Consider the following 56,745-nt stretch of genomic DNA (forward strand, 5'->3'; position numbering starts at 1 on the left):
CCAATCTTTGCCGCAATTTGCGAAGATGAGCGTTTCAAGCAGTTGGTTCCATAGACTTTTACCTAGATCTCAATCGGCAATGCTTGCTGAAGCTGTGACAACACTGGCTTTAATTTATCACTCGGAAAAGTTAAGCTAGCGAACATTCCCGGAGTAAGATTACACTTTGCGGCACTTAGTTTAGGTACGACTTGATGACAGGTCAGTTGAAACATCAAGAGGAGGACATAACCATCGATATGTTATCGAAATCCCAGGATAAGCCCCAATTCTCCTGGCAGGCGCTTTTTTCCCTGCTGATGTTCTTCTATATGTACCTACCGATTCTGGTACTGACGTTTTATAGCTTTAATGAATCTGCCTACAGTGCGGGTTGGGAAGGATTTTCCCTGAAATGGTATGTCCGGCTCTTTCAGGATGTGCGGATTCTTCGGGCGTTACAAGATAGCCTCACCGTCGCAGTGGTAGCAGTAGCAATTTCCGCTGTACTGGGAACTTTAATGGCGGTGGGATTAGCGCGTTATCGCTTTCCAGGGAAAAATCTGTATCGCGGAGTTTCCTACCTACCGTTGATTATTCCTGATATTGCGATCGCTGTTGCCACATTAGTATTCCTGGCGGTGATCAGCTTACCCTTAAGCGTATGGACAATTGTTGCCGCTCATACCGTGTTCTGTTTATCCTATGTGGCGATTGTCGTTGCCTCTCGGCTTTCTGGACTTGACCCTCACTTAGAAGAAGCCGCCCTCGACTTGGGAGCCACCCCCACACAAGCTTTTATTAAGGTCTTACTGCCAGAATTGATGCCAGCAGTTATCGCGGGTTGCCTATTAGCCTTTGTCCTCAGCATGGACGACTTTTTGATCGCCAGCTTCACAGCCGGGGCGGGAGCCAATACTTTACCAATGGAAATCTTCAGCCGGATTCGCACAGGTGTCAAACCCGACATCAATGCCCTCAGCGTGATGTTAATTTTGGCTTCCGGAGCCGTTGCCTTCATTGCAGAAACCATCCGCTACAAAGGCGAACAGCAACGGTTTAAGTAGTCCTGAGTCCTGAGTGGGAAGAAAGTATGAAGGGTGAAGTATGAAGGATGAAGGGTGAAGGATGAAGTATGAAATTATTAGGCGATTGGAGTGATGGCTAATCGTTGTCAATTTTCATCTCCCCTGCTCCCCTGCACCCCTGCACCCCTGCACCCCTGCTCCCCGGCTCCCCGGCTTCCGGTTGCTTTGCAACATGGCTTCGTACAATGGAGAAATAACCGTGCGATTCGTTCTGCCGAAATAGGTGAAAACGCCTAAGGATGGCAGGCTTGGAAACTGAGGCACAAGCCAACAGAACCAAGACAACTGAATGACCATGTAGGTGAAAAACCTACCCTCCAGGTGCAGGAGTGACAGCATCACCCCCAGGTTCGAGACTAGCCATCAACGCCTGAAGCGGGGTGAAAAGGTGGCAACACTGGAAGCCTAATTCGGTGCCCATCGAGCAAAGTACCCATGAGTAAAGCTTTGGCTTGAAGATACGCTTGAATCGTCGTTACTCCAAACCAGCCAAATAAGGCTGAGAGGCTGGAACCAAAAGGTTAAGGATATGGAGTTGGCGTTTGATTATGCGACCAACAAGCACTTCCCAGAAACCCGGCGAAGAGTATCACTCTAAAGGTACACAACATGGTCTTTCGGAACGAAGTAACCTCCCGTTTGTTCTCTCATAGGTCGAAGAATGAGAGCAGGTGCTAACCGTATACAACAGGTAGGAGAGATTGTGAAAGAAGCAAATGTCAGGGGTAATTCCCTGGATAAGCTGACGTTCACACGATGATTTGGATGATAGAGTCAGGAGTCAGAGCAGAAATGTCCAAAACGAGGATAACCAAGACTACGGCGGAATGGCGCTTGATTAACTGGCGAAAGCTAGAGCGTCGAGTGTACAAGCTCCAAAAGCGAATCTATCGAGCCTCTCAACGTAGCGATATCAAAGCACTTCACAAACTCCAAAAGATGTTGATGAAGTCTTGGTCAGCAAGGGCTTTAGCGGTTCGTAGAGTAACCCAGGACAACAAAGGGAAAAAGACGGCGGGAGTGGATGGGCTGAAAAGCCTGACCCCAAAGCAACGTCTTGACCTTGTATCTAAATTACACCTGGGGACTAAGGCTAGCCCCACCCGGAGAGTATGGATTGAGAAACCGGGAAGGGATGAAAAGCGACCCTTAGGAATACCTACAATGAAAGACCGCACCTTGCAAGCGTTAGTCAAACTGGCTCTAGAGCCAGAATGGGAAGCGCGATTTGAACCTAATAGCTATGGGTTCAGACCAGGTAGATCATGTCATGATGCGGTTTCCGCAATATTTGACTCAATTCGGTACAAAGCCAAATATGTGCTTGACGCCGATATCGCCAAGTGTTTCGACCGCATCAACCAGGAGAAACTGCTCCTAAAACTAAATACATTCCCGACCATGAGACGACAAATAAAGTCCTGGTTAAAATCGGGAGTGATGGATGGCAAAGAGCTGTTTCCCACATTCGAGGGTACACCGCAGGGTGGCGTCATTTCTCCACTCCTCGCTAACATTGCCCTCCACGGGATGGAACAACGGATAAAAGAATACGTTGGTTCTCTGAAATATCTTGATAAAAACAAGAAAAATAGACAGAACAGCGTAAGTCTAATCCGATATGCCGATGACTTTGTGATTCTCCACAAAGACATAACCGTAGTCCAAGAATGTCAGGCTATCACAGATGACTGGTTAAAAGACATGGGTCTGGAATTGAAACCAAGTAAGACCAGATTGGCTCACACCCTTAACCAGGTGGAAAATGAGAATCCGGGATTTGATTTCCTAGGCTTCAACATACGCCAATTCCCTGTAGGAAAATACCACTCTGGTAAAAACACACAAAGACAACTACTTGGCTTCAAGACCATCATCACCCCAAGTAAGGAAAAGGTAAAGGTACATTACGACAAAATTGCAAAAACAATTAGCAACCACAAGTCCGCGCCACAATACGCGCTAATCAAACACTTGAACCCAATAATCAGGGGTTGGTCTAATTACTATGCAACTGTAGTAAGCAAGGTAACTTACGCAGAACTTGATAAACTTATGTACTACAAGCTCCGAGCTTGGGCAAAACGCCGCCACCATAATAAAACAATGGGGTATTTGGTCAAAAAGTATTGGCAGACCATAGGCGACGCTAACTGGGTATTCGCAACCATGAAGGAGGGAACAAACCCACTTCGGTTACTAAAACATGCCGATACTCCCATAGTTCGTCATGTGAAAGTTAAAGGCGAATCGTCACCATACGACGGTAACCTGGTCTACTGGAGTAAAAGAAAAGGCGAAAGTCCCGAACTACCTACAAAAGTAGCAATACTTCTGAAAAGGCAAAAGGGGAAATGCGCCATCTGTGGATTGCACTTCCGCGAGGAAGACGTGATGGAAGTAGACCATCGAATCCCCAAATCGAAAGGTGGGAAGGATTCTTATGATAACTTGGAACTTCTACACAGACATTGCCACGATACGAAGACAGCCAGCGATGGCAGTCTGGGTATAAAATACGGCTGGAACAGTGCCGAACCTAAGCCCCCCAGAAAACTTGAGAAGGTAGAAGGGAAATGGGCAATGAGGTGTGTATGACAAGCACCAAATCATTGAGGAGCCGTGTGCAGAGAAATCCGCAAGCACGGTTTTGAAGACCAGCGGGACTGGCGACAGTCTCGCTGAGTTTAATCTATCTAGGTAGTTTTTGAGAGTGGAGCAGGCTTTCATCCCTTCAATTTCTGTTTTTCAACCGCATCAGATTGTTTGTTTAGAACATGAGATGAGCTGTTTATATGCCGAAGTCGTACAGGTGGCAACAAAGCGGCAAATTTGTTGGGTACGTCCGTTGCTGTTGAGTGAGACTTTAGTGGCTCCCTCAGAAAGCGATCGCCCAATTGTGTATGATTTACGCCAGGGTGCGGATTTACTTTGGCCTGTAAGTTTGTTTCGACCTGCCCTCGATACGGAAGTGATTCCACTTTTGGTGCAGCTAGAAACCGCTGACAGAGAACCAGAAAGTTTCCAGATTGCCCGTCAGCAATTTAACTGTTTTATCCAGCAGGTTTGGCAAGCCTACAAAAGTGAGTTTCAGGCTTCATAACGAATTCCGGCGTCTTTCATGCGTTGAATTGCGGCGTGCATCTGTTCCTCTGGTACAGTGAGGGCAATGCGAAAGAAGCCTTCTCCGGCTGCACCGTAGCCGTTACCAGGTGGCACGATAATGCCGCATTTTTCCATCAACAGTGTTACAAACTCAGTGGAGGTGTAACCTTTAGGCACAGGTGCCCAGACGTACAGGGTTGCTCTTGGGGGTGCAATCGACCAACCGAGAGATTTCAGCCCTTCCACAATGATGTCTCTACGGCGTTGGTAAACTGAGATTACGTCTTGCAGTTCTTCTGTGGTAGTTTCCAAAGCCGCGATCGCCGCTCGTTGAATTGCCTTAAATATCCCAGTATCGACATTGGTTTTCACTTGTCTTAGTCCCTGAATCCCTAGGGCATTACCAACGACAAAACCGACGCGCCACCCGGTCATATTGTAGGATTTGGACAAGCTATGAAACTCAATTGCCACGTCCTTCGCCCCAGGAACCTGTAGAACGCTCGGCGGCTTATACCCGTCATACGCCATTTCTGAGTAGGCGTGGTCATGGCACAACAAAATATCGTAGCGGCGGCAGTAATCCACCAATTCTTCAAAAAACTCTAACGTTGCCACAGTCCCTGTAGGGTTGTTGGGGTAGTTAATCCACAGTAGCTTTGCCTTCTGAGCCACTGCTTCGGGAATCACTTTGAGATTGGGCAAAAAATCATTTTCCGCTTTCAGGGGCATGACGTAGGGTTCGCCCCCGGCAAAGAACGTTGAAGTGCGATATACAGGATAACCAGGCTCAGGAATTAAGGTATAGTCCCCTGGTTCTACGAAGGCTAAAAAGGTGTTATGAATGGCTTCTTTTGAGCCAATGGAAGAAACGACTTCCTTGTCTGGATCTAAGCCCGTGACGCCGAAGCGATGCGCCATCCACTCAGCCGCCGATGACCGATAATCTCTAGTTCCTTGGTAGGGAGGATAATTGTGGGTCGAGGGGTCATCTATTGCCTCGTGCATCGCCTTCAGGATGCGATCGGGTGTGGGGCAATCGGGATCTCCCACTCCCATATTGATAATGTCAACCCCTTTGGCAACTAGCTCACTACGCTTGCGGTTAATCTCGGCAAACAGATAAGGAGGTATTTTCTCTAAACGTCTGGCAAACTGCATGGCGACTTAACAACAACTCGGTGAGCAAGTGGGGCGAACCATAGGACAGTCTACCGCTCTTTGCGGTGAATTCTATGTAGCACCGATACCGATAGCCGTTGTGCGATGTCGAATTTATGACTAAGTAAAATTACTAGAGCTAAAAATAAATATATAAACTGGGGATAAACCTACATCATCAAGAGTCGCCGTAAAAATTGATGACTACCCCGGTCAGTTACTATTTTTAGTTTTATAGATAGACTGCTGATTAATATTCATCATAGGTTGGGTGTTCCAAGGTCGATAAAAAGTAACATCTCCATCGAACTCTTAGATCAAGTCGCGATCGCACAGGATGATTACTTGTTTTTCCCGGAGCTAACTTTTTTCAGCGGTACCACCCAAACAAAAGAACATGATATCCAGACGAGGAGCAGAATTCCGGCGCGAACCTGGGGAGAAATTTAATTCTGCAACTAAATTGAATTAAGGGCTAGCAACTAACTGAATCCGACCAGCATCCATTTCTGACATCAGTAGTTCAAGGGCTTCGTAATCTACGTCAGAAATATGACCCAATCGAGTTAGTTCGTAGTTGATTTCGTTCTCTATATCGGGGGTAAGTTTTCTGATATAAAGGGCTTTTTCTACCAGTTGCCGAATGACATATGTTGTAGTTTTCACAAGATTACTCGGTAGAACTCTATATTCAGAATTTTCTGCTGAATTCTGACTAGTTCGTGCGATCTACATCTCATAATCAAGTGATCCAAGTCACTGCTTAGTGCAGAAGTTTTCAGATCTGCTCAACTACCGCCTAAACTTTGCTTAATTACAACTCTAACTTCGGGTAGATTGACACTTTTAAAATATTAATGCCATAGCTGAAACGGCTTAACCTGCTTGCTATGGCGGGCTTCCACTTCTTTAGTATAGACAAACCTCTACCCAAAGGAAGAAGTAAACAATATTTAAAGGTGAAGGATTGGATAGTATCTTCAGGTTGTTGATTATCAACCAGGGAGAGACAATACTTCTGTATCTCCATTGAAAAACAAAGTAGTGCACAATACAATCGCCTACTGAACCCCAAAAATTCCTGAAAACTTTAAAAAAAGTAGAGGATTTTATAAAGATTTGGCAAAACCTGACCTAGAGACTGTGTCTCCGAGAAAATACGGACTATGTTTTATACATTATTCTCAGATTTTGATTACCAGTCGAGGAAGTAGAACCATGTTGAGTACACTTGTTGATTTCCAAATGACGGTTATTGAGCCTTCAGGCCATGTCAATGCCGCCAATGCCTCTGAATTTCAAGACCAACTGGCAAAAGCTGTCGCCTCAGGTGAGCATTCTGTTTTGTTGGTTGATATGCAGCAAGTTGAGTCTCTAGACAGTGCAGGACTGATGGCATTGGTTTCGGCGTTACACATCGCTCAACGCCTCAATCGACGTTTTACCCTTTGCTCGATCACTCCCTCAATTCGGATTATTTTTGAGCTGACGCAGCTAGACGAGGTATTTGAAATTTTTGAAAATCGTGCAGCGTTTGAAGCCTCTTTGTCTTAAAGGGAAGCGAAGCCTCTGATTAAATACGGGTGAGGTGAAAACGATGGAGATGATCGAGGTAATAGCCGACAACAAGGCTATTACCTGCTCTCAAAAGGGGTTTGGTGACAACCTGGCGATGGGCAAAGTCTGTCCTTGCTTGTCCGGAGTTCCTACCGGATACTAAGGACTAAAAGACAAGTCAAGCGTCCGTAGTGGTAAGCGATCGCTCTGGGGAATTAGTGCCGCGTAGGAAAGTCCGTTAAGATTAGGAGTGCGAAAGCTATAGTCCTAAGTAACCTTATCGGTGAGGTGAAGCCCCGTGGCAGTTTCAGCTACACGCTTACTGACAGCAGATGTATCACGACCCGCTCGTTATCTAGGTAATGAGCTAAATGCCGTACACAAACCCTGGGATACCGCAAAAGTCCGCTGGGTTTTAACTTATCCTGAAGTGTACGAGGTTGGCGCATCTAACCTGGGGCATATTATTCTCTACAACATCTTGAATGCACAGCCTCGGCAACTGTGCGATCGCGCTTACTTACCTGCCCTAGACTTAGCCAAGAAGCTGCGAGAAACCCAGACGCCTTTATTTGCGGTTGAAAATAAGCGATCGCTCACCGACTTTGACATTCTAGGCTTTAGCCTCAGCTACGAACTGGGAGCAACCAACATCTTAGAAATGTTGGATTTAGCAGGCATTCCCCTAACCTGGCAAGAACGCGCCGAAAGCGACTACCCGCTGATCTTTGCGGGGGGACAGACTGCCACCTCTAACCCCGAACCCTACGCGGATTTTTTTGATTTCGTTGCCTTGGGAGATGGGGAAGAACTGCTCCCAGAAATTGGCTTAGTTCTAGAAGAAGGAAAAGATAGCGGGATCAGCCGAGAAGCCTTGCTGCTAGATTTGGCACAAATACCCGGCGTCTACGTACCGCAATTTTATCAAATGGCAGACGATGGCTCTGTCCATCCCCTGCGCCCCGATGTCCCCAAGCGGATTTTACGGCGAGTTGCCACGCCGATGCCTGCTTACTCCATTGGTTTAGTCCCCTACGTCGAAACCGTCCACGACCGACTAACCATTGAGGTGCGGCGCGGTTGTACGCGCGGTTGCCGCTTCTGTCAGCCCGGAATGCTGACTCGTCCGGCACGGGATGTGGAACCGGAGCAAGTGATAGAGGCGATTGAGGACGGGATGCGAGCAACGGGATACAACGAGTTTTCTCTTCTATCCCTAAGCTGTTCCGACTACCTGGCTCTACCCACCGTCGGAATGGAAATCAAAAATCGCCTCAAAGATGAAAATATTACCCTATCTCTTCCCAGTCAGCGGGTAGACCGTTTTGATGAAAATATTGCCAATATCCTTGGGGGAACGCGCCAAGGCGGTTTGACCTTTGCCCCAGAAGCGGGAACGCAACGAATGCGGGACATCGTCAACAAGGGGCTGACGAACGCAGAACTACTCAGAGGCGTCAAGACGGCGTTTGAGCAGGGCTGGGATAAAGTCAAGCTGTATTTCATGATTGGCTTGCCCGGAGAAACGGATGTGGATGTTCTGGGCATTGCAGAAACGGTGGCGTGGTTGCAGCAGGAGTGTCGAGCATCAGGGAGAAGACGTCTCAACATTAACCTGACGATTTCCAACTTTACGCCGAAGCCCCATACTCCCTTCCAGTGGCATTCCGTTTCTACAACAGAATTTAAGCGCAAGCAAGAGTTGCTGCGGCAAGCATTCCGGCGGATGAAGGGCGTGAAGGTGAACTACACCGATGTCCGCATTTCAGCAATGGAAGACTTTGTGGGACGGGGAGACAGACGCTTGGGTGCGGTTGTGCGTCGCGCCTGGGAGATGGGGGCGGGAATGGATTCCTGGTGGGAAAATTTGGAGCAGGCATTTGCAGCTTGGGGAGAGGCAATAGCCGCATCAGATTTAACGTGGAAGTACCGGAAGGTGGAAAACGGTGAATGGAATGTGATGGAAGGACTCACCGACTCGGACTCACTGACTCGGACTCAGGACTCACTTCATGAACCGTTGCCTTGGGATCATATTGATACCGGAATCGACAAACAATGGTTGATTGAGGATTTGCAACGGGCTTTAGAAGCCGCAACGGTACCGGATTGCTCCTTTGAAGGCTGTTCCCACTGCGGGATTTGCGGCACAGACTTTGGTCACAATGTGGTGATTCAGCCGCTGCCGATTCCCTCGTTTCAGGGGCACTTCACGCCAAACACAACAAAAGTGCAGCGGCTGCGAGCCTGCTTTGGCAAGCAGGGTGATATGGCGCTAGTTGGTCATTTAGACTTGGCGCGGCTATTTGATCGGGCGGTGCGACGTGCAGCTTTACCCGTTACTTTTAGTGGTGGTTTTCACCCTAGTCCTAGAATTATGATTGCCAACGCGCTGCCGTTGGGGGCAACTAGTAGCGGTGAGATTGTGGACTTTGAACTGACAGAGTCGATGGATGCGGGAAGTTTTCAGGAACGCCTAGCCGCTCAGTTACCCGGTGATATTCCGGTTTACCGAGTAGAGGAGGTGGACTTAAAGGCGGCGGCGGCAACTCAGCTTTTGGAACGGGCGGAGTATTTGGTTACAGTTGCTGTCAATGAGGCGGAATTTTCAACTCAAAACTGGCGATCGCTATGGGAAGGTTGGGTAGAGGAAATTAAAGCCAGTCAGGAAATTTGGCAGGAGCAAACGACGAAGTCGGGTAAGAAGCGACAGGTGAATTTGCGGGAGCGACTCTTTGAGTTGGAGCTTAGCGAACTCCAGCAGCGCAGAGAACACCCAGAGGAGGGATTTTCTGTGGTTTTGCGGTATGTGGGGAGTTGTCGCAACGATGGGACGCTGCTGCGTCCGGAGCATCTGGTCTATCTGTTGGAGTCGGTGAGCCAGCAGGAGATGGAGTTGTTGCACAGCCACCGCTGTCAAATGATTTTGGCGGAGTAATAAGGCGATCGCGATTCATTAATATCAACAGACTCCAGTGGAGGGAACGCACCGATGGTACGACAACTGCCCCCTGAAACCACATCAGATATTATTTACCCCGACAGCGATGGTCAGCCAATGGCAGACAACACTAAGCAATTTCGTTGGATTGTCATCATTAAGGAAAATTTAGAAATCTTATTTGCCTCTGACCCGAATGTTTTTGTCGCCGGGGATCTACTCTGGTATCCCGTCGCAGGAAATAACAAGATTCGCCAAGCACCTGATGCGATGGCTGTCTTTGGTAGACCAAAAGGAGATAGGGGTTCTTATAAGCAGTGGGAAGAAGACAACATTGCTCCCCAAGTCGTGTTTGAAATTTTATCTCCTGGAAACCGCCTCAAAGAAATGGCAAAGAAACTTCAGTTTTATGACCGCTACGGGGTTGAAGAATATTACATCTATGACCCCGACAGAGTGGATTTATTAGGCTGGCTGCGCTGTGAAGAACGCTTAATCGTGATTGAGGAGATGAATGGTTGGGTCAGTCCCCGACTCGGAATCAGGTTTGAGCTGCAAGCAGACACCCTGGAAATTTATCGTCCTGATGGGCGACGGTTCCTCACCCCTGTTGAATTAGATCAGCGTGCAGAGGAGGCGATTTCCCATTTGGAACAGGCACAACAGCGCTATCAAGCCTTGCTAGAGCAACTGCGAGCAAAAGGAATTGATCCGGAACAGTTGTAAAGACCTAGAACCAAGCGACTTGCGATCGCTCATATAAAACTCGACCATAAACACCCTCAGTCTGCTTAGCAATCTTTACCCAACTAAAGCGGCGTTCTAAGTCTTCGTAGGCATTATCAATCAACCATTGGGCATAGCCTGTATTCTTCAAAACCTCCAGGATTCCCCAAGCCAGAGAATCTGGGTTATTGGCATCAGTCACAATTCCCGTCTTGGTGTGACGCACGACTTCTGGTAAGCCACCTGCATTAGAAACGACGACGGGTACGCGAGCCGCAAAACTTTCTAAGGCAACGATACCAAACGGTTCGTAAAGACTGGGAAAAACAGCACAGTCAGCAACCGTTTGAAACCGATCCAGATCCACGTCAGACATAAAGCCCGTAAAGTAGCATTTGTGCCCAATTCCTAAATCCCAGGCTTGACGCCTTAGATGATCGGTATTCCCGCCACCGATAATCACAAACTTGGCGTAGTCGTGCATTTCCCTAAGTATTTTGGGCGCAGCATTGAGCAACACAGAGACGCCCTTTTCATAGGTCATGCGCCCCACATAGTAGACAATCTTTTCGCCATCATCGGCAAAGCGACGGCGGAAAGTTTGATGATCGAACTCAGGAACGCGTCGTTTCTTTTCCGGGCGAATACCGTTGTAGATGACATCCATTTTGTCCCACGGCGTCTCTAAAGCGCGTTCTACCTCCCGCCGCATGTAGTCGCTACAGACAATAACTCGCCAAGCATCAAAGGCAATAAGTTTTTCTTTCCCGCAAATGTAGTGATGAGTATCCGTATGAATTCCGTTGTAGCGACCAAATTCTGTAGCGTGGATCGTTGTAATTAGGGGTAATTTGAAGTTGTGCTTCAGGGCAATAGCGGCATCTCCTACCAGCCAATCATGGGCATGAATCAGATCAAACTGCCCCTCCTCTAAAATTAACTTGCCGCCATGACACCCCATACTTTCGTTCAGGTTCACAATCCAGTGGAAAAAGTCCTGACTGGGTGCCACTTGTACCCGATGAATATGAACGCCTTCTACCCTCTCATAGAGCGGCGCTTCCCCAAACTCCACTGTAATTAAGTGGACTTCGTGCCCTAGTTTGACAATCTCTGGATATAATTCAGCGACATGGCGAGCAATTCCTCCCACAATCCGGGGGGGAAACTCCCAGGCAAGTACGAGAATTTTCACGCTTCACCCATCCCCTTAGCTTCACACAAATCTATAAAGTGACATCCTCCCCCGTCAAATCAAAGATTGTGACGAGGGCATCCAACCTCACGGGGCTAGCTTTTCCTGGTTCTTCTCTGGCGAGATTTCGACACTTGCCTAGATTCCGAACCCCGCCTCAAGCCTGTGATCCCCAAACATTCCCTTAGCCATTGTGGAATAGTCCAGATCTTCTCTGAAGATCATGTCGCCAACATCACAAGAATATTTACTAATTAGCTCATATACACTCTTATGTTAAAAGCAAGGGCGGCGAACTCCTACCTTTAATCGCCTTTCATCTCCCGTCTATCGTGACGGGATTCATCAGGAGCGAGACTGAATCAAGTATTTCTCAAATTCTCATCGGGGTAATTCCCCTGAGCAGACAGTTTTTTCAGCGTAGAACCAATAATTGAGTGTTAGGCACGTCAAGAACCGGGCGACGGGCGAACTGCTCAGTAGTGAGTAATGACTAAAGCTTGTCTAAACATTGCCAACAACGCTTTTTAAAAAGTGCTGAACTGTGTCGATGAGTTCATGGGGCTTAAAGGGTTTGCAAATATAGGCATCAGCACCTTGCTTGATGCCCCAGTAACGGTCAAATTCTTCTTTTTTGCCGGAACACATCACGACGACCACATGCTGAGTTTTAGGGTCTGACTTAATCCGACGGCAGAGTTCGTAGCCGTTCATCCGGGGCAGAATAATATCCAAAACAATGAGATCAGGGCAATTTCTCTGAATTTTGTCCAGTGCTTCAACGCCATCACAAGCCGCACTTACATTCAGTCCACTGCTTTTCAGAAGCTCTGACATGATCTCTCGCTGAGTGAGACTATCTTCCACTACTAAAACTGTACGCATAAATTTCACCTGAATACTGAGGGAAAAAGTGGGCGAGGAAATGCAGTGTACCTCGATTGTAATGACTCTATAGGATGCAGCTTACCCAGTTCTCCCCATTTTCTCTCATTGGGAGGAGGTTTTCCGTAAAAGTTCTATTGACATTTCTAAATTTCATTGAAGCTTTAAATAAGGCTCTCCCTCACCGTCTGAATGACTATCGCGGGCGACCTAGAGTAGTGATGTACAAAACGGCTTCATCAGCGGGAATGCCGAGAACTTCATTGACTTGATTATCAAAAAAGCCACCAATTCCACTAACACCCATACCAAGATGGATTGCGGCTAAGTTCAATCGTTGTCCCAAATGACCTGCATCCATATGGAGATAGCGGTAGACGCGATCGCCATATTGAGCCACGGCTGACTGCAAGTCAGCGGTATGGAACAGTACCGCCCCTGCATCACGTCCTAGCTCTTGTCCTAAACACAAAAAATGTAATTCTTTCCGGAAATTCTTAAAGCGAATCTGTCGCAGTTCTTGTGCTTTTGGGGCGTAGTAATAGCACCCTTCGTCTAAATCAGTGACTCCCGAAACCGCAATAAACGTCTCGATTAAGTTCAAACTGAAGTAATCGGGCGAACCATCCAATGCCTGCTCAACATAATTTTGGGGCTGGTAGGTAAAATCCAATAAAGCTTTGAGTTCAGCTAACGTCAAGTCGGCACCACTATAAGCACGAGTAGAACGTCGCTTGATCAGGGTCTGTTCCAGGTCTTCCAGATGGTTTCCCCACTCAATTGGTGCGGTTTGAGTCGAGATTTTCTCACAAAACGGAAAGTTGTACTTGTCCGATTGTGTCTTGGGGGCGGTAAGTTCTACTTTCCATTCCTGAGGTTCTGTAATCTGGGTGGCGCGGTGTAAGTAACCCAGCAGCTCTCCATCGGGAATCTGGGGATACTCAGCTTGCGTCGCAGACGGTAAGACCGTGGAAGCAGGTGGCAAATATTGCTCCTCATCTAGCAAGTCTGCTAAAGGAATGACCGCGATCGCGCCTTCCTGTTCTGGCTCCAAATAAAGTAACTGATTGACCGCTTGATCGGCAAACCCCCCAATCAAATGGGGGCGATAGTCATGGATCGCACAGGCAAGCTCAATATTACCCAGCAGATGACCTGTATCCAGAAAAATTCGCCGATAAGCTCGGTCTTCATAACGCCAAGCTGAGCGATAGAATACCGCCGTGATCACAATCGCCAGTTCAGTATTTTCTAGCATCGGATGCTGGAAACATGCCCCTTGCAGCCCTGACCAAACCTCATCTTGCCAAAAATTCACTAAAGAATGAGTCAGAGCCTGGTAGTTATAAAGTCCGGCGGGTAACTGAGGCGTTCCACGGGAAACTACATAAACTTCTGCTGGATACAAACCCCCTGCCGACGGTGCCGACCGAAGATAGAGAAACGAGCCTGTCACCGTGGACATTCTCGCCGTCAAGCCATAGCTGCAAAACAGCAACCGTGACAACCTCTGCCAAGTCCGATAAGAAGCATCAGTTTCTGTTCCGGCTTGCTCTTGCAGATAGGGTTTGAGGTCATAGCTCCTCCCCAGCTTATACTCCTTGAAAGATACGGGTTGCTGCTTCCAATCCAGCACCTTATTTTTGGAGGTAATTGTCTGAGGCTCGTACTTGGTGCGCTCGTGGTAGTGCTGTGCAATTGATTCTTTCAGTTCTGCCATGACAATTTAAATCGGCTGCGGACTAGCCTTTTTATCTTGACATTCCTAGCTCCCTACTTGTCACGAATGATAGATAAGTCCTGACCGCTCAGCCAAGACGAGTTGAGCAATTCACGGGTTGCGCCCTCACTATAAATTGCTGCCAGTATGTCTTAGTCTCAATCTATACTTTCTAATGGTTGCGGAAACGGCAACCGCAGGGGCAAGCCTTGCTACAAGCTATATCGGCTGAAAGGCTCTCCTGACAAAGACTTTAGTAGGGCAAACAAGACCATTGCCCCGATCACTAGTAGAATTTCAAAACAGGTTTTAGGTATAGATAATGGCAAAGAAGTAAATTTTTTGCACCTATTTATGAAAGACTATGCTATAAGTGTTAAGGCTTCGTTACATATAGTGCTATTGATGATCGCAGTGTAATTGCTACTTGTAGCTAGCTGGATTCTGCACAAGTACATAGTCAAATTTCTCACTTGGTCTGTCCTGCTATCACTGGTAGCTAGCAGGTTTTTTATGTGCCTTCACGTCAGTTATCGGCACGACTAGAAATTGGAGAATAGTTACTTATTCATGACAGTATCAACGTCAAAGCCCCAACCGCTGGCCGCTCTCTCAGTCGATTCTGATTTGCGTTTGAGAGACATTTTGAAAACATTGCCACAAGAGGTTTTTAAGAAAAATCCGCGTAAAGCTTGGCTAAAAGTTGCGATCAATGTCTTACTAGTGGGCTTAGGCTACTGGGGACTGGCAGTTTCTCCCTGGTTTTTGTTACCCCTAATCTGGGTTTTTATAGGTACGGCACTGACTGGGTTTTTTGTACTTGGTCACGATTGCGGTCATCGGTCGTTTGCTAATCGCAAGTGGGTCAACGATCTAGTAGGACATGTAATGTTTCTGCCGTTGATGTATCCGTTTCATAGCTGGCGCATTCTGCACAATTACCACCACAAGCACACCAATAAATTGGAGGTGGATAATGCTTGGGACCCTTTAACACCAGAGGAATTTGCCAGTTTGCCCGGTGTGGTGCAGTGGAGCTATAAACAGGCACGGGGGCGGTTTTGGTGGGTAGGTTCGATCGGTCACTGGGCACTGAGGCACTTTAACTGGTCACAATTTCAGGGCAAAGAGCGCCAGCAGGTGAAATTGTCTGTGATTGTAGTGCTGATTGGTGCGGCGATCGCGTTTCCGACTCTTATTGCCACCACGGGTATTTGGGGCTTCGTCAAATTCTGGTTGCTACCTTGGTTGGTGTATCACTTCTGGATGAGTACCTTTACCATCGTCCACCACACCGCGCCTGATATTCCCTTTATCCCCGCCGATAGCTGGCATCAGGCAAAAGCCCAGCTCAATGGAACTGTTCACTGCGACTATCCTCGATGGGTGGAATTCCTCTGTCACGACATCAATGTTCACGTTCCCCATCACCTTTCCACCGCAATTCCCTGGTACAACCTGCGGAAAGCGCATCAAAGTCTGAAAGAAAATTGGGGAGAAGACATTATTGAGCGCCAGTTTTCCTGGTCTTTAATGAAGGAAATTACCGATCAGTGTCACTTATACGACGCTGACAATTACTACCGAACCTTTAAGGATTAGTCCTGAGCGTTGGTAGGTAACTGTGCCTACCATTGCTGAGAAAACGATTAGCGATCGCTTCTATGAAAGAGGCGATCGCTTTTTTCTATGACGTTTTACAAACTCTTACTCAATCTTGCCCGTGAAAACCTTCTCAGCGCTGCCAGTCATATAAACTCGCCCATCGGTTTGGGAGTAGTCAATCTCTAAACAGCCACCGGGAAGCTCGACGGTGCAGTGGCGATCGCTTTTACCCGTCAGCACCCCCGCAACCACCGTCGCACAAGCCCCAGTGCCGCACGCTAAGGTAATTCCTGCCCCCCGTTCCCAAACTCGCATCTTCAGGTAATCTGGGCGCACGACTTGAATAAACTCAGTATTGATGCGTTGAGGAAAAGCGGGGTGATGCTCAAACTGCGAACCAATCGTTTCTAAGGGAATGGCGGCGACATCTTCAACAAAGGTGATGCAGTGAGGGTTGCCCATACTGACGCAGGTAACATCCCAAACTTCTCCAGCGGCTTCCAAGGGCTGGCTAATGACTTTCTCATCCCCAGAGCACAGGGTGGTGGGAATTTCTGCGGCTAAAAGTCGCGGTAAGCCCATGTCAACCGTCACTTGACCATCCCGGCGAAGTTTGGGAGTCATTACCCCTCCCAGAGTATGCAGGTGATATTCTGCTAAAGTTCCAGAATCACCTTCTAAATCGGCGATAAATCTAGCTAAACAGCGAATGCCATTGCCGCACATCTCTGGTTCTGAGCCATCGGAGTTGAAAATCCGCATGGTGTAGTCGGTGCCATCTTGTCCCGGTAGGGCAAAAATCACCCCATTTGCTCCAATGCCAAAATGGCGATCGCAAAGTTTAATCGCTTGCTCTGGTGTGATGAGGGGTTCAGATGAGGAGCGATTATCAATCAAAATGAAGTCGTTCCCCAGTCCGTGGTACTTTGTAAATTCAATAGCCATAATATTGCTCCGATATAGCGATTCATTCTGAGTTTCGTCTCACGGCGTCAGTTCTAAACAACTGACTGCTGACAATCGTTAAATAATTGTAAGATTCTCTCTTGTACTCTTATGCTCGTATGAGCTTCAGGTTTTGATCGTGGCTGAATTCGAGACTGGACAACCGGGCGTTCGTCAAATTCAATCCTTTATAAAAGACCAACAACGCGTTGAGGTAAAACTGCTCACCGGGGATGTCATGGTGGGTAAGGTGCGTTGGCAAGATGCTAACTGCCTATATCTCTACGATGTTGAGCCAGAAGCCGAGTCAATGATTGTTTGGCGACACGCGATCGCCTATGTGAAAGCTTAAGCGTCATGACGATTAACGGTATCAGAACCTTAAAAGATATTGCCAGCAATATCTCTTAAGACGATTAATAACTAACCCCCATAGTTCAATCTCGCTGGCTATCGAGAGGGATAAACTCTTGCATTGCTTCGCTGACGGGTGCCTTGAGCATAGGCACCGATATGGGGGTCTGCAAATCAGGCACCAGCCACTTCTGCAATTGATTCAGGGGGTAACTACCACCACACAAAAGTACGCGATCGCCAGTACGTACATCTGTACTGCCATCGGGAAAGCGGATAAATTTGCCTTCGCGGCGGATGGCTTGCACCTGAATGCCGTACTGACGCCGCCAATGGAGCTGCGAGAGGGTTTTACCATGAGCGGGACTGCCTTCAGGTACCAGCAACCATTGGCAAGGGGTAGAAGCCGCAGGAATCGCCATTTCTCCCTTTGCCAATTCATTAAAAGCAGCAATTTCATTGGATTCTCCGACGGCTAAAAGGCGATCGCCCTTTTGCAGTTTCACCTGAGGATCGGGATAGTCGAGTTCTTCCCCAGACGCGCGGCGAATAGCAACTAAGCTCACCCCCGATAGGCGGCGAACATTAGCTTGTTCTAAGGTCATCCCGATCAAGGGTGAATAATCAGGGATGTCGTACCACTTGCTATTCATCGTCTCGGCTGCGGTTCGCAAATCTTTCGCAACTTGAGAGGGTAGTTGCTCTGAGCGTAAACCCAAATAGTGAGAACTGCGAATCTGCTCCATCTCCCGCTGAATCATCCACATGGGCAATCCCACCCCAGACAAGAGATGAGCCGTGAGTTCCAAGCTTGCCTCAAACTCTGGCTGCACAACTTCTTTAGCACCGAGTTGGTAAAGCAGTTCGATGTCCCGGTCTTTAGTTGCCCGCACGACAATATCTAAGTCGGGAGCTAACTCCAGCGCTCGCTTGAGACACAACCTTGTACTCATCGGATCGGGCAGAGTAATGACCATCGATCTCGCCCGGTCTACCCCAGCTTTTTCCAGCACATGCAAACTGGCAGCATTGCCATAAACATAGGGGATTTCTGCCTCTCGCAGTTGTTGAATGGTTCGCTCAGACTGGTCTACCACCAAAACCGTGGCGTTGTGGTCTTGCATGAGCCGCATTAAATTTTTGCCCCCCTGTCCGTAGCCACAAATCACAATATGATTTTGCAGTTGTTGGCTATCAGTAGACACTTCCTGCGGCGCATCCATGGGGTCAAGGTACGGCTTCAAGAACGGGATTGTCTCGATCCAATTAAAGACAATTGGCACCAAACGCAGCATCAGGGGTGTAATCACCAGCGTCACCGCCGTTGTTCCCAAAATCAACAGATAAACTCGTCGGGAAACCAATCCCAGCACCTGTCCTTCACTGGCAAGAACAAAGGAAAATTCCCCAATTTGTGCTAGCCCCAACCCGGCAAGAACTGCTGTTCTCCACGGATAGCGAAACGCTCTTACTATGGGAGTGACAATCAAAAACTTACCCACTACAACCAACAGCACCAGTCCGAGAATCAACTCCAGGTTGTTCCACAAAAACATCGGGTCAATCAGCATCCCGACCGCTGCGAAGAATACAGCCGCGAAGATATCCCGGATTGGTTCTACATAGGTTAAAGTCTGATCTGCGTACTCCACCTCCGAAATCATCAATCCGGCGACAAACGCCCCCATCTCAATGGAAAGCCCCAGCTGATCCGTCAGCAGGGCAATGCCTAAACACAAGACGACAACCCCTAGCAAAAATAGCTCTCGGCTTTCCGTGCGGGCTAAAAGCCGCAACAAAGAGGGGATGAGCCAAATCCCTACCGCCAAAGCTCCGGCTGCAAACAATCCAATTTTTAATACCGCCAGTCCTACGGCTATCCCAATGGCGTTTAGCGGTTGATCGAGGGCGGGAAGTACCGCCAGCATTAAGCCCAGTGCCAAGTCTTGCACCACCAAAACTCCCAGCATGACTTGTCCTTGGGGCGTCTCTGTTTCGTTGCGTTCCATCAAGCACTTGAGAACGACAGCGGTAGACGACAAAGATAAGATTCCCCCCAGAAAGACTCCCTGCGCCGGGGAAGTCACCCAGCCCATTGCCACAGAGATTGAAGCCGTCACTAGGATAGTCAGGGCAATCTGCAACGCTCCTCCACCTAATGCGATCGCCCGAACTTTTTTGAGTTCCGCCAGAGAAAACTCTACTCCCAGCGCAAATAGTAAGAATGCAACTCCAAACTGTGCCAGCGTCTCGATTTGGACTAATTCTTTAATCAAACCCAGACCCGCTGGCCCAACAATTATTCCCCCCAAGATATAACCTAGCAGTGCAGGTTGACGGCATAGAGAGGCAAATAGCCCTCCAGCTGCGGCTGCTGCGAGAATGGAGACAAAATCTATAATGAGTCGAAAATCTTCTTGCACAATTTTTGTTATCTGAGAAAAATATTAAGCTGTATAAACCTAAGAATACAAATTTTTTCAGCTTAGGTGGTGCCTCAGCTAGGAGAATCGATAGCAATTTCAGGGCAAGCGTTGGAAACAGTTTCCGTGGAGTGATAGTCTATCCCCTATTAGTTACTACACATTGTTGATCGCTTGCTTGGGGAAAATTGCTTGTGCTGTCAAAGCCTACTCCGTCTCAACCGCGCCCTCGCCAAAGCTGGCTTGCTGCTACTGTTGCCTGGGTTCGACGCCGACGTATCAAATGGGGACGCGCCAGTCTCATCCTCGGTATAGTTGTAGCGATCGCGGCGATCGCTATACCCGCCCGCGCCTTGCAATCGCGGATCTCACCCAACCCGGCTCAGTTGGGCGACACCCTATCCGTCGCTGTGCAGCCAAATTCTGCGGGTAGTCCTCCCACCGTCAAAATGGGTGGTAAGACTTACCCCGCCTTTGCCATCGGTTCTGGAGAATTTCGGACTTTAATCCCGACAAGCCCCTTGGACAAGCCGGGAACGATAACGGTACAAGTGACAAGCGAAGGTGAAGTCAAAAACCTCTCGGTTCCCCTAAAAAATCGCTCTTTCCCCACACAACGAATTCGGCTTTCCGGTGCCGCCTCGCAGTCAGCGACACAGCAGGAACTGGATCGGGTAGCCGCCTTCAAACAACTGGAGACGCCAGAAAAATATTGGAACGGTATCTTTGTCAAGCCTAATGCGGGTCGCATCTCGTCAGGTTATGGCATTCGCCGCTACTACAACGGTGTTTTTGCTGAAGACTATTACCATCGTGGTGTTGATTATGCAGGTGGCATGGGTTCTCCCGTCGTTGCCCCCGCAGCTGGTCGAATCGCCTTAGTGGGTAAAGTATCAGAAGGATTCCGAGTGCATGGCAACACCGTCGGCATTGACCACGGTCAGGGTGTAACTAGTATCATGCTGCATCTGAGCCGCATTGACGTTAAAGAAGGTGACGTTGTCCAAGCGGGGCAACGGATTGGTGCCATCGGCTCAACGGGAGCCTCTACGGGGCCTCATCTGCACTGGGGATTATATGTTCACGGCATTTCTGTAGACCCTGTACCCTGGAGATTCCAAGGATTTAATTAGAACTTTTGGTAATAATTTCCTAAAAGTTCTTAAGTTTTACGAAATTTTGGGTTGACTTAAGGAAAAATTGTGGCAAACTGCCCTGTCTGTCGTACCACTGCGAAGCATACTTCCAAGTCATGAGCATAGAAAAGATTGTTGAACAAGCCCTACAAGATGGTTATTTGACGCCAGTGATGGAGACGGAAGTGGGGCGGATTTGTGATACTGCCTCAGAACTTTCTATCGAAGAGTATATGGCGTTGGATCGGTTGATGGGGGCACTCTTGACTGGAGAAGTCGTTGCAGTGCCACGCAAACAATTCATCAACGTGATGGAAGAGTTGGTACTTAGCGAGGCGATCGCTCACGTTGCCGAAATTGAAGCCACCAGCGATCGCGTTTTAGATGTTGGCGACATCGCTGCCTACGCCCTCAACCGCCTGCCTCCGCTTTATGCCACCACCGAAGAAGGTGCCCGGTATCAGCGCCAACGGGCAAAAGAGGAACTAGCGGAGTTGATTACTCAGCAAGTGAGTAGCGCCATTTCCCGTAACCTCGATCGCCCCGACTTCGGCTCTGAACGTCAAGCGATTTCTAAAAGCAAAGACGTACTCAGGAATATCAGCGACCTACTTCAAGGCTACGCGACTAACTTTGAGCAAAAACCCAACTCGTAGTAGTCTCTCGACCTATCTACAAACATATCTAGAACCCCTCTATTCCTCCCTGTTCGCGAGGGATAGAGGGGTTCTGATGACTGACGATGTAATGTGTGCAGGACGTTTAGGTGAGTTTATTGCCCAAATAGCGTCGGGAAAGAATTGCCTACCCGGTGCTATTTGCCTTTTCTAAGGCAGAAAACTCTGTTCATCCCTTAGCCGGAGAAGCTTTGATAAAAGAAGTAGGTCGCCATCGGAATCACTGTCGCTGCAATTAACAGGGCAATCACCCAGATTGTGGCTTTACCTGTTTCCGTGTCCTCTGCGGAGGTAAAGGTGCCTTCTACCTGAACAATCTGTTCAACAATTGGCGGGCCAGGATCGGGTTCGCCAGAGAGGACAGCAACAAGGCGATCGCTAGCATCCAATAACGCCTGATTATATTTGTTACCCGATCTCAGGGGTACCTGTACAGTTTCAGCAGAGACACTTTCAGCCGTGTCGTTAGGCAGAAGCGACTGAACAGATTCCCCTGTGCGAATCGCTGAATTATTCGTCAGGGTATCAATGACCAGTAACGTTTGATTGGCTTGCGCTTCTGGTGTAGGATACCATTTTTCAAATAACTGATTGGTAAAGCTTTCGATCGTCTCACCATAGTCGAGACGATGGACAGTCACCATTCTGACTTCCTTGCCTGTTTTCTTAGCTAAAGTTTCCAAATTGCCACCCAATTGACCTTCCGTAAGGCGACTGAGAACTTCACCTTTATCAACAATCCAAGTCGGTTCTCCGGCTGATACGTTGGGCATCTGATAGACACCCGTGGCGTTAGCTGGTGCCGCTACGATTCCCGCGAGCAAAAGGCTTAAAAGGAAGGCGAAAACTAATCGTTGTCGGTTTCCCCCCCTCTGGAAGATGGAATTGAGGAGCTGTTTCATGGCATCGATCTCAAACTTGACTTTTCCAAAAAATACTATAAAAGCTGAAGCGAAACTCACTTCTTAAAGTTGTGACATGCTACGGTTGATGATAATCTTCAGCCTACTCCCCAAGAGTGCCAGCTATGAGTAAAGCAGAAATTTATCGGGGTTGGATTGTCGAAGCCAGACCAGTGTTCTGTGTTCAAGTTTGGAGCGCTGGTGGTCAATGTATGATTCCGGTTCACAATGCCAAGACGGAGGAAGAAGCTCTCGAGATGGCAAAGCAGTGGATAGACCTGCAAATGTCTCCTGAAGGTTTTCCATCATCAACGAGTGATTCGTCTGCTTCTGACTTTGACGATGATGATATTCCCTTCTAGAAGATCGGTACACAATTAGCTGTGTAATCAAAAGTCTTCCCAAAAATATTTCTCTTGGCTATCAAGAATGTCTTGCTGCATTTCGTTTTTATTAGAACAGGGTGGGTTTTGAGGGTTCCGATATCGGTGAAACTTATAACTTCTCGTCTAAACCCGTCCCTACATCCCTACACATAAAACCTTTTTAAAAACGTCACTGAAGCCAGCGAAAGGCACGATGTAACTCAGCCATGCCATTATCCCGATACCAACGACCATGAGCGAGAATGATTTTCTCTGGGTTCCATTGGAGCATTCGCTGCAAACAGCTACGGGCTTGCTCCTTTTGTCCCCAAAACGTCATTCGCAAATCCAGCGGGGTTTTTCCATCAGGATCGGCATTACCTGCTAACTTAATCAACCAACGATACTTCTGAGTAACTTTGTTTAGCTCAAAGTTTTCGATGAGGTCGGCGAGGATTAGGGTAGCACTCTGGCGATGGAAAAATACTACTTCATCCATAAATCGACTGCCACGAAAGAGCAACTGGTCAAGATCTTCCGCCCACTGCGACGGCGGTTCATCTTCCAAATCGGCATGAAAAGTCACTTCGATCTGCTGCTGTGCTGCGCGATCGCGAACACCTGGCGATGCCCAAGTTGTGGCTTCTGGATAGGCTTTCGCCCAGGTAGCGATATGAGCATAATGGATTTTGTTCGGTGAAATGAGATGGCGCACTGAGCCAAGGGTGTCTATTTGGTCTTTGAGTGATTGAGTCAGTTCTATTGGCGAATGACACCATAACTCACCGTTGCTCAATCGCACAATCGTCATGCGCGTTGGGAAAGGAGTAAAGGTTCCGTACATTGCCATCCGCACAATTGGCCCATCAACAATCCAAATATCCTCATCAACAGATTTAAGGGTGTCGATCGGTTCATATAGCTCGATTCCATCGGGGTTCATAACGGCTTATATTTCAAGGGGTATGGGACTGGAGCGAGCAACATCAAGAGGCGATCGCCCCCAACTTTACAGAAGTACACTAACTCAAATAATAGTCATGGAACGAGAGATTACAGATAGCGACGGCATTACCTGGACATGTATTCAAGCCTATTCTGGGCTTGACAACAACGCAGCAAAAAAAGACGCGGCGCAGGTTAAAGGACAAGAGGATACCTACTGGGTCGTCTGTACGCCCAGTGGTGGCGCAAAGTCGGTGCGACTCAAGCTTGAGGGCGAATGGGAGAAATCCTACTCTGATGAGATGTTGCTCAATGAAATTCAAGCACAGCAGGAGGTATGACCAAAGCTAAATCAAGTGGTTTTGATTCGACAAAATGTTAGGCGGTGGTGTGCACGAAACGATAACCTACATCATGCTGCGTCTGCTGGCGTAGGTATCCATACTTTTGATCCCATTCTCCTGTCTGTAAATCCTCACGTAAGCTCGATAACCCTTGCTCTAATTCCTCGTCAGTTAGTTTGGCAAAGGATGAAATCCCACTACGAACACTGCTTTCCAGGTAAAGTTCTGGTCGTGCCCAACCAACCGCAGCAAATGAGTCTGACAAATCATGCGGCAACGCGAAAGGTATTGTATTCATGCCTGTACCCGTAATTGATTCGATTTCAGACATTAACTCTGAAATTGACAAAAACGTAGACTGTACATCTGAAACGAACGAGGGAAAATACTGCGTTAACCAAAAACTAAAAATCATTTCTGGATCGTAAGTAAATAGAACTATCTGTCTACCACCTGTAACTCTGTGGACTTCTTGCAAGGCTTGTCGATAGTTCTGAAAATGGTGGAAGGCAAGCATGATAATGGCTGCATCTGCCGATCGATCGGGCAAAGGCAGATTTTCAGCATCAGCGTCTATCCATTGAATGGCAGGATGAGCGATCGCCTGACTCCGCATCGTAGCTGATGGCTCAACAGCAAGGACACGATACCCATGCTCAGCGAGTACAAGTGCGTAGGAACCTGTGCCAGCGCCAATATCTGCAATAGTAGATACTTGCCGGGATGTCAGAATTTCTAGCAGCTTTGCAGCAATACGTGGATCGCTTCTTCTAGTTTGGGCGTAGGTTCCCCCAATCGTGTCGTAAAGTGCCATCCCTGCTTCCTCAATGCTTTGCAGTAAATTTAGCACTTGCTACTGAATCGATCGCAAAAAAAGTAGTCCTTGTGAGACTACTTCTGCATCATATAATCAGTGCCAAAGAGTGCCGAAGAAATAATTATCCAGCAGTAAGCAATGGAACTGGAGCGAGCAACATCAAGAGGCGATCGCCCCCAGTCTTACAGAAGTAAAATAACTCAAACAATAGTCATGGAACGAGAGATTACAGATAGCGACGGCATTACCTGGAAATGTGTTCAAGCCTACTCTGGGATTGACAACAACACAGAAAACAAAGACGCGGCGCAGGTTAAAGGACAAGAGGATAGCTACTGGGTCGTTTGTACGCCCAGTGGTGGCGCAAAGTCGGTGCGACTCAAGCTTGAGGGCGAATGGGAGAAATCCTACTCTGATGAGATGTTGCTCAACGAAATTCAAGCACAGCAGGAGGTATGACCACAGCCAAAGCAAGTTGTCTGGGCAGTACCGTAAAGTGCGATCGCGCATATTGCAACTGGCAATGGTCAGACACAAAGCAAAAACAGCAGGATAATCTGTCTCGTCTGCTAGATAATTTTCACGTTTAGTTGACTTTTGAACACCCACCAACAGCCGTTAAAAAACGACTGCCACCGGGGACTTGTTAGGTTGCTGGCTACTGACCCATTTGTAGTTTGCGCCACTGTGCTGCTTTCTTATCCATTTCTTTGATGAACTCATCTTTGCCATCCATATATCTATCGATATTTGTTGGATGTTCTCTTGCTAACTTGCGCTTTAGCTCACTGTATCTCTGCGCGTCTTCAGTATGAGCAATCATATAATCTCGAAACGCCAAGTGACGTTCTACCTGCTCTGAACCGACTTCAAAAGCATGAATATGATGCGTTCTGACACCTTCTTGGCTGTCTTTACGAAAGTATCGACGATCAGGAATTCCAAATTCACCCATCACTTCATAACCAAGTGATTCCATTACTGAACTCTGCTCATCTACTTTAATAATGTCTTTGACTTCAACCAACAGATCGATAATGGGTTTTGCATAAATACCAGGAATGGCTGTGCTGCCGATGTGATGTATGGCGACAACATTTTCGTCCAAGGCATCGACAACATGCTTCGATTCAGCCTCAAATGCCTCTTGCCACTTTGGGTCATGTAGGATAACTTCGACTTTCCTCATAATTTAATTAGACTGATTCTGTCTGCCTAATACTTCCGATGCGGGTGATTAAACTGAAAGTTCGCAGTCTAAAATCCCAAAATGGGTGATTAGACTGCGAGTTGTCTGTATATTAACCCTGTGTAGAGGGATAAAGAAAAAAAGTAGTCTTTGTGAGACTACTTTTGCATCATAGAATAAGTACCAAGGATCGCAGATGAAATAATTTCTAGCAGTAAGCATGAAAACACTTTCTCTACTTCGAGAAGGTATTCTTGTTACAGGCTAGGTTAAGCATTCGATGAACTCGGCATAACGATTTCTGCTGACTTCACAAATCCGTAGTAAAACGCGATCGCAGCAGTTAGAGCATTGAGCCAGATATTATTTCCAAAAAGTGGTGTCAGCCCAAACAGAGTATTTGCAAAAGGCAGCAATCCTAAAATAGCACCTGCTGCATAGAGGAGAGCGAAGATGCGATTGAACACAATTGATCCGCTTAAGCTAGTAAATCCAGCAATTCCCCAAACACCTACTAAAATGCCAATTGCATTATGAAAATAGTTGGTGGGGAATACCCCGAATATATAGCCGAAGCCTGGTTCGGAGGTAAATTCAAGAGAGGGAGTGACAAAAGCAGGCACAAATCCCGCTAAGCCAAGTAACAAGAAAAGGAGACCTAGGCTTAGAGCTGTGTAACGAATTGCGGAATTTGAAGATTTTGATGTTTGCATGGCAGTATTTTATTTTGAGCTTCAAAAATTTTTAATGTGGACTAGACAACTGTTTTATTGTTGTTGCGATAAACAAAAGACAGTTTGTAACTGACTGTTCAATTTCTTAGTGAATTAAGTGGAGTACATCCCGAAGAACGCTATAACCACCTAGATCCCAAACAAGATAGGCGACAAAACCAAGCATTGCTAGACGACCATTCCATAGCTCTTGCTGTGGGTTCCAGCCAAAAATCCAGGCATTACGATCAGAACCGTTGTAAGCCGGAGCGACTGTAGGGACTTGGGCGTTACTGGTTGTTGAATTCTTCATAGTGGATAGTTCTCAATGAGGCTGTTTCTAGTTTTTATGCTATCGAGTAAATTCGTTGGCATTGTCTGCCGTTAGAATTGAACTTCATCTATATCTAAAGATTCGATTTGTAACGCTCGATTGTTAATATCGATACAAGAACAAGTATCCTTATTTATCAATAACATAAGGGAGTAAAAGTCCGGATTTTTACTTCGGAAGATTGACATCAAAATCGATCGAAAGTCCAATGGCTAATCGAGAACAGTTTGCTTATAAGAGTGCAAGATGTCATTTGCGCTCATTGGTGCCGGGAGAAAAATTCGTTTTTCACACCAAAAGAAGCGAGGGCATCATGCTGAGGCAGAAAACCGATATCGGTTCACGATTAAGGCGAAGGCACTTACTGGGAATGTTTTTGGCAGGCATCACTGGGGCGATTGGATCAGCCTGTACCACCAACTCTATACAGAGAATTACATCGATGAGAACAGACAAACCACAGAATCAGGATCAGGCGTCTATGAATGGACGCCTGCTGGCACGACCAACGCAGCCTACAGGAACGGCACCAATCGGTCTGCAACCATTGGGACTTTCTACCAAGCGGGACGGACTCCTCTACGTGCCTAAAAATTACCAAGCTTCCCGACCCGCGCCACTGGTAGTGATGCTGCACGGCGCAGGCGGCGACGCACGCGGTGGATTGATGCTCCAAAATCTCGCCGACGCGGCTGGACTAATCCTGCTGGCACCTGCCTCACGCCGCCAGACGTGGGATGTGCTGTTTGGTGAATATGGCCCCGATATCACCTTGATCGATCAGGCACTGGCGCAGACGTTCAGCCGCTATGCTGTAGACCCCACTCGTCTTGCGATCGCGGGCTTCTCGGATGGGGCTTCCTATGCGCTCAGTGTTGGCATCACCAATGGCGACTTGTTCACCCATGTCATAGCATTCTCGCCGGGGTTTATGGCACCCGCTTCACAGGTTGGCTCACCGCGTCTGTTCATCTCCCACGGCACGCAAGACTCTGTTTTACCGATCGATAATTGTAGCCGTAGGATAGTGCCGCAGGTGCAACGTGCTGGCTACGATGTGGTTTATCGGGAGTTCGACGGTTCCCACACAATTCCTCCGGCGATCGCACTATCCGCACTGGAGTGGTTCACGGCGTAGCGGGATATTTTCGTACAAATTCTAAATTTATCAACCTGAATGAACACAAAAGGCACAGTAGTATTCGACATCATCGGCACCTGCTTCAGTTTGGACAAGCCCCGCCAGAGATTGGTAGAGCTGGGTGCCCCTCCTCATGCTCTCGAACTCTGGTTTGCCCAAACCTTACGGGATGCCTTCGCCCTCTCCCATGCAGGTAGCTACCGACCACTCAAGGAAGTCCTAGAGGCAGAACTGCCCCGGACGCTCAAGGTGTTAGGAATTGAGGCAGATAACGACAAGCGATCACACATAGTAAAAGCCTTCTCCGAACTGGAGCCACAGCCAGAGGCTCTAGAAGCTTTTCGCCTTCTAACGACAGCAGGCTGGAAGCTAATCGCCCTCACTAACGGCAGTAAGGACTCCACCCATAAGCTGCTAAAACAAGCCAATGCTCTTGAGTACTTTGCCAGCATCTTCTCTTGTGATGCGATCGGGAAGACAAAGCCGCATCCGGATGTCTACGCCTTGCCGAAGCCAGATTTCGAGGGTGATGTCTGGATGGTTGCGGCTCATGCTTGGGATATTGCAGGTGCCGCCTGTGCTGGTTTGCGAACGGCTTTCATTAATAAGCAAGAGAAGGAATACCTCGGTGTTTATCCGCAACCAGAGATAATCGCTAGTGATTTGGTTGAAGCCGCGAACCGAATTGTGGAGGGATGACACGCTCGTTAAGGCGAATAGGGTTGGCTTTTGCCAGGAATTTATCAGGCTTTCTCCTTCAACTGGTGCTTATTAAGAGTGCCAGTGGGCTGTTTTGTTTAGCGATTTAGCAGTGATTGAATGCGCTGTGGCGGCAAAAATATTTTGTAGGCTTGACCAACAATTTTAGTCTTTGGTACAAATCCCCAAACGTGAGAGTCAAAACTATTGTTACGATTGTCGCCTAAGACAAAATAGGAATTAGCAGGCACGACCGTTGTTCCCCATTGATAAACGGGGGATTCGGCAATATAGGTTTCTTGTAAGGGTTGGTTATTAATATATACAATGCCGTTGTTGATGCGAACGGCTTGCCCCGGCTTGCCAATGACGCGCTTGATATAAAATTGCTCTTTGTTTTTATCAGCTTGGGAGTCTAAATCTTTAGCCGCTTGAGGAGCTTTGAAGACGATAAAATCGCCAGTTTCGGGAAGATAATTGCTGGGTTTTTTAACAAAAATTTTGTCACCTACTTGTAGAGTAGGAAGCATTGATTTACTAGGAATTTCAAAAATTTCGACTTCCTGAGCAATTACCTGAGGTAAGTAACTTCCGAATAACTGGAACGCTAAAACCGCACTTACAATCAGGAAGATTTTTAAATACTGTCGATTTTTTTGGCGCTTGGGAAAGCTGATAAAAGCATGGTAGCAGCTAACGGCAGAGATAATCGGGCTAAAAATAAGTAACTGTGAAGAGAAGGATTTTAGAGCAGAAACAATAATGAGCAAAGATAGAAAAAAAGCCCCAAGAATGGGTTTTTGCAGATAAAAATGTCCTAATCCCGGTAAAACTCTGGAAAGAAAAACCGCAAACCAGGGATTTTTGTGGATTCGGGGAATTTTTTCGAGTTGCGGATTGTTGAGCTGCTGAAAAACTGAAGCGTGGGCGTCAAAGAGACTGGCAATGTAGAGAATGCTGATGGGGAGCAAACAGTATAAGCCAGTAATGGTATTGCCAGTAGGACTGAAAATTGACCAAATGGCGATCGCGATCAGTGCTAGCTGGCTAGCAGCAAATGCTATTCCCTTGAGTGTCTTCCCAGCGTATAGCTGTCCGATACCGGGAAAAAACATGGAGAGATTAACCGCTAACCAAGGTTCAAACATACCGCAAGTTTTGAGTCAGTGAGCTAGGGGTTAGGGTTTTTCGTCGGTACGCAAAACTTAAAGGCTAAATTTTGCAGTCGTTACTATTATCGCTGCGAAGTGGCGATCGCCCGGTAGGTTATTAGTTTTCAATCCCGGCACCTATTTTATCTAGGCATCATGCCGGATAACCTGCCTATCATAGAGAAGACTCTCTTGAGATGGTATAACTTCTCTCCCCGATGATTGCCCCTAGCGAGTTTAAGTGCTATCTACAAGAAATCTGCCGCCGCTACGAGCAGTGGTGGACTGTGGATGCTTTGACTGAAATGATCGCGGATCGACAGGCAACCTTCTCATTTGAGCAGATGGTGCAAACTGAGGAGAAGAAGCCAAGGGAGAAGCCGCAGATAGTCTCACTGCCAATAGTCAAAGGAATCCAGAATTACGTCAAATCTGAGCATATTTTGCTGGTAGGTTCGCCAGGTGTCGGCAAATCAACGGCGCTTTTGCGTTGTTTGGTCAGTTTTGCAAAAGAAGAGCTTGGGAAAGCAGAACCTCGAATTCCCGTGCTGGTTCCGTTGAAAAGGTACAACGTCCGTTTTTCTAGCTCTGAAGATCCTTCAGGGATGTTGACTCTGATTAGAGAGGCGCTTAAGCCACAACTACGACTGAAAATTTCAGAAGTTGAAGAACTACTGTTTGAGGAACGGCTGATTCTGCTCTTGGATGGCTTGAACGAGATGCCAGCAGACACAGTTCGTACACAACTGAAAGCATTTCGTGAGGAGTGCGATAAGATACCATTCATCTGCACAACGCGAGAGCTAGGCAGCGGCGATTTGGGCATCAAAAGAAGGTTGGAAGTTCAACCGCCTAGCCCTCTAGAAATCAATCGCTTCTTGCGAGAATGTATGCCCGCTCAAGCGGAACAGGTGTTGCAATTGTTGAGCCGAGACAATCGAGAGTTAAGCCGCACGCCATTTGTCTTGTGGATGCTGTATCACTTGTTTCAGGAGACGGGCGCTGTTGTAGAGACTTTGGGAGAGGCATTCCGTCAATTTTTTCAGTCTTTCAAAAAATACAAGGAAGACGCACCCGTTACAGATGAGCGTCGCAAAGCTTGGAATCCTTGGCTGGAACATCTGGCGTTCACAATGCTGGACTCCCCGGAGCCAAACGATCCTGGCTTAGTAATCTCTGATGAGCAAGCAGAAAAAGTCCTTGCTGAAAGGTTTGGCGATCTTCATGGTGCTTCATCCCGGATTGAAGAGTTACTGAAGTATCACTTTTTGGAAAGAGTCTCTGAGAAGGAAGTTAGTTTTCACCATCAACTAATCCAGGAATACTATGCGGCGGAATACTTGCTGCAATATTTACCTGAACTTCTGAGGGATGAGGAAGGTGAAACGCAACTAAAATGTTACTATCTCAACTACCGAAAGTGGACAGAACCCCTGGCACTGATGCTGGAGTTAGTGGAGGAGCAGACACAGACAGTACAAGTGGTGCAGTTAGCTTTAGAGGTAGATTTGAGGCTAGGAGCGAGGCTAGCGGGGGCAGTAAAATCACAGTTTCAGGAACAAACAGTTAGTTTAGTTAAAGGACTAGTAATTCCTCAGTACCTCGAAATACGTTTGTTAGGTATAACGCGCTCTGGATATGCTGTTACTTCCATAAAACAAGCCTTGAAAAATGAAAATTTTGATACTCGCACTTTAGCTATTTCTGCTCTAGGGGAGATTAATAATGAGGCTACAACTTCCGTTTTGATCGAAATTTTAGAAGATAAAAACGAAGATTCTATGATTCGAGCTACAGCAGCTCGTACTTTGGGAGAAATCGGCAGTAGCAAGGTAACTTCTTCTCTAATTAAAGCTTTAAAAAATACTCGTTTAGTCCAAACAATAATTTTTACTGAAATAAAAGAAAATGTCTCTCAAGTTCCAAATCAAACTTTACTCGAAGCCCATAGTAGAATTTCTACAGTTTGTAGGAGTATTATTGAGACGTTAGGAAAAATTGGCAACGAATCTGCAGTTCCTATTTTGATACAAGTCTGGCGAGATCCAGATTCGATGTTTTGCTATGAAGCTGCTGTTACTCTGAGGAAAATTGGTGGTAAGGTTGCGGTTTCTAATTTACTACAGGCTTTAAGAAAACCTAGTCAAGCTAATTGTATTGCTAGCAGCTCTGCTTATGCATTTGGAACGGTTAGAGATAAAGCAGCAGTTCCTGATTTAATGCAAGCGTTGAAGGACAAGAACAATGAGTCTTTATTTCGTCATGATGTTGCTATTGCACTAGGCGAAATGGGCAGTGAAGATGCAATTTCTCTTTTACTCCAAATAATCGAAGACAAGAATGAAGAATCTTTAGTTCGTTACGGTGCAGCTTATGCATTAGGAGAACTTAGATGTAAGAATACAATTCCCGCTTTACTTCAAACTATGGAAGATAAAGACGTTCAGATTCGGAGTGGTGTTGCTTATGCCTTAGGAAAAACTGGTAGTGAAGAGGCAATCTCTATTTTAGTTAAAACGCTAGAAAATCAGATTGAAGACCAGAATGTTCGTTCTGCTGCTGCTTATGCCTTAGGAAAAATTGGTAGTAGAACTGTAATTACTCATTTAGTTGAAGCTTTAAGCGATCAAGAATATTCAGTTCGTATGCGTGCAGTAGAAGCACTAGGTGAACTTGGAGGTAGTACAGAGGTTCCATTAATAATAAAAATATTGGAAAATCAAGATGAGTACTATGATATTCGCCATACTGCTGCTTACGTGTTAGGAAAAATTGGAACTGAGGCAGCTATTAGGGGACTACTATCGGTTTTAAAAGATAGAAACCCACATATTCGTCGGAGTGCTATCGACGGATTAGAGAAAGCTAAATCTGAGAAAACTACTACTAAGTTGATAGAAAATTCATTAATAAGCTGTTTAAATGACGAAGCCTTTTTTGTTCGTCAGAATGCTGCTTATGCTTTAGGAAAAATCGCTACCTCTGAAATACTAACCAATCTGACTGATCTTCTACGAGAAATGGGAGAAACAGATTTACTAGATACAATTTCTCACATCCAATCACGCTGTGGATTCTACAACTACGAAATTGCCCAATCTAGCCCATCAGAACTGCCAAATGCAAACGGTAATGTACAAAATGAATTCATCCAAGGAAGACTTAACGTGACCAACAACTTCAACTTCGATCAACGCGGAGCAAGCATCGGTGTTAATGTCGCTAATGAAGGTAGCAACATTAAATTCATCCAACATGCGAAGCAGAGTATTAACATCTCCGAGCAAGATCTTGCGGAAGCTGCTCAAAAGATTCAAGCTCTCTTGAATCAACTCGCTCAAACCTATCCCCCTACCACCGAAACCCAACAACAAAACTTTATCCAAAAATTCTTAGAACAGCTTGAATCTACTCCTAACCTCATCAAAGTTCTCCTCGCAGGTGGCATCGAAGGACTGAAAATTCTCTGTCCTCCTGCCGGAATTCCTGTTGAAATGGCACGTCGTCTCTACGAAGTCGTGCAAGAACGTCACAGTCAACGGTAAGCAAAGGAGAACAAATCATGCAAATCACCATCGAACTCCCCGACGACATCGCCAATCAACTGCAACTGCAACCCGCCAACATCTCCCGCCGAATTTTAGAACTCATCGCGGCTGATAACTATCGCCAAGGACGCACTGGCGCTGCCCAAGTCCGGCGAATGCTCAACTTATCATCCCGCTGGGAAACCTACGAATTCCTCAAGCGTGAAAAAGCCCACTTGCCCTACACTGAAGACGACTTGGAGCAGGATGCACAAGCTATTGGCAACGTTTTAGCCAAGGAATGATTATTGTCTCCAATACTTCCCCAATCAACTACCTAATCCTGATTGGTCACATCAACCTTTTGCCCGAACTGTTTAGGCAAATCATCATTCCCCAGGCAGTTTACAGCGAACTGTCCGATGCATCTGCCCCCTCACCTGTCCAAACTTGGATTGCAACTCCACCCGATTGGCTCAACATTCAGCCTGTCAGCCAATCTTCGGATGCAATTCTTGATCTACTCGATCCTGGAGAACGCGAAGCCATTCTTCTAGCCCAAGAACTCAATGCAGATTTACTTTTATTAGATGATATGAAGGCACGTCGCACTGCCACAGAAAGAGGATTTGCGATCGCGGGCATCCTCGGAATTCTAGATCAAGCAGCGACGATGAAACTCATCGATCTACCTGCTGCTGTCCAAAACCTTCAAAGTACATCCTTCTGGGCATCTGACAGTTTGTTTCAAAAGTTGTTAGATAAGCACTTGTGAATTACCTTACTTCCTGAGTAAATCCCCGGAGATCCCCCTAAATCCCCCTTCAAAAGGGGGACTTTCAAGAGATAGCAAAGCTTCCTCTGGCTTCCCCCCTTTTTAACCCTGGCTAGGGGGGATCTATCCAATCATTAGGCAACCTAGCCAGTTAACATTACTTTAGAAACAGTCTCTTAAGTTTGTCGATTAAGCAGCATCGAGCCAGCTTGGTCTACTGGTAGCACAAGCACCTCGCTGATATTGACGTGAGGGGGGCGCGTGGCGCAGTAAAACACAACGTCAGCGATATCTTCTGGCGTTAGGGGAGTCAGTCCCTGATAGACGGTTTTTGCACGGTCTGTATCGCCATGAAACCTCACATTACTGAAGTTAGTTTCCACTAAACCAGGGTCAACGGAACTCACCCGCACGGGGGTTCCCAGTAAGTCTTGCTTTAACCCTTCGGATATAGCACGAACAGCGGCTTTGGTGGCGCAGTAAACATTGCCACGGGGGTAGGTAAAATGTCCGGCAACAGAACCAATATTGATGATGTGACCTTTCCCGCGACTGACCATTCCTGGGACGATTTGGCGCGTCATGTACAGCAGCCCTTTGATATTGGTATCGATCATTTCTTCCCAGTCTTGGATGCTGCCTTCCTGTAGCTTGTCGAGTCCGCGACTGAGTCCGGCATTGTTGACGAGAATATCAATGGCTGACCAAGGTTCTGGGAGGCTGTCTAGGGCAGATTCCACAGCGGCGCGATCGCATACATTAAACGGCAGTACATGCACCTGGCAATTTGTTTCCTGAGAAAGCTTTGCTGCCAGTGACTCAAGCTTTTCCGGGTGTCGTGCTACCAAAATCAGCTTGGCATTGGCTTGAGCAAACATCTCAGCGCAGGCTGCGCCAATGCCGCTACTAGCACCCGTAATCAAAACAACTGAATTTTGCAAAGAAGCCATAAAATTTGGGATTTTTAGCTTCTAGAGTAATCGAAAATCGCCGATTGGTTGGTGTGAGGGCGAAAAAAGCGATCGCACAACCGGGAAGGTAAAGAGTGCAACCGCAGGATAATCTAACGCTCTACTACATTCAGGCGCTGAGTAATAGTAGTCATCCCATCCCCTCGAATTAAGACGGCGGAAATCCACTGTCCATCTGGGCGTAGGGGGGCTTTACCTACTTTGAAAATTCCTCCGGCTGAGAGCAACTCTAGTTCAAACTTTGAGGGACTCATCAGGCGATCGCTATTAACCGGTTCTTCCATGGCGGTTCCTAAAAGTAAGGCATCGCCGAGGGGTTCTTGGACAATGGCGTCAAAGCTGTACTGCTGCCCTACTCGCACCTGTTCGGGTAAGTTAACCTTCACGGTGGGGGGATTCTTACCAGACATTAGCTGAGTGCGCTCGGCAAGAACTGTCTGCTCAACAATTTTTTGGTCATCGAAGCGCTGACGCGATCGCAATGTCGATTCTAGCTTCACCCCAGATCCGGCATCAGGCTGCGTCCCCGTAATGTAGGTAACGGTTTCGGCAATAATATCATCCCCTTTTGCTTCCCAAGATTTCAGTTCAGTGCGGTACTTCAGCTCTGGATAGCGCTCCCAAAGCTGAGTTAAGGAGCTTTTGAGGGCATCACGAGTTAAGCCGTCGGTATGGGTGAAGTTTGGGCTATAAAACTGCATTACCCCCTCAAGGTTACGAGCGTTGGCGGCGACATCAATTTGAGCGATCGCATTTTTCAGCTCTTCTGGTGCCGTTTCTGGGCTAGCGGCTTGGGCTGGGCTGAGGAAGGAAAAAGCCACGAGCAAAGAAGCAACCAGGTTGAACGGTTGCCGAAAAGAGGTTACAGGGTTACGCATAGCGTGGTAGTAGTGGTGATTAAACAAAGGGAATCTAATTTCTATCGTTCTATCTTAGCGGGGAGTCTGATGGGGTTATCGTACTGCCACCAGTACCCTAGGTTTAGTTATAGGTACGACGATATCCTCAAATAAACAAAGAGGCAGGTCGAGTACCTAAATACCCTCGCCAATTTATAACTGATTTTTGATTTTACCCGTTGCTGCCTAGGAGAAAGATGTCTAAGTCACCCATTCGATTGCTGATTGCTGCTAGTGGTACGGGGGGACATTTGTTTCCGGCGATCGCTCTTGCTGAACAGTTATCTGATTATGAGATTGAGTGGCTAGGCGTTCCAGATCGCCTAGATCGTGAGTTAGTTCCCGCTCAGTACCCCCTACATACGATCGCCGTTGAAGGATTTCAGCAGCGGTTTGGACTAGGCAGCGTGCGAATCCTCAAGGGGCTGATTGCCTCAATTCGGGTGGTGCAACGACTGCTCAAAAATCGGCAAATTGACGCCGTATTTACCACAGGTGGTTATATTGCCGCTCCCGCAATCATGGCGGCGCGATTCCAAGGTTTACCTGTTATTTTGCATGAATCCAATGCCATACCTGGCAAGGTAACCCGCTGGCTCAGTCCCTTCTGTAGTGCGGTGGCGCTAGGGTTTGAGTCGGCGGCTCAGTATCTTCCCAAAGCAAAAACCGTTTATGTAGGAACGCCTGTGAGGGCAAACTTTCAAAAGCCGTGCCAGCTAGAGTTACCCATTCCGGATCATGTGCCCTTGATTGTCGTGGTGGGCGGTTCCCAAGGCGCGATCGCGGTTAATCAATTTGTGCGTCAGTCTGCCCCTGCTTGGTTGGCAACAGGGGCTTGGGTGGTTCATCTCACAGGCGATAAAGACCCTGATGCTAAAAGCCTGGAACACCCGCAGTATCTTTCCCTACCCTTTTATGACAATATGGCAGGACTATTTCAACGTGCCGATTTAGCCATCAGTCGTGCAGGTGCGGGGACGCTAACCGAACTCGCCGTCACCCAAACCCCCGCCCTTCTGATTCCCTTTCCCTACGCGGCTGAAGATCACCAAGCCTTTAATGCGAAAATTTTTGCCGATGCTGGGGCGGCGTTAGTTTTCCGTCAGTCGGAACTGACAGCGGAAGTGTTAGAAAGTAAGGTTTTGCATTTGTTGCGATCGCCAGAATTATTGCAGGAAATGGCGCACAAATCCGGCACTCTCGCTGTAACCGATAGTGCAAAACGTTTAGCGGCTTTAGTGAGTGATTTGAAGGATAAATAATCTCTCATGACACCAAGGGAATTAGCCCTATGGGGTGAGGCTTCTGAAAAATTGCTAAGGTTTAATAAGTAATAAAGTTGCCAAATATTACAAAATTAATGCTCATACAATAGCACCTAAAATAGCAAAAATATTGCAAAGTAGTTCCTGCTGAAGCAATTTTTATTAAGAGTTGAAAGTGTAGGGGTGAGAGACTTTGCTCCTGATATAGCCTCAAACTGAAAAAGCAATAGTCTCCGATAATTTATTGATAATTTTACTGCTTAAACTTCGCGAGAAAACGTTTAAATACTCTAGACAAAATTAATGATGTATGTCTAGAAGTTTTTCCTAGCCTACTTCAGTCAATGAAGGTTAGAATATTCCCCATTGTCTAAAAACAACTTAAACCAAAACTAAGTGCAATCTAATCTTATTGAGTCCAATTATCCTTCTACAAGGAAACCAGTCAACAATGGGCGTTCAGACCTTCCTTTCACCCTACAAGATCTAAAGTCTGCGATTCCGGCTTCTTGCTTCGAGCCATCCATTGCGCGTTCACTTTCGTACTTTTTCCTTGATATTTCTCTAATTGGTCTGCTCTATGGGGCGGTCTATGTTCTTAATTACTGGTGGTTTTTGCCTATATTCTGGCTAATGCAAGGCACTATGTTCTGGGCATTATTTGTGGTTGGACATGACTGCGGGCATGGTTCTTTTTCTAAGAAGAAATGGCTCAATAATTTAATTGGACATCTGGCTCATACTCCAATTTTAGTTCCTTACCATGGTTGGCGTATTAGCCACAGAACCCATCATCAAAATACGGGTAATATCCAGACCGATGAAAGCTGGTATCCCCTTACTGAAAGCAAGTATCGGATGACGCCTTGGTGGGAAAAATTCTTGCGCTTTGAAGCCTTCGGGGTACTTTTTGCTTACCCACTTTATCTGTTCACGGGTTCTCCTGAACGAGAACCAGGCTCACATTTTCTTTCTAGTAGCCCTTTGTTTCGACCTTCAGAAAAGTGGGATGTTATTACCAGTACAGTTCTCTGGACGTTAATGGTTAGCTTTTTAGGCTGGCTAACATTCCAATATGGCTGGCTATTTTTGCTCAAGTATTATCTTGCACCTTATCTCGTGTTTGTTGTTTGGATTGATCTAGTAACATTCCTACATCACACTGAGTCTGATATTCCCTGGTATCGCGGTGAAGAGTGGTATTTTCTTAAAGGTGCGCTATCCACTATTGACCGTAACTATGGGTTAATCAATGGTATTCACCACAACATTGGGACTCATGTCGCCCACCATATCTTCCTCAATATGCCTCACTACCACTTAAAGACAGCTACAGAGGCAATTAAACCTATTTTGGGAGACTATTATCGCAAGTCTGACGATTCTATCTTCAAATCGTTCTTCACCTCGTGGCGTAGCTGTCGTTTTGTAGAGGATGAAGGTGGGAAGGTTTTTTACCAGTCCAAAGCCTTACCGAAATAAGGCTTATCTGAGCTGATTAATTAGTCGTTTAGTTGGGGTGTATTAATAGAATGCACCCTACTAAAAAGCATTGTTTATCATAAATATAGAAGGCACTGCCGCGTGTGGTGGGAGGTTCGTTCTTTCTACAACCTCCAGGTAAGTCCTGTTAGTCTCTCTCCATTAACTAAAAACCTTTATGAAACTTAGACTACTGACAACAGCCGCACTGTTACTCTCTGGGTTAACGGTTCCCGCGATCGCCCAAACTCCCGAACAGACGCAGCCAAATCAGAGCGTTGACGTTCTCGAAGTCTGCGCCCAAGGTCGTGCGGCTACTTTACCCATTCCGTTCTCAGACCTTTCACCGGATGATTGGGCGTTTGAAGCGGTAATGAAGCTGTATTACTGCGGTGCCTATAATGGTTCGCTTCCACCGGAACAGGTTAGACCATTTCTGCAACCGCGTCCAACCCAACCCCTTAGTTTCTCTCCCGCTCCTGATCACAGCAAATTCAACCAAGCTTCCATAGAGGCGGTGAACTCTGTGTTTAAGCGCAGGGCAATTTGAGGAGTAGAAAGTGATTGGGCATAGGCGGGGGTTAGGAAAGGTTGATAGATCTCGGCTTCTGGGGTGAGCTGCTTGATGAATGCCAAACTAACGCCTCGGACGAGCTGACGTAGGGGTGCGGTTTCTTCGCCAATATTCTCTTTGACGAGGGTACTTTGAGTTAATGATTTGTTGAGGTTATCGGGGTCAGTGACGCTCAGGTGAGTGCCTCCGATGGCGCTCAGGAGGTATTTGCTGCCGGGGTTTAGCTGCTGAAATACTCGCAGTTGATGGTCTAAAGAGGGGGTGACGGCATCTTCTGTCCCCGTCAAAATTAGGGTGGGGACGGAGACTTTCGCCAGACCGTTTTTGCCAAATAGCCGCCCTGAAATAGTATTTAAGGCGAGGACTTGCACAATTCGCGGATCTCGCAGTTGAATTTTGTCATTGGGTAAGTCAGCCGCTGCACACTGGAACCAATCGGCTGGCGATCGCCCCAAGGGACTGCGATTTTGGCAAAACTGCCGCAACTCATCTAGGTTCAGTTCTGCTCCAGCTAGGGACAAGGCGGTGTACCCCCCTAGGGAGTGACCAATGATACTAACTTGTTGCGTGTTAAATCTGCCCTGCCAAAAGCCATCTTCCTGGTTGAATTGGGCTAACTTATCCAGGACAAAGCTGACATCTTTAGGACGGTCGAGAAACTCAGAGGCAGGTAACAGGTCGCTGGGATTATCCGAGACAGAGACATCCGTTAACCAGGTAATATTACTGCCTGGATGCTCTAGAGAGACAACCGTGAGTCCGTGGGAAGCCAGATGACGCCCCAGATAGGTGAGAAATCTCCGGTCAGAGCCGAAGCCGTGGGAAATAACCACCAAGGGCCCGGAGGAGTTTTGGCTCGAGTAAATGTCGATTGGGATCGTCCGTTGTCGAGAGCGATCGCGTAGAACAACGGTGTTTTGATTTACCCATTGGTTCCCTTCCGCTGCTGGGTCAAAAGTGGCTCGGAAGCTGTTTTCTGTCGGAACCGTTAATTCTCGTTCTAAGATGGGGCCGAGCGCCTGACTTTGTAGGTAGGAAGCATTAAACTGAATGGCGATCGCCAAAGCAGAACTGGCATCCACCGTCACCCTTTCCTCTGGGTAAGCCCGCAAAAAACCCACCACACTCAACCCATCAACTTGTCGAGCGGCAAGGAATATGGCAGCTTGCAATTCCTCAATTGTGCTACCCGGTAGTGCTACGCCAAGTCTGTTAATTAACCGCTGACCATCAGTTGTGCGGAGGTGGTCATTGACGAATTTATCAATCATGTTCGGATCGATTTGCAGCCGTCTTGACAGCAACTGCTGGACTTGCGGCGTCAAGATGACACCGAAGGGTTTGAGGGCGGGTGATAGTTCCCCTGTGTTGGCAAACGCCTCTAAATCAGCGATGGGGACTGACTGCTCAAAAGGGCCTAACTTGAGAATCAGACGTTCTGCCGCCTCAGCAGGCACAGCAATACTACAGGCTAAAGCTACTGCTAAGGTACAAATACCGTGCATAACATGCCTATACCGACGACTCAGGGAGCTACCCTGTGGGTTGCCCGCGCTCCTGAGAGGAACCTGCCTGAGCTGAGGTTTTGTCACCGCCATTCTCTGTTCTCCTAGTGTTACTGGTGTCCTGTCTTGATGCTGTTCCAATAGTTTGCTATTCAATCCGTTGAACTGAAACCTCATCATGTCAATGGGAGGAGCATTTGAGCATTCCACAACACTCCTACGATCGCATCCAAGTTCTACAAGTTTCCTAAGTTGGGGGATTGGCAAAACGAGGGAGTAGGGGAGATGAGGAGAACTGATAACCTCTAATTGCTCATCCTTCACCCTTTCTGAGGGTAGATCCCTGGAGACAAATCCAGCAACTACACAGTGCAAAAAAAAAGGACGGGAATGTCCCGTCCGGGTTGTTTTTAGGAATTGTCTGTCCTTAAGCGCCTAATACTAGACTAGTTTCAAGTCTGGGTAGGCAGCCAGCAAGTCATCGGAGGTCAGAGTATCGCCTTCGGCTTGCGGTGTCCAGAGAATTTCGAGTGCGAGGAGGCGTTCGCTAGAGATGCCACCAATTTCACGCAAGGCTTGACGCAGGTCATCGGAGCTATTGATGGTGGAGAGTTTCAAAATACCTTCTGTACCCACTAAGAGGGTGACAATAATGTATTCTCCTGGCCCTTCAGTCTGTTGCGCCAATTCTCCACCACTTCCTGGCAAAGCCGGATTGTCCGCGCCTTGTCGTAGTTGAGCGTTGACGTTAGAGAGAGTTTCTTCCGTAAATTTGCTGCGTTCTGCGAGGGCGAACTGGTTAAACTTGGCTTCTGCGGCTTCTAACCCGGTTTGCTGAGATTGGGTCGCACCGTATACCCAGTATTCAGGGTGACGGAGGAGGGCAAGGGTTGCCTCTTGTAGAACTTGCGCTCTCCCTTGAGCAGAACCTGTATCAGCAGCTTGTGCCAATTGGTCTAATTCGGTTTGCAGATTTCGGGCATTGGAGAGGAGACCAACTTGCAGACGCGCTACAGAAACTTTTGGGCTGCCATAGGCTGTCACGTCGTTTTCACCACCGATCCCAGTCCGACGGAAGCTTTGAATTAGGAAGTTGGCGATCGCAAAGAAAATCAGAACACCAAAGATACTACCGAAGCCACCGAATAATGGGAAGGGTAACAAGAACGGAAAGCCAAAGCCACCGCCGCCATACCCATAACCACCATAGCCCCCACCCGGTGCGCGATAGCCACCGCCAGGAGGTGAATAGGTGCGTCCCGGTGAGCGGAATGATCCCCCTCCGATTCGACCGCCACTCCGTGCGGCTAAGGCGCTGCTAGCATTCCCTAGTACTAGGGTAAAGACTAGTCCAAAGATGAACAGAGATTTCAAAAAGGGCTTGATGGCTGAAAGTAGTTTGTTTCGCATAATATTAATTACCGTCCGAGCTGAGTAAACTGTAGCGGCTCTGGTGGATCGGTACATCTTTCGACCGACAAGTCTTAAGGAGGAGAACCGAATCGATAGGGACAGCAGAACCGTACTAGCTCCATCTCTAATTTACCGTTACCCAACGCCCGCTCAGACTCTCATCCGGTCGTAATTACCGACAGGAAAGCCGTACATAAGGGGATAGTCCTGAGTCCTGAGTCCTGAGTAGGGGAGAAAGTATGAAGGGTGAAGTATGAAGTATGAAATATGAAATAGGCGATTGGAGTAAGGGCTAATCGTTGTCAATTTTTCTCTCCTCTGCTCCTCTGCTCCCCTGCTCCCCTGCTCCCCTGCTCCCCTGCTCCCCTGCTCCCCTGCTCCTCTGCTCCTCTGCTCCCGGTGCTGTTTATCCGCCGCCGACGATGGTGACGATTTCCAACTTGTCGCCGTCTTGCACTTGGGTTTCTGACCAAAATTGACGATGGAGAATTTCGCCGTTGTATTCTACGGCAATCAAGCGGGGATTAAGACCGAGCTGTTCGAGGAGTTCGGGGAGGGGGGTTTGGGGAGGGCAAGTTTGGGGTTCGCCGTTGACTTGCAGGGTGATGTGATCGCTAGAGTTAAACATAAGATTGAGAAACGTTAGGCTCCATACTGCGAACGGTTTGCTGGCGAGCCAGTTGAGAGAGGAAGTATTGGGTAACTAAGGTGGGCTGCTCGGCTTCCATGATGGAGCGGACGACGGCAATTCTTTCTGCTCCGGCGTTAAGGGCTTCGTTAACGTTACTGGGATCGATGCCACCAATGGCAAACCAGGGAATGGACGCATTTTCTGCGGCGTAACGTACATATTCGTGACCAGATGCAGCTTTTCCGGCTTTAGTGGGGGTTTCATGAACCGGGCCAACTCCGATATAATCAGCACCTTCGGCGATCGCTCGCTGCAATTCATCGGGGTTGGTGGTAGAGCGTCCAATCAAGCGCTGGGGGCCAAGAATCTGCCGTGCTAGGGCGATGGGGACATCTTGCTGTCCTAAATGAACGCCATCGGCATCAACGGCTACCGCTAAATCAACGCGGTCGTTCATAATGAACAGTGCCCCATAGTGATGACACAATTGCCGGAGTTTCTGAGCGTGGGAGAGTCGCACGGTATCGTTAGCGGTTTTTTCTCGGTACTGAACGAGGGTGAGTCCTCCTTGGAGTGCAGCTTCCACGATGGAGAATAAATTTTCTGAAGGCGAGGTAACCAAGAAAAGATGCGATCGCGCCAGTAATTGATGACGGCGATAAGCCAGCAATTGGCTTTCTAAGGTATACACTCGATAGCGCATTTGTTTAAACGCTGTGCCCATGTTTGGGTTATACAGCTTACCGTATTCTTCGAGTACCCGCAGGGCTTCTTCAATGCGTCCGAGGTTCACTTGCAAAAGCTGCTGAATGCTCGTGCGAGTTTCTTCTTTGGGATGAGTCAGTTCGGTGCCAAGATCGCCCTGGGTATCCCGCGCCGCTCGCAAATCGGCAGTATGCCAAGCCCCTAGCTCTTGACGCATTTCCTTACATTCAGCAGCCAGTTGAGAACTGTTCAGCCCGAAACGACACCATTCTTCTATAATTCGTAAACCTTCTCTGGCTCGATCTAAATTTGCATCTAAAATACGGCAAACGGCGGGTTGCGCTCCTCTAGCTTGACTAAATTGATCGCCCATTGCAAACTTCTCCCTTGTTGATTGTTTTGTGGTCACAAAAAACTTATTTTCCTTAATTCTCAGGGCTTTTCAAGCCAAAAATCCCAAAACCCCGAATTCCTTTCTCTTTCCTTGACCCCTCGGCTGGTTTTCTTGAGTCAGCTTGAGCTAGCAAGCGGAGAAATCCAGCAAACCTTAGGGTGAGACTGTGTCAGGAGCTTTTGAAAACGACGCATTTTTAAAAACAAGTCAAAAAATACCTTGCTGTAAGTGATAACTTTTATCGTATTCTCACTCTCCAATTGCCGTTCCGACTTCACAGGAGTAAAGCGATGAGACACCCCTTCCGTAGCGGTCAATCATCCGTATCTGTTCTGCCCTGGCGTCAGTATGTCATGACCTATGGCATGGTTTTGGGACTAGGAGTTACTCTCCTCGAACCCATCTGGCTGAGTACTAAAGCAGCGGCAAACGATGCTATCCCCAAAGCTAGTGCGCCGTCTTTAGTCGCGCAACTCCCGGCTGGGGCAAACAGTTCGCCTGCCGTTGACCTATTATTTGTCAATCCAGCAACAGGAAACGACCGCTCCGGGAATGGTTCTGAGCGATCGCCCTTGAAAACCATTACTCAGGCACTCAGCATAGCCCAACCGAACACAGTGATTTTACTGGCTCCCGGTACCTACAGCAGCGAAACCGGGGAAGTTTTCCCCCTCAGACTGCAACCGAGAGTGACGATTCAAGGCGTTCCCCGGACGCGAGGTCAAAATATTGTCATCAAAGGCGGCGGACAAGTTTTTGTCAACTACGCCTCTGGGCAAGCTGCAACATCCCAACAGCCCCCAGGTAGTAGTCAAAATGTGGCGATTCTCGCCCTGCATCCCTCTGGTTTGACAGGGGTGACGGTGACTAACCCCAACCCCCAAGGCTATGGTCTTTGGATCGAATCGAGTGCTTCGGCGATCGCTGACAACACCTTCACGGGTAGCGGTCAGGATGGCATTTTTGTCAATGGCGACAGCACGCCGATTATCCGCAGCAACTATATCGATGAAAACGGGGCAAACGGCATGACGGTGGCTGGAACCGCCAGACCGGAAGTGCGGGAGAATGTCTTTGAAAACACTGGCATCGGGATGAGTATTATTGAAAACTCTGCGCCGCAACTGTTGGGGAATCGCATCAGCAGTAACCGCTACGGTGTCGTTGTGAGCGCCAATGCTAGACCCGTTTTGCGGAATAACCTGATTGCCGATAGCCAGGAAGATGGCTTAGTCATCAGTACTACATCCCGCCCTGACTTAGGAACCGCCGCTGTACCAGGAAACAACACCTTTCGCGGCAATCGTGGCACTGACATTAATAGTCAAGCCTCCGAGTCGGCGATCGCTACTTTAGATAATCAGCCTCGCCCTGTCTCTACCCCTAGCCCCTCGGTTAGCCCCAGTACCGTCGCCTCAACTCCTGCACCTCCGCCGCCAGATCCTACCCCTACTCCTGCACCCCAGGCGGCTGCACCCGCGCAACAGCCTTCATCAGAGGCACCCTTGCGAATTATGTCGCTGAGATTTCCGGATACCAGCCAGCCCAGCAACGCCGCTACACCCGACTCAGCGCCAACCCAGCAGCCCACTAGCTCCATCTCTGCCTCGTCCTTTCCCGCCCCAAACAGCTTAAAACCCCAAGCCTCATCGCTCTCGGAACCCATCAACGAGCTATCCTTCACCGCACCGTCTGTGGGAAGCCGCAACCCAACGCCCTCCGCTTCGCCAACCCTTCAAAGCGACGACATCGCCCTAGACGGTGGCGTAGAAATTTCGGTACCAACCCCGACTCTCTCGCCCCAACCGCCTACACCAGCCCCCTCTAATCCAGTGACAACAGGAGATATTGATAATACTTCTGCATTAGGGTCGTCGTTGACATCTGGGCTACCCGTCCTCGCTCCTAGCCCTCTCCCTGGTAGCAACGGACAAAATGCTCCTGTTGCCCCAATGCCCCCTGTCCGCGATTCCAACCTTCCCGAAAGCCCCCCTAAAGAAACCTCAACTGCCTTAAATAGTGGAACAGCAAGTAACCGCTACCGAGTTTGGGTAGCAACGGAGAACGAGAACCAGCAAAACTTAGTGCGATCGCTAATTCCCGGTGCCTTCCGTAGCACCGCCAATGGACGAACCGTAATGCAAGCCGGAATATTTAGCGATCGCGTTAATGCCGAAGAAGTGCTGCAACTCCTCAGTACGAAGGGTTTGAAGGGGACGATTGATGAGCTGTGAGTCCTAAGTCCTGAGTCGGGGAGAAAGTATGAAGGGTGAAGTATGAAGGGTGAAGTATGAAGTATGAAGGGTGAAGTATGAAGTATGTTCGGCGAAGCCGTTGCCGGAGGCTAGGGTGAAGTATGAAGGGTGAAGTATGAAGTATGAAATAGGCGATTGGAATAATGGCTAATCGTCGTCAATTTTTCTCTCCCCTACTCCCCCGCACCCCTGCACCCCTGCTCCCCCGCACCCCTGCACCCCCGCTCCCCTGCTCCCCCGCACCCCTGCACCCCTGCACCCCTGCTCCCCCGCACCCCCGCTCCCCTGCTCCCCTGCTCCCCCGGTTCCCATCTCCTTAAACGTGATGGAATTGATCATCTTCATTGGCTTACAGGCGTCGGGAAAAAGTACATTTTTTCACACGCATTTTGCGGCAACTCATCAGCTTGTCAGCAAGGACTTGATGCGGAATAACAATAAAGCCCTCCCGCAGGCAGGCACAACTGATCGAGAGCGCCCTACAAGACGGAAAATCAATCGTCGTAGACAATACCAACCCCACCGTTGAAGACCGTGCCTCCATTATTGAGTTGGGGAAGCTCTACAGAGCAGAAATCACTGGGTACTACTTCCACTCCTTACTAGAGCGTTGTTTAGAGCGCAATCGGCAACGGCATCTTAAAGCTAGGGTGCCAGATGTGGCACTTTATAGCACGATCAAAAAGCTGAACCCTCCCTCCTACAGCGAAGGATTTCACAAGCTCTACTACGTGCAGATTACGGGTAACTTTACCTTTGAGGTTCATGCTTGGAGGGAAGCCCTTAATCGGTAGCTAGGGAACGATTTTAAAAAAACACTCTCCTTTTAGACAGATGAACCATTAATGGAGGTTGGTCAAGGTAAAGGAGAAATCTTTATGGAGGCTATAACTTATGGCTACCAATACTAGTAATTCTCCTATCAGCAATCTGGAGTATGATTTGCTGACAGCATTGCAAAACAAATCAGAAGCCCTAAAAGCCTATGAGATTTATATGAAAGATGCTCAGGACACCGGCTCTCAACCTTGTGTGGAACTGTTCCAGAAGCTAAGTGAAGCAGATCAGCAACATGTACAGGAACTTCGCCAGCATCTACAACAAGTGATGGAAAAAGGCAAAATGTAATGCCGATGTAGGGGCGAATGGCTGTTCGCCCCTAGGGAAAGGCTATATCGCTCAATACAGCTCGTATTTTAGTAAAGTACAGGGCAAAGAGCCGTTGTAGACGGGGATGCGGCGGGAGGCTTTAAGTCCTACTTTTTTGGCTAACTCTTTATTACCTGTTAAAACAAAGGCAGTCCAACCCTTGAAGCGCTGTTTGAAGACATCACCCAGCAGCTTGTAAAGAGCGCCCAATTCTTGAACATCCCCTAAACGCTCGCCATAGGGAGGATTGCAGATGATGACCCCTTTGTCGGCAGGGGCTTCTACTTGAGACAGTTCCGCGTGGGTAAAGGTGACTTGCGAGACAACACCACAGCGTTGGGCGTTATCACGAGCTTGAGAAAGAATATCAGCATCGCGATCGCTTCCGCTAATTAGTGCTTCCAGTTCTGTTTTTTGACTCGCTTTTGCCTCTAAGCGCAATTGCTCCCATAGCGATTTGTCAAAGTTCTGCCAAGTTTCAAAACCAAATTGTCGAAACAACCCCGGTGCAATATTCAACCCCTTTAACGCCGCTTCTAGAGGTAAAGTCCCAGAACCACACATCGGATCGAAGAAAGGCAGACTCGGTTCCCACTCCGCCATCTCCAGCAAAGCCGCCGCCAGCGTTTCCTTAAGGGGGGCAAGTCCGACAGCAGGGCGATATCCCCGGCGGTGCAGGCTGTCACCAGAACTGTCTAAACTAATCACGCAACGAGCTTGGTGAATGTGGGTATTAACCAGCACATCGGGATTTTGGGTATCGATGCTGGAGCGTTTGCCAAATTGCTGCCGCTGTTGGTCGATAATGGCATTCTTCACCTGTAAGGCTGTGAAGTGGGTGTGGTTAAGTTGGCGATTTCCTCCAGTGCTGTTAACTGCTAGGGTGTTGTCAGGCTGTAGGTATTCCTCCCAGGCGATTTTTTGCACTTCCTGGTAGAGTTTGTCAGCATTCGGGCAAGTAAATTCTCGAATCGGGACTAGCACCCGGAAAAGCGTTCTTGCCCACAGATTTACTCGATACAGTAAGGCAGAATCCCCAGCAAAATGCACCCCTGTAAAATCAGGACGGACTTCTTTTGCCCCTAGGCGTTCCAGTTCCTGAGCGGCAATTGGCTCTAAACCACGAGCTACCGTCGCAAAATATTGATTCATAGCCTCTGTTATATCGTTTCCCTTGAGTCTCTTATTGTTGAAGTTGCAATAGTTGCAGCGCCAGCGTCTCATCTACCTTAGAGAGAATTGCTTGATGGGGTTGCAATGAGAGCGATCGTATAGTTCTACAATAAATTGGCGCAATCTAAAGACTTAATGGATTAATGTTCACCTCTATAAAACTTCCTCAAAAACTCATGCTCCTTGGTTCAGGAGAACTGGGCAAAGAATTTGTTATTGCTGCTCAACGATTGGGTAACTATGTTATCGCCGTCGATCGCTATGACAATGCCCCGGCGATGCAAGTAGCTGATGTTAGAGAAGTTATTTCGATGCTGAATGCTGAGGATTTAGAACGAGTTGTCACTCAACATCAGCCTAACTTTATTATTCCAGAAATTGAAGCCATTAGGACTGAAAAGTTACTGGAGTTTGAGCAGCGAGGAATCACTGTAATTCCAACAGCAAAGGCGACTAACTACACGATGAACCGGGATGCCATTAGAGAATTGGCGCATCGGCAGTTAGGGGTGAGAACAGCAAACTATGCCTACGCTACAAGCTTGGAGGAACTTAAAGCAGTTTCAAAAAACATCGGCTTTCCTAATGTAGTGAAACCCGTTATGTCTTCTTCAGGAAAAGGTCAATCTACAGTTAATTATCCAGAGGAAGTGGAAGCGGCTTGGGATTATGCGATCGCAGGTTCTAGAGGCGATACTCAAAAGATTATTGTTGAAGAGTTTATCCAGTTTGAGTTAGAGATTACTTTACTCACGATTAAACAGTGGAACGCTCCAACAATCTATTGTCCAGCGATTGGGCATCGACAAGAAAGAGGCGATTATCAAGAATCTTGGCAACCCGCCGGACTGTCTGAAGAAAAGGTGAAAGCATCGCAGGCGATCGCCCAAAAAGTTACCGATGCTTTAGGCGGTGCAGGAATCTTCGGCGTAGAGTTCTTTATCACCAAAGACGAAGTAATTTTTTCGGAACTTTCCCCCCGACCTCATGATACAGGCATGGTAACTTTAATTTCCCAAAACCTCAATGAATTTGAGTTGCACCTAAGAGCTGTTTTAGGTTTGCCAATTCCCAAAATAGAGCAACTGGGAGCATCAGCGAGTGCTGTCATTTTAGCGAAAGAAAATTCAGATTCAATTTTCTTTGAAGGGGTCGAGGAGGCTTTATCAGAACCTGATGTAGATATCCGCTTGTTTGGGAAACCGGATTCTCGTCCTTATCGAAGAATGGGTGTGGCTTTAGCCAAAGGCAAAGATGTGCAAGACGCGAGGGAAAAAGCAAAGATGGCAGCAGCAAAAGTAAAGATTGTTGGTTAACCAAACGCTTTATTAAAGTCAAATCTTAATAAATAAAATCTAGTTCATGAAAGATTTTCTCTCACCTGAAGTTTCTCAATTAACTGAAAATACATCTATTGCTATTGCTAAAAGTATCAAACAAGTGGCAATCAGCACTTCAATAAGTCAACAACCCATTACCACAACCTACGTCTGTCAGGGTAGTGGTGGAACGCCAATTTTGTTGTTGCATGGATTTGACAGTTCGCTGCTAGAGTTTCGGCGTTTGCTACCTTTGTTAGCTGAAGAAAATGAGACATGGGCAGTTGATTTGTTGGGCTTTGGTTTTACGGAACGATTAGCAAACGTTTCCTTTAGCCCCACAACAATCAAAACCCATCTTTACAACTTCTGGGAAAGTTTAATTAATCAGCCAGTAATTTTAGTTGGGGCTTCGATGGGAGGGGCAGCCGCGATTGATTTTACGCTTTCTTATCCGCAAGCTGTGCAGAAATTAGTACTATTAGATAGTGCGGGTTATACGGCTGGGCCGAATGCTGGGAAGTTTATGTTCCCGCCGATTGGTAACTTGGCAACGGCATTTTTACGCAACCCAAAAGTCCGTCAAAAAATTAGCGTCAATGCTTACCACGACCCTAGCTTTGCTTCTCTGGATGCCCAGTTATGTGCAGCATTGCATCTCAAGTCCCCCGCTTGGCAGCAAGCGTTAATTTCTTTTACCAAGAGTGGCGGTTATACTGCATTTGGTCAGAAATTAGCCGAGATTCAGCAACCGACACTAATTTTGTGGGGAGAATCGGACAAAATTTTGGGGACGGCTGATGCGGTGAAATTTCAGCAGGCGATCGCTAATTCCCAACTAGTTTGGCTCAAAAACTGCGGTCACGTCCCGCACCTAGAACAGCCGCAGATTACAGCCCAGCACATTTTGGAGTTTCGAGGGATGGCATAGCTGTTTAGCGATCGCAAGAAAGCTGGACGAGGCTAAGATCCAGACAGGATTTATGTAATACCAATTTCATAAAATAGCGCTACAAATCGACCCCCCTTATTAAGGTAGGAAATCACATAGTATCTGTAGTAAACATTCAGGAAATTGATATAAAAGCCGACCCTGGGCTACACTTACCAACTACTGCTGAACTATCGGGTTCGGATGATACCCTGCCAATCATGAAAACCGATTCAATTACTCAATTGTGCGCTTGGTCGCTCGGTGTTGTTCTGCTGTTGGCTGCGCCTGCTGACGCTCAAAGGATATTTAGTCCTGTACAACAGCAGAGTTATAGAGCATCAGAGATATATGAGGAACTAGAAGAAGCCGATGTGGTGTATTTAGGGGAAACTCACGACAGTCCTGAAGACCATAAGGCGCAACTCGCCATTATTCAAGCACTCTATCAGCAGCAGCGGAAAAAGAACCCCACTGCACCCCCTTTAGCGATCGCACTGGAAATGTTTCAGCGTCCCTACCAAGATATTCTCAATCAGTACCTAGCTGGAGAAATCACCGAAGCGCAACTGATTGAGCAAAGCGAGTATGATGATCGTTGGGGTTTCCCGTGGGAGTACTACGCCCCAATTTTGCGCTTTGCCAAAGCCAATCAATTACCAGTAATTGCACTAAATACCCCGACAGAAATCACTCGCAAAGTTGCCCGACAAGGCTTAGAAAGTCTCTCCGCTCAAGAGCGTCGATACATTCCTCCCGCCTCCGAAATTTGCACAGATAACGTTGACTACCGTCAGCGCACCCAGGAAATTTTTGAGCAGCATCAGGTGGGTGGACATGGTAACAGTGCCGACTTTGAGAAATTTTTTCTTGCCCTAGTACTGTGGGACGAAACAATGGCAGAAGCGATCGCCCAATTTATGCAAACCAATCCCGATTACCAAGTTGTCGTGCTGGCAGGACAATCCCATATTGCCTATGGCGACGGCATTCCTAGCCGTGTAGAGCGACGGATCAATAATCCTAACCTTACGCAGCGCTCCATCCTACTAGGCGCTTCAGAAGAGCTGCAAGTTGAAAAAAAGGCGATCGCTGATTTTCTTTGGCAGCACTAACAGACTCCAAAGGAATGGTACTGACTTCAAAAAATTCATCACACATCACAACCGATCAACCCTTGTGCAGGGGGTTTGGGGAGAAGCCCCCCCAAGCTGGGTTTTTCTCAAAAACGTCTGTCTACTTTGCCCTCAAACCAGTAACATTCAACCTTAAAGAATTTTTTATAGCCCCAGCATCTCCCCTACCTTCTTCAACGATTGACAACAACCTCCACCAACGGTTTAAAAATTGGCACCAATTCCCCACGACTAGCCACCAAAGTCGGAAACGATCGCGAACTATAATCTTTCCCCACCTCCAAAGGAAAAATTGGCTTTGGCTCTAGCGGTACCCAGACCCCACCTGCGGCTTGCACAATCGCCACAGCAGCAGCAATGTCCCAAATCTTCGGCGTTGCCTCAACCCCTCCCAACGCCACCCCCGACGCCGTCGTCAGGAAGTTATAGCTGGCAACCCCCAGCATCCGAATCTTGCAGGGAAACGGTTTTTGTAAAACAGCCGTACTGCGGGCGCAGAGGTTAAAAAAATGGTTATTACTAGGATCATCAGCACTGCTGTGGATCGGTTGGTTATTTAAAAAAGCACCCCTAGGCCCTGTTAACCCAGATCCGTACCAAAAACCGTGTAATGATTGCTGAATTGGGGGGAAATGCACATACCCGAATACAGGCGTTCCTTGATACAACAACCCCAGCGAAATCCCCCATAGAGGAATCCCCCGCGTAAAGTTGGTAGTGCCATCCAAAGGGTCAATTACCCAACACCATTCGGTATCAGGAAAAATATGTTCCGTTTCTTCTGACAGAACACCATGAGTAGGGAAAGTAGTCGCGATCGCTTCTCTAATTTCTCGATCTGCCCATTGATCGGCTCGCGTTACCAGACTCCCATCTGCCTTTTGCGATGCCTGCACCTGCCCAAAATCAGCTAGCAACTGGATACCGACACGGTGAGCGATCGCCTGGGCAAAGTTGAGAATATCTGTCCAAAAATCATTAGTCATTAGTCATGAGTTCATAAGGGTTCATCATTCAAGGTTCATCGCTAATGGCTAATCCCTTCATACTTCATACTTCATCCTTCACCCTTCATCCTTTCTCAATCCAAGTCTTGTTCCATCACAGCCGCGATCGCGTCTTTAGTATTCCGACGAAACTCTTTAACATTTACCCGTTTCAACAAACCAATAGCGACGAGCATTCCCACTGCTTGCAGCCCAAACACCAGGCTATAAGCCAGTAGCGGTGTTGTAAATAGAGCTTTCCCAATCGTTAAAACCGCACCGCCAGTAACCGTTGCTATTGCCCGTGCCATTGCCTGAGACAGTCCCCAAGCACCAATGAAAGTACCCGCCGTTTCCGCCGCCGTCAGGTCGAGCATCAAGCTAAGTGCCCCGGTAGTAGTGATACCTGCGGCTAAACCAAACAGCAGCATCGCCACTCTCAAGAGATTTGGCTCGTGAGTGAATCCCGACAGGATAATCAAGCAAAAACAAATCGCCACCAAAAGACAGCCGAGTCTCGTGGTTTTTTGCTGTCCGAGGCGAGGTACGACTAAAAAGCCTGTGGTGCTAACGCCAACTAACGTTCCCAATCCCCAGAAGGAGTTGAGTTTCGTCGTTTCGGCAATCGGCATATTAAAGACTTCGCCACCGTAGGGTTCTAAAACCGCTTCCTGCATAAAAAGACTGAGAGTCATCACCAGCAAAAAGGTGAAAAACAAACCCGTTTGGCGGCTAGCGGTGAGAACTTTGATAGCTCGACCGAGGGTTATCTTGTCTTCTCGGTCTACAAAGGTGGAACGAGCGGCATAGTGGGAGTATTTTTTCTCGATCCCAACGGTAGATAGAAGTGCCAGTCCAAAAACAATCAACGGTACGAGGACGAACAAGCTATTAATCGGCGGTTGTAAGGTTTCTATCGGCGTCTTAATCGGCTGCCAGTCGGCGAATAACGTACTGCCGACATTCGCACCCAAAACAACGCCTGCTTCCTCCAGCCTTTTGAGCAAGACGCCGCCTGTAATCCCGCCAATCACAATTCCCACCATCAGCATTGACCACGTAGTGCCGATCAGTTGGGAGCGATTGTCTTCTTCGGAAACATCCACTAAAAGGGCTGTAAAGGGTGTGGAGCTAGCACTAAGTGCCAAGCCGTAAATTGTAAAGCTCAAGGCTAATAGGGCTGTCCACCCCAAGGTTTGGGCGTTTAGCGTCCAGCCTCCGGCAGCACGAACGACTGTCCCTAGCTGCCACATAATTTGCACGGCAAGGAAGGCGGCGATGGTAAACCCTGCTGCCCCTAGCCAAACATAACCGCTGCGGTGTTTGCCAAACAGGGGCTTGGCATCAGACAGTTGCCCAAACCAGACGCGTGCAGGGGCAACAAACTGATGCATGGCGATCGCTCCGGCTGCAAAAATTGCAGGAACGCCTAATTCGCTAATCATCACTCGGTTGAGAATGCCCAGCGTCAAAACCGCCATGATGCCCAAGCCCATTTGAAATAAGCCCAGCCGCACCATAGTCAACAAATCGAGACGGGGAATTACCTGATCTTTTGGCTCTGATGAAGGTTCGGAAGAATTGGGGGAGTCAGAAATTGCCATGAATATTCGCAGAAGCGATCGCTTGCAAAATTGTTTATTGTATTTCCCATCTCTCTAAAGATACAAGTTGCCACAGCACCTAGCTGGAGGTCAGCAACAGGCTGCAACGATACACTATAAGCGTATGAAGAAATGTAAATAAGAGGTGTATTAATGGAAACTCTACAAATGACGACTCTTGGTCAAAACGGCCCCACCGTCACTTCCTTGGGAATTGGCACTTGGTCTTGGGGAGACAAACTTGTTTGGAACTACGGCAGCGACTACGGAGAAGCGGAGGTAGCAGAAGCCTTCAAAGCCACCTTAGATGCTGGCATTAGCTTCTTCGACACCGCCGAAATCTACGGAACGGGAGAGTCAGAATCCCTCCTCGGTCGTTTTATGAAGCAACACGGCTACTCTGCCCAAATTGCCACAAAATACTTTCCTCTACCCTGGCGATTTACAGCTCAAGCGGTTTCGGACGCCCTCACAGAAAGTCTCAAACGGCTGCAGGTGGAGCAAGTAGCCTTGTATCAAGTGCATCACCCGGTTAGCTTCCTTATGTCTCAAAAGGCGCTAATGAATGCTCTAGCTGATGAGGTACAGCGCGGCAGAATCGCCGCCATTGGCGTCAGCAACTACTCTGCCGAACAAATGCGAGAAGCCCACGGATATCTAGCAGAACGAGGCATACCTTTAGCCGTCAATCAGGTGGAGTATTCCTTATTGGCGCGCAAGGTAGAATCTCAAGGCATTATCGCCACGGCTCAAGAGCTGGGAGTCACAATTCTCGCCTATAGCCCCCTAGCAAAAGGCTTGCTAACAGGGAAATACACCCCCGAATCCGATCAAAAACCCTCTGGGGCGCGTCGCTTTGATCCCCAATTCAGCAAGCAGGGCTTAGAGAAGATTGCACCCGTTATCTCCTTGTTGCAGCAGTTTGGTCAAAAGTACGACCGCACTCCCGCGCAAGTGGCGCTTAACTGGCTAATCGCCCAAGGAAATGTCATCCCGATTCCCGGTGCCAAAAATGCCAAGCACGCCACGCAGAATGCTGGAGCCTTAGGTTGGAGCCTCACCAGCGAGGAAGTGGCGCAGTTAGAGCAAGCGAGCCGTCCTTGGTTGTAGAAGAGGCAAAGGGAGCAGGAAAGCGGGGCTGAGGGGGTGAAAAATGAACAGTTGACAGTTGAGGATGCCGATTAGCCATGAGCTATAAACCGTAACACGGGATGTGTGGACGGTAATGAAGCTTTGGTGATTTTATTAGAGAGGATGGTTGTTAGCGGTAAGCTGCTTCATGGGGGTGGGCTAATCGGCTAAATCTCTGCTATTAAATTGCATAGTGTTACTGACTTCTGTTAGCGAAACTTTGTCAAGTGAAGGTAGTTGCCAGAGCGGTTAGTTAAACATCCAACCAAACTAATAATGGGTGCGTTTGTTGACAGCTCGCATACCTGGGAACTGTAATACACCTTGTCAAGGTTTGAGGAGGTTTGGGATTCATGAGTGAGCTCAACTTGCGCCTACAAATCGAAGGGCAAACGACCGATGTGGCACGAACAGTAACAGTAGATAAAAACGAGTTCACCATTGGTCGTTTGCCAGAGTGCGATTTGCACCTGCCTTCCTATGAGATCTCTCGCTATCATGCCCGTCTTCTCAAAACGGCGTCGGGAGTGTGGTTGATTGAAGACTTGGGCAGCACCAACGGGACGCGGCTTAATCAACAACCCCTGACTTCTCCCAAACCTGTTAAGCATGGCGATGTAATTGAGCTAGGACAAATTTTCTTGCAGGTGATTTTGGCTTCCCCAACTCAACCCAGCCTAGGTCAAAGCCAGACCTCACTTCCAGGAGTGACGATTCTGCGGAGTGCGAAGGAACTGCAACGCCAATGGGTTCAGCCGGATACTCAGGGAGACGATCTTAGCAATCATCGTCAAGCGATCGTGCGTCTGCAAAACCTGGTGGA

The 56,745-nt window shown here is 47.8% G+C and carries 56 protein-coding genes (2 of these 56 running past the window's edge); 32 read left to right on the forward strand and 24 right to left on the reverse strand.

Going from position 1 to position 56,745, the window contains the following annotated elements; genetic code table 11:
- The 4 genes from AC5JR3_RS21090 to AC5JR3_RS21105 all read left to right on the forward strand — a co-directional run.
- Window positions 1-54: the end of a tetratricopeptide repeat protein gene (locus AC5JR3_RS21090; protein WP_495848535.1), read on the forward strand. 1,548 nt of this gene lie to the left of the window's left edge; the window shows 54 of its 1,602 coding nt (coding positions 1,549-1,602); the start codon falls outside the window, past its left edge; its stop codon occupies window positions 52-54.
- Between the two features lie 140 nt (window positions 55-194).
- Entirely contained in the window at window positions 195-1,046 is an 852-nt protein-coding gene (locus AC5JR3_RS21095; protein WP_495848536.1) for an ABC transporter permease, read from the forward strand.
- A gap of 813 nt (window positions 1,047-1,859) precedes the next feature.
- Window positions 1,860-3,665, forward strand: a complete 1,806-nt coding sequence (gene ltrA, locus AC5JR3_RS21100) for a group II intron reverse transcriptase/maturase (RefSeq protein WP_495848537.1) — start codon at window positions 1,860-1,862, stop codon at window positions 3,663-3,665.
- Window positions 3,666-3,849: 184 nt separating this feature from the next.
- Window positions 3,850-4,170: a hypothetical protein gene (locus AC5JR3_RS21105; RefSeq protein WP_495848538.1), complete on the forward strand. Its 321-nt coding sequence runs from the start codon at window positions 3,850-3,852 to the stop codon at window positions 4,168-4,170.
- Here the strand turns inward: AC5JR3_RS21105 and AC5JR3_RS21110 are convergent.
- Both AC5JR3_RS21110 and AC5JR3_RS21115 read right to left on the reverse strand, forming a co-directional pair.
- Entirely contained in the window at window positions 4,158-5,333 is a 1,176-nt protein-coding gene (locus AC5JR3_RS21110) for a pyridoxal phosphate-dependent aminotransferase (protein ID WP_495848539.1), read from the reverse strand. The two genes, AC5JR3_RS21105 and AC5JR3_RS21110, sit on opposite strands and share 13 nt — an antisense overlap.
- A gap of 468 nt (window positions 5,334-5,801) precedes the next feature.
- A complete protein-coding gene (locus tag AC5JR3_RS21115; RefSeq protein ID WP_495848540.1) occupies window positions 5,802-5,999 on the reverse strand; it encodes a hypothetical protein in 198 nt (65 codons plus the stop codon).
- A 552-nt stretch (window positions 6,000-6,551) separates the two neighbouring features.
- On the opposite strand from AC5JR3_RS21115, the gene AC5JR3_RS21120 reads away from it, so the two are divergent.
- The 3 genes from AC5JR3_RS21120 to AC5JR3_RS21130 all read left to right on the forward strand — a co-directional run bounded on the left by AC5JR3_RS21120 (window position 6,552) and on the right by AC5JR3_RS21130 (window position 10,557).
- Complete coding sequence (locus tag AC5JR3_RS21120) at window positions 6,552-6,887, forward strand: STAS domain-containing protein (protein WP_495848541.1); 336 nt, start codon at window positions 6,552-6,554, stop codon at window positions 6,885-6,887.
- Between the two features lie 301 nt (window positions 6,888-7,188).
- Window positions 7,189-9,828, forward strand: coding sequence for a TIGR03960 family B12-binding radical SAM protein (locus tag AC5JR3_RS21125; protein ID WP_495848542.1), 2,640 nt, complete (start codon window positions 7,189-7,191; stop codon window positions 9,826-9,828).
- Window positions 9,829-9,882: 54 nt separating this feature from the next.
- The gene (locus AC5JR3_RS21130) at window positions 9,883-10,557 is read left to right on the forward strand and encodes a Uma2 family endonuclease (protein WP_495848543.1); all 675 of its coding nucleotides are present in this window, start codon (window positions 9,883-9,885) and stop codon (window positions 10,555-10,557) included.
- Window positions 10,558-10,561: 4 nt separating this feature from the next.
- Here the strand turns inward: AC5JR3_RS21130 and AC5JR3_RS21135 are convergent, their stop codons facing one another.
- The 3 genes from AC5JR3_RS21135 to AC5JR3_RS21145 all read right to left on the reverse strand — a co-directional run bounded on the left by AC5JR3_RS21135 (window position 10,562) and on the right by AC5JR3_RS21145 (window position 14,357).
- Window positions 10,562-11,752 carry a glycosyltransferase family 4 protein gene (locus AC5JR3_RS21135; RefSeq protein ID WP_495848544.1) on the reverse strand — a complete coding sequence of 397 codons (1,191 nt, stop codon included), beginning with the start codon at window positions 11,750-11,752 and terminating at the stop codon, window positions 10,562-10,564.
- A gap of 504 nt (window positions 11,753-12,256) precedes the next feature.
- Window positions 12,257-12,637 carry a response regulator gene (locus AC5JR3_RS21140; RefSeq protein ID WP_495848545.1) on the reverse strand — a complete coding sequence of 127 codons (381 nt, stop codon included), beginning with the start codon at window positions 12,635-12,637 and terminating at the stop codon, window positions 12,257-12,259.
- 196 nt (window positions 12,638-12,833) lie between these two features.
- On the reverse strand, window positions 12,834-14,357 hold the full coding sequence (locus tag AC5JR3_RS21145; RefSeq protein WP_495848546.1) for a SagB/ThcOx family dehydrogenase: 1,524 nt from the start codon (window positions 14,355-14,357) through the stop codon (window positions 12,834-12,836).
- A 570-nt stretch (window positions 14,358-14,927) separates the two neighbouring features.
- Here AC5JR3_RS21145 and AC5JR3_RS21150 point away from each other — a divergent pair.
- The gene (locus AC5JR3_RS21150; protein WP_495848547.1) at window positions 14,928-15,959 is read left to right on the forward strand and encodes a fatty acid desaturase; all 1,032 of its coding nucleotides are present in this window, start codon (window positions 14,928-14,930) and stop codon (window positions 15,957-15,959) included.
- A 105-nt stretch (window positions 15,960-16,064) separates the two neighbouring features.
- Here the strand turns inward: AC5JR3_RS21150 and dapF are convergent, their stop codons facing one another.
- Window positions 16,065-16,907, reverse strand: a complete 843-nt coding sequence (gene dapF / locus AC5JR3_RS21155; RefSeq protein WP_495848548.1) for a diaminopimelate epimerase — start codon at window positions 16,905-16,907, stop codon at window positions 16,065-16,067.
- A 139-nt stretch (window positions 16,908-17,046) separates the two neighbouring features.
- Between dapF and AC5JR3_RS21160 the strand changes: the two genes are divergently transcribed.
- Window positions 17,047-17,259, forward strand: coding sequence for an Hfq-related RNA-binding protein (locus AC5JR3_RS21160; RefSeq protein ID WP_495848549.1), 213 nt, complete (start codon window positions 17,047-17,049; stop codon window positions 17,257-17,259).
- A gap of 85 nt (window positions 17,260-17,344) precedes the next feature.
- Here AC5JR3_RS21160 and AC5JR3_RS21165 read toward each other — a convergent pair whose 3' ends face one another.
- Window positions 17,345-19,684, reverse strand: coding sequence for a monovalent cation:proton antiporter family protein (locus AC5JR3_RS21165; protein WP_495848550.1), 2,340 nt, complete (start codon window positions 19,682-19,684; stop codon window positions 17,345-17,347).
- A gap of 194 nt (window positions 19,685-19,878) precedes the next feature.
- Between AC5JR3_RS21165 and AC5JR3_RS21170 the strand changes: the two genes are divergently transcribed.
- Window positions 19,879-20,817: a M23 family metallopeptidase gene (locus AC5JR3_RS21170; RefSeq protein ID WP_495848551.1), complete on the forward strand. Its 939-nt coding sequence runs from the start codon at window positions 19,879-19,881 to the stop codon at window positions 20,815-20,817.
- A 119-nt stretch (window positions 20,818-20,936) separates the two neighbouring features.
- Window positions 20,937-21,476: a late competence development ComFB family protein gene (locus AC5JR3_RS21175; protein WP_495848552.1), complete on the forward strand. Its 540-nt coding sequence runs from the start codon at window positions 20,937-20,939 to the stop codon at window positions 21,474-21,476.
- Between the two features lie 197 nt (window positions 21,477-21,673).
- Here the strand turns inward: AC5JR3_RS21175 and psb32 are convergent, their stop codons facing one another.
- Entirely contained in the window at window positions 21,674-22,399 is a 726-nt protein-coding gene (gene psb32 / locus AC5JR3_RS21180; RefSeq protein ID WP_495848553.1) for a photosystem II repair protein Psb32, read from the reverse strand.
- A gap of 125 nt (window positions 22,400-22,524) precedes the next feature.
- Between psb32 and AC5JR3_RS21185 the strand changes: the two genes are divergently transcribed.
- Window positions 22,525-22,761, forward strand: a complete 237-nt coding sequence (locus AC5JR3_RS21185) for a hypothetical protein (RefSeq protein ID WP_495848554.1) — start codon at window positions 22,525-22,527, stop codon at window positions 22,759-22,761.
- A 193-nt stretch (window positions 22,762-22,954) separates the two neighbouring features.
- Here the strand turns inward: AC5JR3_RS21185 and AC5JR3_RS21190 are convergent, their stop codons facing one another.
- Window positions 22,955-23,707, reverse strand: coding sequence for a DUF4336 domain-containing protein (locus AC5JR3_RS21190; protein WP_495848555.1), 753 nt, complete (start codon window positions 23,705-23,707; stop codon window positions 22,955-22,957).
- Window positions 23,708-23,804: 97 nt separating this feature from the next.
- Between AC5JR3_RS21190 and AC5JR3_RS21195 the strand changes: the two genes are divergently transcribed.
- On the forward strand, window positions 23,805-24,050 hold the full coding sequence (locus AC5JR3_RS21195) for a hypothetical protein (protein ID WP_495848556.1): 246 nt from the start codon (window positions 23,805-23,807) through the stop codon (window positions 24,048-24,050).
- A gap of 37 nt (window positions 24,051-24,087) precedes the next feature.
- Here the strand turns inward: AC5JR3_RS21195 and AC5JR3_RS21200 are convergent, their stop codons facing one another.
- Complete coding sequence (locus AC5JR3_RS21200) at window positions 24,088-24,903, reverse strand: class I SAM-dependent methyltransferase (protein ID WP_495848557.1); 816 nt, start codon at window positions 24,901-24,903, stop codon at window positions 24,088-24,090.
- Between the two features lie 105 nt (window positions 24,904-25,008).
- Between AC5JR3_RS21200 and AC5JR3_RS21205 the strand changes: the two genes are divergently transcribed.
- Together AC5JR3_RS21205 and AC5JR3_RS21210 are read left to right on the forward strand one after the other, a co-directional pair.
- A complete protein-coding gene (locus AC5JR3_RS21205) occupies window positions 25,009-25,329 on the forward strand; it encodes a hypothetical protein (protein WP_495848558.1) in 321 nt (106 codons plus the stop codon).
- Window positions 25,326-25,460: a hypothetical protein gene (locus tag AC5JR3_RS21210; protein ID WP_495848559.1), complete on the forward strand. Its 135-nt coding sequence runs from the start codon at window positions 25,326-25,328 to the stop codon at window positions 25,458-25,460. Before AC5JR3_RS21205 ends, AC5JR3_RS21210 begins: the two co-directional genes overlap by 4 nt.
- A 68-nt stretch (window positions 25,461-25,528) precedes the next feature.
- Here the strand turns inward: AC5JR3_RS21210 and AC5JR3_RS21215 are convergent, their stop codons facing one another.
- The 3 genes from AC5JR3_RS21215 to AC5JR3_RS21225 all read right to left on the reverse strand — a co-directional run bounded on the left by AC5JR3_RS21215 (window position 25,529) and on the right by AC5JR3_RS21225 (window position 27,085).
- Window positions 25,529-26,059, reverse strand: a complete 531-nt coding sequence (locus AC5JR3_RS21215) for a GrpB family protein (protein WP_495848560.1) — start codon at window positions 26,057-26,059, stop codon at window positions 25,529-25,531.
- 269 nt (window positions 26,060-26,328) lie between these two features.
- A complete protein-coding gene (locus tag AC5JR3_RS21220) occupies window positions 26,329-26,772 on the reverse strand; it encodes a DUF4383 domain-containing protein (RefSeq protein ID WP_495848561.1) in 444 nt (147 codons plus the stop codon).
- Between the two features lie 106 nt (window positions 26,773-26,878).
- A complete protein-coding gene (locus AC5JR3_RS21225; protein ID WP_495848562.1) occupies window positions 26,879-27,085 on the reverse strand; it encodes a high light inducible protein in 207 nt (68 codons plus the stop codon).
- A 267-nt stretch (window positions 27,086-27,352) separates the two neighbouring features.
- Between AC5JR3_RS21225 and AC5JR3_RS21230 the strand changes: the two genes are divergently transcribed.
- Genes AC5JR3_RS21230 through AC5JR3_RS21240 form a run of 3 tightly spaced genes read left to right on the forward strand, consistent with a single transcriptional unit; the run spans window position 27,353 to window position 28,946 of the window.
- Window positions 27,353-27,697: a hypothetical protein gene (locus AC5JR3_RS21230; protein WP_495848563.1), complete on the forward strand. Its 345-nt coding sequence runs from the start codon at window positions 27,353-27,355 to the stop codon at window positions 27,695-27,697.
- Window positions 27,588-28,244 carry an alpha/beta hydrolase gene (locus AC5JR3_RS21235; protein ID WP_495848564.1) on the forward strand — a complete coding sequence of 219 codons (657 nt, stop codon included), beginning with the start codon at window positions 27,588-27,590 and terminating at the stop codon, window positions 28,242-28,244. Before AC5JR3_RS21230 ends, AC5JR3_RS21235 begins: the two co-directional genes overlap by 110 nt.
- Window positions 28,245-28,283: 39 nt before the next feature.
- Window positions 28,284-28,946, forward strand: coding sequence for a haloacid dehalogenase type II (locus AC5JR3_RS21240; RefSeq protein ID WP_495848565.1), 663 nt, complete (start codon window positions 28,284-28,286; stop codon window positions 28,944-28,946).
- Window positions 28,947-29,044: 98 nt separating this feature from the next.
- Here the strand turns inward: AC5JR3_RS21240 and lepB are convergent, their stop codons facing one another.
- The gene (lepB, locus tag AC5JR3_RS21245; RefSeq protein WP_495848566.1) at window positions 29,045-30,094 is read right to left on the reverse strand and encodes a signal peptidase I; all 1,050 of its coding nucleotides are present in this window, start codon (window positions 30,092-30,094) and stop codon (window positions 29,045-29,047) included.
- A 497-nt stretch (window positions 30,095-30,591) separates the two neighbouring features.
- On the opposite strand from lepB, the gene AC5JR3_RS21250 reads away from it, so the two are divergent.
- The 3 genes from AC5JR3_RS21250 to AC5JR3_RS21260 are packed head-to-tail and all read left to right on the forward strand — an operon-like array spanning window position 30,592 to window position 34,399.
- A complete protein-coding gene (locus AC5JR3_RS21250) occupies window positions 30,592-33,642 on the forward strand; it encodes a HEAT repeat domain-containing protein (protein WP_495848567.1) in 3,051 nt (1,016 codons plus the stop codon).
- Window positions 33,643-33,659: 17 nt separating this feature from the next.
- Window positions 33,660-33,929: a UPF0175 family protein gene (locus tag AC5JR3_RS21255; protein ID WP_495848568.1), complete on the forward strand. Its 270-nt coding sequence runs from the start codon at window positions 33,660-33,662 to the stop codon at window positions 33,927-33,929.
- A complete protein-coding gene (locus AC5JR3_RS21260) occupies window positions 33,926-34,399 on the forward strand; it encodes a PIN domain-containing protein (RefSeq protein ID WP_495848569.1) in 474 nt (157 codons plus the stop codon). Before AC5JR3_RS21255 ends, AC5JR3_RS21260 begins: the two co-directional genes overlap by 4 nt.
- 176 nt (window positions 34,400-34,575) lie before the next feature.
- Here the strand turns inward: AC5JR3_RS21260 and AC5JR3_RS21265 are convergent, their stop codons facing one another.
- Together AC5JR3_RS21265 and AC5JR3_RS21270 are read right to left on the reverse strand one after the other, a co-directional pair.
- Window positions 34,576-35,349 (reverse strand): SDR family oxidoreductase, encoded by a 774-nt coding sequence (locus AC5JR3_RS21265; protein ID WP_495848570.1) that lies wholly within the window; start codon window positions 35,347-35,349, stop codon window positions 34,576-34,578.
- Between the two features lie 113 nt (window positions 35,350-35,462).
- Window positions 35,463-36,248, reverse strand: a complete 786-nt coding sequence (locus AC5JR3_RS21270; RefSeq protein ID WP_495848571.1) for a nuclear transport factor 2 family protein — start codon at window positions 36,246-36,248, stop codon at window positions 35,463-35,465.
- Window positions 36,249-36,466: 218 nt separating this feature from the next.
- Between AC5JR3_RS21270 and murG the strand changes: the two genes are divergently transcribed.
- From murG to AC5JR3_RS21285, 3 genes are all read left to right on the forward strand, one after another.
- Entirely contained in the window at window positions 36,467-37,531 is a 1,065-nt protein-coding gene (gene murG, locus AC5JR3_RS21275) for an undecaprenyldiphospho-muramoylpentapeptide beta-N-acetylglucosaminyltransferase (RefSeq protein WP_495848572.1), read from the forward strand.
- 399 nt (window positions 37,532-37,930) lie between these two features.
- Window positions 37,931-39,016 (forward strand): fatty acid desaturase, encoded by a 1,086-nt coding sequence (locus AC5JR3_RS21280; protein WP_495848573.1) that lies wholly within the window; start codon window positions 37,931-37,933, stop codon window positions 39,014-39,016.
- 178 nt (window positions 39,017-39,194) lie between these two features.
- Window positions 39,195-39,566, forward strand: coding sequence for an S-layer protein (locus tag AC5JR3_RS21285; protein WP_495848574.1), 372 nt, complete (start codon window positions 39,195-39,197; stop codon window positions 39,564-39,566).
- On the opposite strand, the gene AC5JR3_RS21290 is transcribed toward AC5JR3_RS21285, so the two are convergent.
- The 4 genes from AC5JR3_RS21290 to AC5JR3_RS21305 form a co-directional block, all read right to left on the reverse strand.
- Window positions 39,500-41,188 carry an alpha/beta hydrolase gene (locus AC5JR3_RS21290; protein WP_495848575.1) on the reverse strand — a complete coding sequence of 563 codons (1,689 nt, stop codon included), beginning with the start codon at window positions 41,186-41,188 and terminating at the stop codon, window positions 39,500-39,502. The two genes, AC5JR3_RS21285 and AC5JR3_RS21290, sit on opposite strands and share 67 nt — an antisense overlap.
- 348 nt (window positions 41,189-41,536) lie before the next feature.
- Window positions 41,537-42,505 carry a DUF1517 domain-containing protein gene (locus tag AC5JR3_RS21295; RefSeq protein WP_495848576.1) on the reverse strand — a complete coding sequence of 323 codons (969 nt, stop codon included), beginning with the start codon at window positions 42,503-42,505 and terminating at the stop codon, window positions 41,537-41,539.
- Between the two features lie 409 nt (window positions 42,506-42,914).
- On the reverse strand, window positions 42,915-43,136 hold the full coding sequence (thiS, locus tag AC5JR3_RS21300; RefSeq protein WP_495848577.1) for a sulfur carrier protein ThiS: 222 nt from the start codon (window positions 43,134-43,136) through the stop codon (window positions 42,915-42,917).
- A complete protein-coding gene (locus AC5JR3_RS21305) occupies window positions 43,129-44,217 on the reverse strand; it encodes a thiamine phosphate synthase (RefSeq protein ID WP_495848578.1) in 1,089 nt (362 codons plus the stop codon). The genes thiS and AC5JR3_RS21305 overlap by 8 nt, the downstream gene beginning before the upstream one ends.
- Before the next feature lie 311 nt (window positions 44,218-44,528).
- Here AC5JR3_RS21305 and AC5JR3_RS21310 point away from each other — a divergent pair, with 311 nt between their 5' ends.
- Window positions 44,529-46,472 (forward strand): DUF1565 domain-containing protein, encoded by a 1,944-nt coding sequence (locus AC5JR3_RS21310; RefSeq protein WP_495848579.1) that lies wholly within the window; start codon window positions 44,529-44,531, stop codon window positions 46,470-46,472.
- Window positions 46,473-46,640: 168 nt separating this feature from the next.
- Here the strand turns inward: AC5JR3_RS21310 and AC5JR3_RS21315 are convergent, their stop codons facing one another.
- Complete coding sequence (locus AC5JR3_RS21315) at window positions 46,641-46,832, reverse strand: hypothetical protein (protein WP_495848580.1); 192 nt, start codon at window positions 46,830-46,832, stop codon at window positions 46,641-46,643.
- 158 nt (window positions 46,833-46,990) lie between these two features.
- On the opposite strand from AC5JR3_RS21315, the gene AC5JR3_RS21320 reads away from it, so the two are divergent.
- Window positions 46,991-47,287 (forward strand): hypothetical protein, encoded by a 297-nt coding sequence (locus AC5JR3_RS21320; protein ID WP_495848607.1) that lies wholly within the window; start codon window positions 46,991-46,993, stop codon window positions 47,285-47,287.
- A 100-nt stretch (window positions 47,288-47,387) separates the two neighbouring features.
- The gene (locus AC5JR3_RS21325) at window positions 47,388-47,621 is read left to right on the forward strand and encodes a hypothetical protein (protein WP_495848581.1); all 234 of its coding nucleotides are present in this window, start codon (window positions 47,388-47,390) and stop codon (window positions 47,619-47,621) included.
- Between the two features lie 51 nt (window positions 47,622-47,672).
- Here AC5JR3_RS21325 and AC5JR3_RS21330 read toward each other — a convergent pair whose 3' ends face one another.
- Window positions 47,673-48,794: a THUMP domain-containing class I SAM-dependent RNA methyltransferase gene (locus AC5JR3_RS21330; RefSeq protein ID WP_495848582.1), complete on the reverse strand. Its 1,122-nt coding sequence runs from the start codon at window positions 48,792-48,794 to the stop codon at window positions 47,673-47,675.
- 164 nt (window positions 48,795-48,958) lie between these two features.
- Between AC5JR3_RS21330 and purT the strand changes: the two genes are divergently transcribed.
- From purT to AC5JR3_RS21345, 3 genes are all read left to right on the forward strand, one after another.
- Window positions 48,959-50,131: a formate-dependent phosphoribosylglycinamide formyltransferase gene (purT, locus tag AC5JR3_RS21335; RefSeq protein ID WP_495848583.1), complete on the forward strand. Its 1,173-nt coding sequence runs from the start codon at window positions 48,959-48,961 to the stop codon at window positions 50,129-50,131.
- A 46-nt stretch (window positions 50,132-50,177) separates the two neighbouring features.
- Window positions 50,178-51,065 carry an alpha/beta fold hydrolase gene (locus AC5JR3_RS21340; protein ID WP_495848584.1) on the forward strand — a complete coding sequence of 296 codons (888 nt, stop codon included), beginning with the start codon at window positions 50,178-50,180 and terminating at the stop codon, window positions 51,063-51,065.
- A gap of 221 nt (window positions 51,066-51,286) precedes the next feature.
- Window positions 51,287-52,180 (forward strand): ChaN family lipoprotein, encoded by an 894-nt coding sequence (locus tag AC5JR3_RS21345; protein WP_495848585.1) that lies wholly within the window; start codon window positions 51,287-51,289, stop codon window positions 52,178-52,180.
- A 194-nt stretch (window positions 52,181-52,374) separates the two neighbouring features.
- Here the strand turns inward: AC5JR3_RS21345 and AC5JR3_RS21350 are convergent, their stop codons facing one another.
- Both AC5JR3_RS21350 and AC5JR3_RS21355 read right to left on the reverse strand, forming a co-directional pair.
- Entirely contained in the window at window positions 52,375-53,187 is an 813-nt protein-coding gene (locus AC5JR3_RS21350; protein ID WP_495848586.1) for an inositol monophosphatase family protein, read from the reverse strand.
- 95 nt (window positions 53,188-53,282) lie between these two features.
- Window positions 53,283-54,791, reverse strand: a complete 1,509-nt coding sequence (locus AC5JR3_RS21355) for a BCD family MFS transporter (RefSeq protein ID WP_495848587.1) — start codon at window positions 54,789-54,791, stop codon at window positions 53,283-53,285.
- 153 nt (window positions 54,792-54,944) lie between these two features.
- Between AC5JR3_RS21355 and AC5JR3_RS21360 the strand changes: the two genes are divergently transcribed.
- Window positions 54,945-55,901, forward strand: coding sequence for an aldo/keto reductase (locus AC5JR3_RS21360; RefSeq protein ID WP_495848588.1), 957 nt, complete (start codon window positions 54,945-54,947; stop codon window positions 55,899-55,901).
- Window positions 55,902-56,275: 374 nt separating this feature from the next.
- On the forward strand, window positions 56,276-56,745 hold the beginning of the coding sequence (locus AC5JR3_RS21365; RefSeq protein WP_495848589.1) for an adenylate/guanylate cyclase domain-containing protein. 1,147 nt of this gene lie beyond the right edge of the window; 470 of the gene's 1,617 nt are visible here — the first part of the coding sequence; the start codon lies at window positions 56,276-56,278; its stop codon lies beyond the right edge, outside the window.

This window comes from Kastovskya adunca, assembly GCF_059505785.1.

Bases quoted from the DNA above. Each gene is read 5' to 3' on its own strand.
- AC5JR3_RS21095 (WP_495848536.1), top strand. From the start codon at position 195: ATGACAGGTCAGTTGAAACATCAAGAGGAGGACATAACCATCGATATG.
- ltrA (WP_495848537.1), top strand. From the start codon at position 1,860: ATGTCCAAAACGAGGATAACCAAGACTACGGCGGAATGGCGCTTGATT.
- AC5JR3_RS21105 (WP_495848538.1), top strand. From the start codon at position 3,850: ATGAGCTGTTTATATGCCGAAGTCGTACAGGTGGCAACAAAGCGGCAA.
- AC5JR3_RS21110 (WP_495848539.1), bottom strand. From the start codon at position 5,333: ATGCAGTTTGCCAGACGTTTAGAGAAAATACCTCCTTATCTGTTTGCC.
- AC5JR3_RS21120 (WP_495848541.1), top strand. From the start codon at position 6,552: ATGTTGAGTACACTTGTTGATTTCCAAATGACGGTTATTGAGCCTTCA.
- AC5JR3_RS21130 (WP_495848543.1), top strand. From the start codon at position 9,883: ATGGTACGACAACTGCCCCCTGAAACCACATCAGATATTATTTACCCC.
- AC5JR3_RS21140 (WP_495848545.1), bottom strand. From the start codon at position 12,637: ATGCGTACAGTTTTAGTAGTGGAAGATAGTCTCACTCAGCGAGAGATC.
- AC5JR3_RS21145 (WP_495848546.1), bottom strand. From the start codon at position 14,357: ATGGCAGAACTGAAAGAATCAATTGCACAGCACTACCACGAGCGCACC.
- AC5JR3_RS21150 (WP_495848547.1), top strand. From the start codon at position 14,928: ATGACAGTATCAACGTCAAAGCCCCAACCGCTGGCCGCTCTCTCAGTC.
- dapF (WP_495848548.1), bottom strand. From the start codon at position 16,907: ATGGCTATTGAATTTACAAAGTACCACGGACTGGGGAACGACTTCATT.
- AC5JR3_RS21175 (WP_495848552.1), top strand. From the start codon at position 20,937: ATGAGCATAGAAAAGATTGTTGAACAAGCCCTACAAGATGGTTATTTG.
- psb32 (WP_495848553.1), bottom strand. From the start codon at position 22,399: ATGAAACAGCTCCTCAATTCCATCTTCCAGAGGGGGGGAAACCGACAA.
- AC5JR3_RS21185 (WP_495848554.1), top strand. From the start codon at position 22,525: ATGAGTAAAGCAGAAATTTATCGGGGTTGGATTGTCGAAGCCAGACCA.
- AC5JR3_RS21190 (WP_495848555.1), bottom strand. From the start codon at position 23,707: ATGAACCCCGATGGAATCGAGCTATATGAACCGATCGACACCCTTAAA.
- AC5JR3_RS21195 (WP_495848556.1), top strand. From the start codon at position 23,805: ATGGAACGAGAGATTACAGATAGCGACGGCATTACCTGGACATGTATT.
- AC5JR3_RS21205 (WP_495848558.1), top strand. From the start codon at position 25,009: ATGGAACTGGAGCGAGCAACATCAAGAGGCGATCGCCCCCAGTCTTAC.
- AC5JR3_RS21210 (WP_495848559.1), top strand. From the start codon at position 25,326: ATGACCACAGCCAAAGCAAGTTGTCTGGGCAGTACCGTAAAGTGCGAT.
- AC5JR3_RS21215 (WP_495848560.1), bottom strand. From the start codon at position 26,059: ATGAGGAAAGTCGAAGTTATCCTACATGACCCAAAGTGGCAAGAGGCA.
- AC5JR3_RS21220 (WP_495848561.1), bottom strand. From the start codon at position 26,772: ATGCAAACATCAAAATCTTCAAATTCCGCAATTCGTTACACAGCTCTA.
- AC5JR3_RS21225 (WP_495848562.1), bottom strand. From the start codon at position 27,085: ATGAAGAATTCAACAACCAGTAACGCCCAAGTCCCTACAGTCGCTCCG.
- AC5JR3_RS21230 (WP_495848563.1), top strand. From the start codon at position 27,353: ATGTCATTTGCGCTCATTGGTGCCGGGAGAAAAATTCGTTTTTCACAC.
- AC5JR3_RS21235 (WP_495848564.1), top strand. From the start codon at position 27,588: ATGAATGGACGCCTGCTGGCACGACCAACGCAGCCTACAGGAACGGCA.
- AC5JR3_RS21240 (WP_495848565.1), top strand. From the start codon at position 28,284: ATGAACACAAAAGGCACAGTAGTATTCGACATCATCGGCACCTGCTTC.
- lepB (WP_495848566.1), bottom strand. From the start codon at position 30,094: ATGTTTGAACCTTGGTTAGCGGTTAATCTCTCCATGTTTTTTCCCGGT.
- AC5JR3_RS21255 (WP_495848568.1), top strand. From the start codon at position 33,660: ATGCAAATCACCATCGAACTCCCCGACGACATCGCCAATCAACTGCAA.
- AC5JR3_RS21260 (WP_495848569.1), top strand. From the start codon at position 33,926: ATGATTATTGTCTCCAATACTTCCCCAATCAACTACCTAATCCTGATT.
- AC5JR3_RS21265 (WP_495848570.1), bottom strand. From the start codon at position 35,349: ATGGCTTCTTTGCAAAATTCAGTTGTTTTGATTACGGGTGCTAGTAGC.
- AC5JR3_RS21270 (WP_495848571.1), bottom strand. From the start codon at position 36,248: ATGCGTAACCCTGTAACCTCTTTTCGGCAACCGTTCAACCTGGTTGCT.
- murG (WP_495848572.1), top strand. From the start codon at position 36,467: ATGTCTAAGTCACCCATTCGATTGCTGATTGCTGCTAGTGGTACGGGG.
- AC5JR3_RS21285 (WP_495848574.1), top strand. From the start codon at position 39,195: ATGAAACTTAGACTACTGACAACAGCCGCACTGTTACTCTCTGGGTTA.
- AC5JR3_RS21290 (WP_495848575.1), bottom strand. From the start codon at position 41,188: ATGGCGGTGACAAAACCTCAGCTCAGGCAGGTTCCTCTCAGGAGCGCG.
- AC5JR3_RS21295 (WP_495848576.1), bottom strand. From the start codon at position 42,505: ATGCGAAACAAACTACTTTCAGCCATCAAGCCCTTTTTGAAATCTCTG.
- thiS (WP_495848577.1), bottom strand. From the start codon at position 43,136: ATGTTTAACTCTAGCGATCACATCACCCTGCAAGTCAACGGCGAACCC.
- AC5JR3_RS21305 (WP_495848578.1), bottom strand. From the start codon at position 44,217: ATGGGCGATCAATTTAGTCAAGCTAGAGGAGCGCAACCCGCCGTTTGC.
- AC5JR3_RS21310 (WP_495848579.1), top strand. From the start codon at position 44,529: ATGAGACACCCCTTCCGTAGCGGTCAATCATCCGTATCTGTTCTGCCC.
- AC5JR3_RS21315 (WP_495848580.1), bottom strand. From the start codon at position 46,832: ATGATCAATTCCATCACGTTTAAGGAGATGGGAACCGGGGGAGCAGGG.
- AC5JR3_RS21325 (WP_495848581.1), top strand. From the start codon at position 47,388: ATGGCTACCAATACTAGTAATTCTCCTATCAGCAATCTGGAGTATGAT.
- AC5JR3_RS21330 (WP_495848582.1), bottom strand. From the start codon at position 48,794: ATGAATCAATATTTTGCGACGGTAGCTCGTGGTTTAGAGCCAATTGCC.
- purT (WP_495848583.1), top strand. From the start codon at position 48,959: ATGTTCACCTCTATAAAACTTCCTCAAAAACTCATGCTCCTTGGTTCA.
- AC5JR3_RS21340 (WP_495848584.1), top strand. From the start codon at position 50,178: ATGAAAGATTTTCTCTCACCTGAAGTTTCTCAATTAACTGAAAATACA.
- AC5JR3_RS21345 (WP_495848585.1), top strand. From the start codon at position 51,287: ATGAAAACCGATTCAATTACTCAATTGTGCGCTTGGTCGCTCGGTGTT.
- AC5JR3_RS21350 (WP_495848586.1), bottom strand. From the start codon at position 53,187: ATGACTAATGATTTTTGGACAGATATTCTCAACTTTGCCCAGGCGATC.
- AC5JR3_RS21355 (WP_495848587.1), bottom strand. From the start codon at position 54,791: ATGGCAATTTCTGACTCCCCCAATTCTTCCGAACCTTCATCAGAGCCA.
- AC5JR3_RS21360 (WP_495848588.1), top strand. From the start codon at position 54,945: ATGGAAACTCTACAAATGACGACTCTTGGTCAAAACGGCCCCACCGTC.